58 protein-coding genes (2 of these 58 running past the window's edge) are annotated in these 57094 nt (G+C 52.6%); 17 read left to right on the top strand and 41 right to left on the bottom strand.

What is annotated here, in order from left to right; all coding sequences use genetic code 11:
- The 4 genes from yjfF to ytfQ all read right to left on the bottom strand — a co-directional run.
- On the bottom strand, positions 1-867 hold the 5' portion of the coding sequence (gene yjfF, locus HV311_RS22440) for a galactofuranose ABC transporter, permease protein YjfF (RefSeq protein WP_016151457.1). 135 nt of this gene lie to the left of the window's left edge; only the first 867 of its 1002 coding nucleotides appear in the window; the start codon lies at positions 865-867; its stop codon lies off the left edge, out of view.
- Positions 854-1876 carry a galactofuranose ABC transporter, ATP-binding protein YtfT gene (gene ytfT, locus HV311_RS22445; protein ID WP_016155534.1) on the bottom strand — a complete coding sequence of 341 codons (1023 nt, stop codon included), beginning with the start codon at positions 1874-1876 and terminating at the stop codon, positions 854-856. Before ytfT ends, yjfF begins: the two co-directional genes overlap by 14 nt.
- A gap of 13 nt (positions 1877-1889) precedes the next feature.
- Complete coding sequence (ytfR, locus tag HV311_RS22450) at positions 1890-3392, bottom strand: galactofuranose ABC transporter, ATP-binding protein YtfR (RefSeq protein WP_046275826.1); 1503 nt, start codon at positions 3390-3392, stop codon at positions 1890-1892.
- Positions 3393-3477: 85 nt separating this feature from the next.
- Positions 3478-4434 carry a galactofuranose ABC transporter substrate-binding protein YtfQ gene (ytfQ, locus tag HV311_RS22455; RefSeq protein ID WP_016151454.1) on the bottom strand — a complete coding sequence of 319 codons (957 nt, stop codon included), beginning with the start codon at positions 4432-4434 and terminating at the stop codon, positions 3478-3480.
- A gap of 309 nt (positions 4435-4743) precedes the next feature.
- Between ytfQ and ppa the strand changes: the two genes are divergently transcribed.
- The 3 genes from ppa (at position 4744) to HV311_RS22470 (ending at position 8634) form a co-directional block, all read left to right on the top strand.
- Entirely contained in the window at positions 4744-5271 is a 528-nt protein-coding gene (gene ppa, locus HV311_RS22460; RefSeq protein ID WP_003025726.1) for an inorganic diphosphatase, read from the top strand.
- A 199-nt stretch (positions 5272-5470) separates the two neighbouring features.
- A complete protein-coding gene (gene yncE / locus HV311_RS22465; protein WP_191220492.1) occupies positions 5471-6541 on the top strand; it encodes a 7-bladed beta-propeller protein YncE in 1071 nt (356 codons plus the stop codon).
- Positions 6542-6624: 83 nt separating this feature from the next.
- Positions 6625-8634, top strand: coding sequence for a TonB-dependent receptor domain-containing protein (locus tag HV311_RS22470; protein ID WP_016155530.1), 2010 nt, complete (start codon positions 6625-6627; stop codon positions 8632-8634).
- 42 nt (positions 8635-8676) lie between these two features.
- Here HV311_RS22470 and HV311_RS22475 read toward each other — a convergent pair whose 3' ends face one another.
- Genes HV311_RS22475 through tamA form a run of 3 tightly spaced genes read right to left on the bottom strand, consistent with a single transcriptional unit; the run spans position 8677 to position 14530 of the window.
- Positions 8677-9021: a gamma-glutamylcyclotransferase family protein gene (locus HV311_RS22475; protein WP_016151451.1), complete on the bottom strand. Its 345-nt coding sequence runs from the start codon at positions 9019-9021 to the stop codon at positions 8677-8679.
- A 2-nt stretch (positions 9022-9023) separates the two neighbouring features.
- Positions 9024-12800, bottom strand: coding sequence for an autotransporter assembly complex protein TamB (gene tamB / locus HV311_RS22480; RefSeq protein WP_191220493.1), 3777 nt, complete (start codon positions 12798-12800; stop codon positions 9024-9026).
- Positions 12797-14530: an autotransporter assembly complex protein TamA gene (gene tamA / locus HV311_RS22485; RefSeq protein ID WP_016155528.1), complete on the bottom strand. Its 1734-nt coding sequence runs from the start codon at positions 14528-14530 to the stop codon at positions 12797-12799. The genes tamB and tamA overlap by 4 nt, the downstream gene beginning before the upstream one ends.
- Before the next feature lie 212 nt (positions 14531-14742).
- Between tamA and msrA the strand changes: the two genes are divergently transcribed.
- Both msrA and HV311_RS22495 read left to right on the top strand, forming a co-directional pair.
- Positions 14743-15381, top strand: coding sequence for a peptide-methionine (S)-S-oxide reductase MsrA (gene msrA, locus HV311_RS22490; RefSeq protein ID WP_016155527.1), 639 nt, complete (start codon positions 14743-14745; stop codon positions 15379-15381).
- Between the two features lie 152 nt (positions 15382-15533).
- Positions 15534-16874: a hemolysin family protein gene (locus tag HV311_RS22495; RefSeq protein WP_191220494.1), complete on the top strand. Its 1341-nt coding sequence runs from the start codon at positions 15534-15536 to the stop codon at positions 16872-16874.
- A gap of 67 nt (positions 16875-16941) precedes the next feature.
- On the opposite strand, the gene HV311_RS22500 is transcribed toward HV311_RS22495, so the two are convergent.
- Complete coding sequence (locus HV311_RS22500; protein ID WP_003025710.1) at positions 16942-17148, bottom strand: DUF1107 domain-containing protein; 207 nt, start codon at positions 17146-17148, stop codon at positions 16942-16944.
- A 327-nt stretch (positions 17149-17475) separates the two neighbouring features.
- Here HV311_RS22500 and HV311_RS22505 point away from each other — a divergent pair, with 327 nt between their 5' ends.
- Positions 17476-18033 carry a YtfJ family protein gene (locus tag HV311_RS22505; RefSeq protein ID WP_016151446.1) on the top strand — a complete coding sequence of 186 codons (558 nt, stop codon included), beginning with the start codon at positions 17476-17478 and terminating at the stop codon, positions 18031-18033.
- On the opposite strand, the gene cysQ is transcribed toward HV311_RS22505, so the two are convergent.
- The gene (gene cysQ / locus HV311_RS22510; protein ID WP_016151445.1) at positions 18023-18763 is read right to left on the bottom strand and encodes a 3'(2'),5'-bisphosphate nucleotidase CysQ; all 741 of its coding nucleotides are present in this window, start codon (positions 18761-18763) and stop codon (positions 18023-18025) included. The two genes, HV311_RS22505 and cysQ, sit on opposite strands and share 11 nt — an antisense overlap.
- Before the next feature lie 187 nt (positions 18764-18950).
- Here cysQ and cpdB point away from each other — a divergent pair, with 187 nt between their 5' ends.
- Positions 18951-20894, top strand: a complete 1944-nt coding sequence (gene cpdB, locus HV311_RS22515; RefSeq protein WP_191220495.1) for a 2',3'-cyclic-nucleotide 2'-phosphodiesterase — start codon at positions 18951-18953, stop codon at positions 20892-20894.
- A 48-nt stretch (positions 20895-20942) separates the two neighbouring features.
- On the opposite strand, the gene HV311_RS22520 is transcribed toward cpdB, so the two are convergent.
- Positions 20943-21341: a winged helix-turn-helix transcriptional regulator gene (locus tag HV311_RS22520; protein ID WP_191221216.1), complete on the bottom strand. Its 399-nt coding sequence runs from the start codon at positions 21339-21341 to the stop codon at positions 20943-20945.
- Between the two features lie 91 nt (positions 21342-21432).
- Here HV311_RS22520 and HV311_RS22525 point away from each other — a divergent pair, with 91 nt between their 5' ends.
- The 3 genes from HV311_RS22525 to HV311_RS22535 all read left to right on the top strand — a co-directional run bounded on the left by HV311_RS22525 (position 21433) and on the right by HV311_RS22535 (position 24229).
- A complete protein-coding gene (locus HV311_RS22525) occupies positions 21433-22281 on the top strand; it encodes an SDR family oxidoreductase (RefSeq protein WP_046275833.1) in 849 nt (282 codons plus the stop codon).
- Between the two features lie 81 nt (positions 22282-22362).
- Positions 22363-23187: an AraC family transcriptional regulator gene (locus tag HV311_RS22530; RefSeq protein WP_094761019.1), complete on the top strand. Its 825-nt coding sequence runs from the start codon at positions 22363-22365 to the stop codon at positions 23185-23187.
- A 76-nt stretch (positions 23188-23263) separates the two neighbouring features.
- Positions 23264-24229 carry a DMT family transporter gene (locus HV311_RS22535; protein ID WP_191221217.1) on the top strand — a complete coding sequence of 322 codons (966 nt, stop codon included), beginning with the start codon at positions 23264-23266 and terminating at the stop codon, positions 24227-24229.
- A gap of 63 nt (positions 24230-24292) precedes the next feature.
- Here HV311_RS22535 and HV311_RS22540 read toward each other — a convergent pair whose 3' ends face one another.
- Complete coding sequence (locus HV311_RS22540) at positions 24293-25846, bottom strand: methyl-accepting chemotaxis protein (RefSeq protein WP_046275835.1); 1554 nt, start codon at positions 25844-25846, stop codon at positions 24293-24295.
- Positions 25847-26090: 244 nt separating this feature from the next.
- On the opposite strand from HV311_RS22540, the gene ytfE reads away from it, so the two are divergent.
- Positions 26091-26753, top strand: coding sequence for an iron-sulfur cluster repair protein YtfE (gene ytfE, locus HV311_RS22545; RefSeq protein WP_003025690.1), 663 nt, complete (start codon positions 26091-26093; stop codon positions 26751-26753).
- Between the two features lie 80 nt (positions 26754-26833).
- Here ytfE and cycA read toward each other — a convergent pair whose 3' ends face one another.
- The gene (cycA, locus tag HV311_RS22550) at positions 26834-28243 is read right to left on the bottom strand and encodes a D-serine/D-alanine/glycine transporter (RefSeq protein WP_016151437.1); all 1410 of its coding nucleotides are present in this window, start codon (positions 28241-28243) and stop codon (positions 26834-26836) included.
- 309 nt (positions 28244-28552) lie between these two features.
- Positions 28553-29173 carry an FKBP-type peptidyl-prolyl cis-trans isomerase gene (fklB, locus tag HV311_RS22555; RefSeq protein WP_029139741.1) on the bottom strand — a complete coding sequence of 207 codons (621 nt, stop codon included), beginning with the start codon at positions 29171-29173 and terminating at the stop codon, positions 28553-28555.
- A 219-nt stretch (positions 29174-29392) separates the two neighbouring features.
- Here fklB and HV311_RS22560 point away from each other — a divergent pair, with 219 nt between their 5' ends.
- On the top strand, positions 29393-30043 hold the full coding sequence (locus HV311_RS22560; RefSeq protein WP_191220496.1) for a LysM-like peptidoglycan-binding domain-containing protein: 651 nt from the start codon (positions 29393-29395) through the stop codon (positions 30041-30043).
- A 54-nt stretch (positions 30044-30097) separates the two neighbouring features.
- Here the strand turns inward: HV311_RS22560 and HV311_RS22565 are convergent, their stop codons facing one another.
- From HV311_RS22565 to HV311_RS22590, 6 genes are all read right to left on the bottom strand, one after another.
- A complete protein-coding gene (locus tag HV311_RS22565; protein WP_016151434.1) occupies positions 30098-31021 on the bottom strand; it encodes a DMT family transporter in 924 nt (307 codons plus the stop codon).
- A 143-nt stretch (positions 31022-31164) separates the two neighbouring features.
- Entirely contained in the window at positions 31165-31614 is a 450-nt protein-coding gene (gene rplI / locus HV311_RS22570) for a 50S ribosomal protein L9 (RefSeq protein WP_003025676.1), read from the bottom strand.
- 41 nt (positions 31615-31655) lie between these two features.
- Complete coding sequence (gene rpsR / locus HV311_RS22575) at positions 31656-31883, bottom strand: 30S ribosomal protein S18 (protein ID WP_000135199.1); 228 nt, start codon at positions 31881-31883, stop codon at positions 31656-31658.
- A 4-nt stretch (positions 31884-31887) separates the two neighbouring features.
- Positions 31888-32202 carry a primosomal replication protein N gene (priB, locus tag HV311_RS22580; protein WP_003025674.1) on the bottom strand — a complete coding sequence of 105 codons (315 nt, stop codon included), beginning with the start codon at positions 32200-32202 and terminating at the stop codon, positions 31888-31890.
- Positions 32203-32208: 6 nt separating this feature from the next.
- Positions 32209-32604 (bottom strand): 30S ribosomal protein S6, encoded by a 396-nt coding sequence (gene rpsF / locus HV311_RS22585; RefSeq protein WP_016151433.1) that lies wholly within the window; start codon positions 32602-32604, stop codon positions 32209-32211.
- 159 nt (positions 32605-32763) lie between these two features.
- Positions 32764-33528, bottom strand: coding sequence for a TSUP family transporter (locus HV311_RS22590; protein WP_137371457.1), 765 nt, complete (start codon positions 33526-33528; stop codon positions 32764-32766).
- A 298-nt stretch (positions 33529-33826) separates the two neighbouring features.
- Here HV311_RS22590 and yjfY point away from each other — a divergent pair, with 298 nt between their 5' ends.
- Positions 33827-34102 (top strand): DUF1471 family protein YjfY, encoded by a 276-nt coding sequence (gene yjfY, locus HV311_RS22595; RefSeq protein ID WP_016155520.1) that lies wholly within the window; start codon positions 33827-33829, stop codon positions 34100-34102.
- A gap of 130 nt (positions 34103-34232) precedes the next feature.
- On the opposite strand, the gene HV311_RS22600 is transcribed toward yjfY, so the two are convergent.
- Genes HV311_RS22600 through ulaA form a run of 6 tightly spaced genes read right to left on the bottom strand, consistent with a single transcriptional unit; the run spans position 34233 to position 38643 of the window.
- The gene (locus HV311_RS22600; RefSeq protein WP_191220497.1) at positions 34233-34919 is read right to left on the bottom strand and encodes an L-ribulose-5-phosphate 4-epimerase; all 687 of its coding nucleotides are present in this window, start codon (positions 34917-34919) and stop codon (positions 34233-34235) included.
- Positions 34919-35773 (bottom strand): L-ribulose-5-phosphate 3-epimerase, encoded by an 855-nt coding sequence (locus HV311_RS22605; protein ID WP_191220498.1) that lies wholly within the window; start codon positions 35771-35773, stop codon positions 34919-34921. Before HV311_RS22605 ends, HV311_RS22600 begins: the two co-directional genes overlap by 1 nt.
- A 9-nt stretch (positions 35774-35782) precedes the next feature.
- Positions 35783-36433, bottom strand: a complete 651-nt coding sequence (ulaD, locus tag HV311_RS22610) for a 3-keto-L-gulonate-6-phosphate decarboxylase UlaD (protein WP_046275837.1) — start codon at positions 36431-36433, stop codon at positions 35783-35785.
- Positions 36434-36445: 12 nt separating this feature from the next.
- A complete protein-coding gene (gene ulaC, locus HV311_RS22615; protein ID WP_016151427.1) occupies positions 36446-36913 on the bottom strand; it encodes a PTS ascorbate transporter subunit IIA in 468 nt (155 codons plus the stop codon).
- Between the two features lie 11 nt (positions 36914-36924).
- Positions 36925-37230, bottom strand: a complete 306-nt coding sequence (ulaB, locus tag HV311_RS22620; protein ID WP_016151426.1) for a PTS ascorbate transporter subunit IIB — start codon at positions 37228-37230, stop codon at positions 36925-36927.
- A gap of 15 nt (positions 37231-37245) precedes the next feature.
- Positions 37246-38643, bottom strand: coding sequence for a PTS ascorbate transporter subunit IIC (ulaA, locus tag HV311_RS22625; RefSeq protein WP_016155515.1), 1398 nt, complete (start codon positions 38641-38643; stop codon positions 37246-37248).
- A 367-nt stretch (positions 38644-39010) separates the two neighbouring features.
- Between ulaA and ulaG the strand changes: the two genes are divergently transcribed.
- Both ulaG and ulaR read left to right on the top strand, forming a co-directional pair.
- Positions 39011-40075 carry an L-ascorbate 6-phosphate lactonase gene (ulaG, locus tag HV311_RS22630; protein WP_016151424.1) on the top strand — a complete coding sequence of 355 codons (1065 nt, stop codon included), beginning with the start codon at positions 39011-39013 and terminating at the stop codon, positions 40073-40075.
- A 106-nt stretch (positions 40076-40181) separates the two neighbouring features.
- Positions 40182-40937 carry an HTH-type transcriptional regulator UlaR gene (gene ulaR, locus HV311_RS22635; RefSeq protein ID WP_047414946.1) on the top strand — a complete coding sequence of 252 codons (756 nt, stop codon included), beginning with the start codon at positions 40182-40184 and terminating at the stop codon, positions 40935-40937.
- Here ulaR and yjfP read toward each other — a convergent pair.
- The gene (yjfP, locus tag HV311_RS22640; RefSeq protein WP_016151422.1) at positions 40934-41683 is read right to left on the bottom strand and encodes an esterase; all 750 of its coding nucleotides are present in this window, start codon (positions 41681-41683) and stop codon (positions 40934-40936) included. The two genes, ulaR and yjfP, sit on opposite strands and share 4 nt — an antisense overlap.
- A 181-nt stretch (positions 41684-41864) precedes the next feature.
- Between yjfP and bsmA the strand changes: the two genes are divergently transcribed.
- Together bsmA and yjfN are read left to right on the top strand one after the other, a co-directional pair.
- Positions 41865-42194 (top strand): biofilm peroxide resistance protein BsmA, encoded by a 330-nt coding sequence (gene bsmA / locus HV311_RS22645; protein ID WP_029139740.1) that lies wholly within the window; start codon positions 41865-41867, stop codon positions 42192-42194.
- Between the two features lie 147 nt (positions 42195-42341).
- Positions 42342-42617, top strand: coding sequence for a DUF1471 family protease activator YjfN (gene yjfN / locus HV311_RS22650; RefSeq protein ID WP_016151420.1), 276 nt, complete (start codon positions 42342-42344; stop codon positions 42615-42617).
- An 85-nt stretch (positions 42618-42702) separates the two neighbouring features.
- On the opposite strand, the gene HV311_RS22655 is transcribed toward yjfN, so the two are convergent.
- From HV311_RS22655 to hflK, 15 genes are all read right to left on the bottom strand, one after another.
- The gene (locus HV311_RS22655) at positions 42703-44325 is read right to left on the bottom strand and encodes an isovaleryl-CoA dehydrogenase (RefSeq protein ID WP_191220499.1); all 1623 of its coding nucleotides are present in this window, start codon (positions 44323-44325) and stop codon (positions 42703-42705) included.
- Positions 44326-44409: 84 nt separating this feature from the next.
- A complete protein-coding gene (locus HV311_RS22660; protein WP_191220500.1) occupies positions 44410-45576 on the bottom strand; it encodes a glutathionylspermidine synthase family protein in 1167 nt (388 codons plus the stop codon).
- A gap of 2 nt (positions 45577-45578) precedes the next feature.
- Positions 45579-46220 carry a DUF1190 domain-containing protein gene (locus HV311_RS22665; protein WP_191220501.1) on the bottom strand — a complete coding sequence of 214 codons (642 nt, stop codon included), beginning with the start codon at positions 46218-46220 and terminating at the stop codon, positions 45579-45581.
- Positions 46221-46229: 9 nt separating this feature from the next.
- Entirely contained in the window at positions 46230-46628 is a 399-nt protein-coding gene (locus tag HV311_RS22670; protein WP_149381748.1) for a DUF350 domain-containing protein, read from the bottom strand.
- 17 nt (positions 46629-46645) lie between these two features.
- On the bottom strand, positions 46646-47305 hold the full coding sequence (locus tag HV311_RS22675) for a YjfK family protein (RefSeq protein WP_191221218.1): 660 nt from the start codon (positions 47303-47305) through the stop codon (positions 46646-46648).
- Entirely contained in the window at positions 47305-48372 is a 1068-nt protein-coding gene (locus HV311_RS22680) for a potassium channel family protein (protein WP_149381746.1), read from the bottom strand. Before HV311_RS22680 ends, HV311_RS22675 begins: the two co-directional genes overlap by 1 nt.
- The gene (locus HV311_RS22685; protein ID WP_149381744.1) at positions 48372-49070 is read right to left on the bottom strand and encodes a PspA/IM30 family protein; all 699 of its coding nucleotides are present in this window, start codon (positions 49068-49070) and stop codon (positions 48372-48374) included. Before HV311_RS22685 ends, HV311_RS22680 begins: the two co-directional genes overlap by 1 nt.
- A 15-nt stretch (positions 49071-49085) precedes the next feature.
- A complete protein-coding gene (locus HV311_RS22690) occupies positions 49086-49490 on the bottom strand; it encodes a DUF2170 family protein (RefSeq protein ID WP_149381742.1) in 405 nt (134 codons plus the stop codon).
- A gap of 124 nt (positions 49491-49614) precedes the next feature.
- A complete protein-coding gene (gene rlmB, locus HV311_RS22695; RefSeq protein WP_003830482.1) occupies positions 49615-50346 on the bottom strand; it encodes a 23S rRNA (guanosine(2251)-2'-O)-methyltransferase RlmB in 732 nt (243 codons plus the stop codon).
- Between the two features lie 70 nt (positions 50347-50416).
- Positions 50417-52879 (bottom strand): ribonuclease R, encoded by a 2463-nt coding sequence (gene rnr, locus HV311_RS22700; RefSeq protein ID WP_047500007.1) that lies wholly within the window; start codon positions 52877-52879, stop codon positions 50417-50419.
- Between the two features lie 38 nt (positions 52880-52917).
- Positions 52918-53343 (bottom strand): nitric oxide-sensing transcriptional repressor NsrR, encoded by a 426-nt coding sequence (gene nsrR, locus HV311_RS22705; protein WP_003025609.1) that lies wholly within the window; start codon positions 53341-53343, stop codon positions 52918-52920.
- 216 nt (positions 53344-53559) lie between these two features.
- Positions 53560-54858 carry an adenylosuccinate synthase gene (gene purA / locus HV311_RS22710; protein ID WP_003025606.1) on the bottom strand — a complete coding sequence of 433 codons (1299 nt, stop codon included), beginning with the start codon at positions 54856-54858 and terminating at the stop codon, positions 53560-53562.
- Positions 54859-54960: 102 nt separating this feature from the next.
- Complete coding sequence (locus tag HV311_RS22715; protein WP_019078201.1) at positions 54961-55158, bottom strand: DUF2065 domain-containing protein; 198 nt, start codon at positions 55156-55158, stop codon at positions 54961-54963.
- Positions 55159-55240: 82 nt separating this feature from the next.
- Entirely contained in the window at positions 55241-56245 is a 1005-nt protein-coding gene (hflC, locus tag HV311_RS22720; protein WP_016155510.1) for a protease modulator HflC, read from the bottom strand.
- 2 nt (positions 56246-56247) lie between these two features.
- Positions 56248-57094 carry the 3' portion of an FtsH protease activity modulator HflK gene (gene hflK, locus HV311_RS22725; RefSeq protein ID WP_016151416.1) on the bottom strand. It continues 407 nt past the right edge of the window, so the window shows 847 of its 1254 coding nt (coding positions 408-1254); its start codon lies beyond the right edge, outside the window — the gene reads right to left on this strand; it ends in the stop codon at positions 56248-56250.

Here is a 57094-nt window from a genome sequence, read left to right on the forward strand (position 1 = left end):
ACTTAATGTGCCGTCAAAATTAATGTAGGTCTGGATCAACCCCTGAATGGCGACACCAAACAACGTTCCTAACACCGTACCGACCCCACCGCTCAACAGGGTTCCGCCAATCACGACTGAGGCAATCGCATCCAGCTCAACGCCGACGCCCGCCAGCGCATAACCCGCCTGGGTGTAAATTGAAAAGACAATGCCAGCAAGCGTCGCAAGCCCGGTCGACAGCATATAGATACGGATGGTCGTGCTGCGGGTTGAGATCCCCATCAGGTTGGCAGAGGTGGCGTTGCCGCCAATCGCGTAAACCTGATTACCAAAGCGCGTACGGTGCGCCAGGAATATGCCAATGACGACTACCGCCAGCATCAGCAATCCCATTGCACTCAGGCGACCGCCGCCGGGAATTTTCCATGCCAGGCTTGAGAGCATGTCATAAACCGGATGGTTAATTGGGATCGACTCTTCAGACACCAGATAGCTGACGCCGCGCAGGAAGAACATTCCCGCCAGGGTAATAATGAATGCCGGGATCTTCAGCGCATCAATCAGTAACCCCATAAACGCGCCAAACGCGCAGCCCATCAGCAGAATCAGGGGAAACGCCAACAGCGGAGATATACCCCAGTAGCCAATGGCCTTCGCCAGAAATACGCCGGTAAACGCGATCACCGAGCCAACGGACAGGTCGATCCCGCCAGAGAGAATCACGAAGGTCATGCCCACGGCGATGATGCCCAGAAAAGCGTTATCGGTCAGGATATTGCAGATAACTCTGGTTGAAGCAAAAGCCGGAAACTGTGTCAGGCAGTAGAGGTAACCCAGCACAAACACGCCGAGGGTGATCATCAGCGGTAAATTACGTTTTATCATGACCACGCACTCCTTTTATCAGGCTGATAAAGCGTTGTGATTGCACGACCAGCACACACAACACCACCACGGCTTTGACCACTTGATTTAGTTCCGGCGGGAAGCCCGACAGTAAAATCCCGGTGTTCATGCCCTGAATAATCAATGCCCCGACCACCGACAGCAGCAGATTAAAGCGCCCGCCCATCAGCGAGCCGCCGCCGATAACTACCGCCAGGATGGCATCCAGTTCCAGCCACAATCCGGCGTTATTGGCATCTGCCCCGCGGATATCCGCCGTGACGATAATGCCGGCGATAGCCGCACACAGACCGCTCAGCACATAGGTGAGCATCACGATAATGCGCGTGTTCACCCCGGCGTTTTTTGCCGCACGAATGTTGATGCCTACCGCTTCAATAAACATCCCCAGCGCCGTTTTACGCGTCAGTAGCCAGAACACCACCAGCGTTAACAGTGCAATGATCACTGGCGTGGGGAACAGTAAGAGCGAGCCGCTGCCAAACCACGACAGTTCGGGCGAATTGAAGGTGACGATCTGCCCGGAGGTGATAAGCTGCGCCACTCCGCGTCCGGCCACCATCAGGATTAGCGTGGCAACGAACGGTTGGATTTTGAGGATTGCCACCAGAATCCCGTTCCATAACCCTGCCAGAATGCCGGAGCCTAAGGCGGCAAGCAGCACCACCGGCAAACTGTGCCCGGCCACCGTCATCGCCGCGGTGGTGGCACCGGCAATAGCCATGACGGCGCCTACGGAAAGGTCGATGCCGCCGGTGGCAATTACCAGCGTCATGCCAATCGCTAACAGCGCCACGGGGGCGGCACGGTTGAGAATATCAATCGGGCTACCGAACAGCCGACCATCTTGCAAAATCACCTGATAAAAGTGCGGCGCGACCAGGCTATCCACCAGCAGCACCAGCAGTAGCGCCACCAGTTGTGGCATGCCCTTTGGCCAGCGGAATCGCCGTTGCGGCGGAGTGGATTGAGGGAGAGATTGAGGCATCACCATAGTCTCCTTAGGCCGCAATGGCGTTCATGATCGCCGGCACGGACAGTTCAGCCAGCGGGATCTCGGCCACCTGTTTGCGATCGCGCATAATAATGACCCGATCGGCATAGCCCACTAACTCTTCCAGTTCGGATGAAATCACCAGCAGCGCCAGACCATCCGCGCACAGCGTTTCGATCAGGCGGATGATCTCGGCATGCGCGCCGACGTCGATCCCACGCGTAGGTTCATCGAGGATCAGGAACTGCGGTTTGGTCAGTAACCAGCGCGAGAGCAATACTTTTTGCTGATTGCCGCCGGAGAGGAATTCGATCGGCTGTTCAGCGTTGGGGGTGCGAATTCCGAGCTGGCGGATAAAACGCTCGGCAATCTCATTTTGTTCTTTCCGCGGAATAGGCCGCAGCCAGCCACGCTGCGCCTGTAATGCCAGAATGATGTTTTCCCGCACCGAAGCGGCGGCGATAATACCATCCGTTTTGCGATCTTCTGGACAGAAGCCGATCCCCAGACACGAAGCCTGATGCGGCGATCGCAAGGTCTGCGCTTTGCCTTTGATCAGCGCACTGCCGCTGTCGGCGGGTTTAATACCGAAGATCACCTCCGCCGTTTCCGTTCGCCCGGATCCCAGCAGTCCAGCGAGACCGACGATCTCACCAGGACGCACCTGTAGATCAAACGGCGCGATGGTGCCTTTCTTGCCAAAGTCGCTAAAGGCCGCCACTGGTTTATCACTCAGCAACGTACGGCCCGCACGCTGTAGCGCATGGGTATCCAGTTCGCGACCCAGCATCATTTTGACCAGTTCGATCTGTGGCAGTTCGCGGGTTTCACGGCAGCCAACGAAGCCGCCGTTACGCAGAACGGTAATGCGATCGCTGACCTGATAGACCTGATCGAGGAAATGGGTAACGAAGATCAGACTGACGCCCCGATCGCGCAGATGCCGCATCAGGCCGAACAGCATTTCTACTTCCTGGGTATCAAGACTGGCGGTGGGCTCATCGAGGATCAGCACTTTCGCGGAGAGATCGATCGCCCGACAGATGGCGACGATCTGCTGCATCGCCACGGAAAAGCGGTTCAGCGGCTCGCGCACGTCGAGGGAAAAACCGTATGACGCCATTAACTCCGTCGCGCGTTTTTCCATCTGCTTGCGCAGCAGCAGGCCAAAACGCCGCGGTTCACGGCCAATAAACAAGTTATCCGCTACCGACATATTGGGCAGCAGATTCACTTCCTGATACACGGTACCGATCCCCAACTGCTGGGCATGGGCGGTATTTTTGGGGGAGATAGGCTGGCCTTCGAGCCAGATCGTGCCGCGATCTGCATGGTAAACGCCGGTCAGCGCTTTGATTAGCGTCGATTTACCGGCTCCGTTTTCTCCCAGCAGCGCCATAATCTCACCGCGACGCAAGCTGAAATCCACGTTATCCAGCGCTTTGACGCCGGGAAAGAATTTGCTTAATCCTTCGGTGCGGAGGATTTCCTGATGGGGGTCGGTGGTCATGGCATTCCTCCGGTACGAAATCACGGCCTTTTCGTAGGCCTGATAAGCGCAACGCCATCAGGCCTACGGAAGACCGGCAGCAAAACTAGTAGCCCATGTTTTTCTTCTTCTCTAACTCTTCTTTCGCCGTATCCGGCAGATAGAGGATCGACTTGGTAATGGTCAGCTTCTCAGGCATCGTGCCGTCTTTTTTGAATTTCTCCAGCGCGTCGAATGCCGGGCCTGCCATATTCGGCGTCAGTTCGACGCTGGCATTGGCTTCACCGTCAATCATTGCTTTGTAGATATCCGGTACGCCGTCGATGGAACCGGTCAGAATATCTTTGCCGGGTTTCAGGCCCGCTTCTTTAATCGCCTGGATCGCCCCGATCACCATGTCATCGTTATGGGCGTAAACCATGCAGATGTTCTTGCCATTGTTTTCCGCTTTGATAAAGCTCTCCATCACTTCTTTCCCTTTACTGCGGGTGAAGTCGCCGGACTGTGAGCGGATAATCTTAATGTTTGGCGCGTTGGCGATGGCTTCAGCAAACCCTTTTTTACGATCGATGGCCACGCTGGCCCCGACGGTCCCTTGCAGCTCAACGACGTTACACGGCTTGCCGTTCACCTGTTTAATCAACCAGTCGCCGATCAATTTACCTTCCAGCACGTTGTCGGCGGTGACCGTGGTCATATAGAGAGATTTGTCTTTTACATCGATGGAACGATCGAGCAAAAAGACCGGAATGTCGGCATCTTTAGCCTCTTTTAAAACCGGTTCCCAACCCGTTGCCACGACCGGTGCAATAAAGATGGCGTCAACGCCCTGCGCAACAAATGAGCGAACTGCTTTAATCTGGTTTTCCTGCTTTTGCTGGCCGTCAGCGATTTTCAGCGTAATACCACGCTTTTCAGCCTCGCTTTTCGCAACGTTGGTTTCTGCGGCGCGCCAGCCGGATTCAGAGCCAACTTGCGAAAATCCTACGGTTAAAGGGGCTGCCATTGCCATAGACGACATGGCTGCCGAAACTGCTGTGACTAAAAGTAAGCGCTTCCACATAAGTGCGTCCTCGTAGGGTGATTATTGTTGGTTAATAAACCGTCGCGAAAAAACTATAGACAATTGAGCATGTAACGAATTGCGTTACATCACACTTCAAAAAAGTAAATAAAACGTTAATCACAACTTTGTAATCGCTTTCATCTCGCTATGAAAAATGCGGCTGAAGATATGGATTTTTCTGTCACGAGAGAGGGGTAAAAAGAAGAAAATGAGCGCAGAGAAAGCGAAAACAAGCGGAGACATTCAGCGCGAGTTGGCTATAATACCCGCCACTTGTTTGCCATAGCTTATTTAAAGGAAACAGACATGAGCTTACTCAACGTCCCTGCCGGTAAAGACCTGCCGGAAGATATCTACGTTGTTATCGAGATCCCTGCCAACGCAGATCCGATCAAATACGAAGTTGACAAAGAGAGCGGCGCCCTGTTCGTTGACCGCTTCATGTCCACCGCGATGTTCTATCCGTGCAACTACGGTTACATCAACCACACCCTGTCTCTGGACGGTGACCCGGTAGACGTTCTTGTCCCGACTCCGTACCCGCTGGAGCCAGGTTCAGTGATCCGCTGCCGTCCGGTTGGCGTACTGAAAATGACTGACGAATCCGGTGAAGATGCGAAACTGGTTGCGGTTCCGCACACTAAGCTGAGCAAAGAATACGATCACATCAAAGATGTGACCGACCTGCCGGAACTGCTGAAAGCGCAGATCACCCACTTCTTCGAACACTACAAAGATCTCGAAGCGGGCAAATGGGTGAAAGTTGACGGTTGGGACAACGCTGAAGCCGCTAAAGCTGAAATCGTTGCTTCTTTCGAGCGCGCGAAGAAGTAAGTTCGCGTTTGCTTAAAACCCTGAACGCCAGTCTCTGGTTAGTAAGGGTTTTTAAATTTCTACGTTCTACCACCTCTCCCCTTCGCTGTTTTCTTTTTGACCTACCAGAATGGGTAGTCACATTTCATTTATCTTAATTGCGAATGAGACTAGATCTCATTATCATTCTCAGCATGTAAATAAATGTGAATAAAAGTCAATGAACCTCCACAATGTGAAGTCCCTGAAACGCTATTCCTGCGTGGCACTCGCCACAGCGCTGTTATTTACCAGCCTGTCCAGCGTGGCGCAGACGCTACCTGAGAAAGATTTTCTGACCCGCGATGTCGGTAACGGCGTGTATGAGCTGGCGGTTGATAGCCAGCAGAATGCACTTTTTGTCGCCTCGTCGCCGTCGTTTGATAAAGATAAAACCAGCGGGCTTATCTACAAACTCGATCTGGAGAAACTCACGACGACTGAAGTCATCGACACCAGCCGTCGTGCCTTTGCCACCGCGCTGGATGAAGAAAACCAGGTGCTGTATGTCGGCAACACGCTGGAAGGTTCAGTAACGCTAGTCGATACCCGCAGCGGTAAAGAGCTGGCGATACTGCAACTGAGCGAAGCCAAAAACCCGAAAGATATTGTTCATACGCGTGAAATGGTGCTCGATAAACAGCACCACCGTCTGTACGTTTCCGGCGTGGCTGAAAAAGGCATAGTCTGGGTGGTGGACACACAAAAGCGCGAGAAAATCGCCACCCTCGAGAACATGGGCCAGTACCCGACCGGCATGGCCGTGGATACAAATAAGAACCGCCTGTATGTTGTGAATGGCCGAAACGAGCTTATTACGCTGGATACCACCAACCATCAAATTATTAATCGCTTTACCATTGAGCCAGATAAAAAACATTTTTTCCTGAATATTGCCCTGGATGCAAAAAATAACCGCGCATTCCTGACCGATCCGGATTTAGCGGACGTACTGGTTGTTGATCTTAATACCGGTAAGGTTATTGCACCAATTAAGGTTATTAACTCGCTGGCAGTGATATATAACGAAAAACGCCAGGAAGTTTATATCACCCACCGTAATGCTAAACGCATTAGCATTGTGAACAGCAAGACCTACCAGGTAAAACAACGCATTGAAACCAATGCATTACCTAACAGCCTGGCGCTCTCGGCAGATGCTAACACCCTGTACGTCAGCGTCAAACAGTCGGAAAAAATGACAGGTGTGAAGCCCGACTACGTGCTGAAAATCGATCTCTCTAAATATTAATAATTAAAAAACTATCTGCACCTTGCAGCTTTTTTGAGCTGCAAGGTGATGTTTTTATTTTTTACTTTTCAGGTGTCTATATTATGAAAACGCGTCAACTTATTACGCTGACAGGGATCGTTGCATTCTCAGGCGGTGTTATTTTCCCCACCCAGGCAGAAGAACTCACCGAGACCTCACGCACTAGCGAAGATGAAATGGTGATCACCGCATCCGGATTCTCGCAGCAAAAACGCGAAGCGCCGGCCACTATTTCAGTTATCGATCGTAACACGCTGGATATTCAGCCGGACCGTAGCATCGGTGAAGCCATTAAAAACCTTCCCGGCGTCTCGGTCACCAACAGCAGCGGTATGAACGCCGGCAGCATTATGATCCGCGGCATGGACCCGTCCTATACCGCTTTTATGGTCAACAGCGTCAAACAAAATACCGGTGAATCTCGCCCTTACGGACATGATATTGGTACTGAAGCCAACTTCTTACCGCCAATGGAGGCCATTGAGCGTATTGAAGTTATCCGTGGGCCGATGTCCTCGCTGTACGGTTCAGACGCCATCGGCGGTGTGGTTAACGTCATTACCAAAAAACCGTACGGCGCAAAAGAGTGGACCACGGCAATTGCTGCCAATACCTGGCTGCAGGAGCACCAGTATTTAGGTAATACCAGCCAGATGAATTTGTTTACCATGGGGCCGATTGTGCCCGATGTTCTCGGCCTTAGCGTGGCGGCCGACTGGCTTGACCGTCGCGATGACGATCGCAATAACTATTTTGGCAAACACAATCGTAAATCCGTTGATATGACATTGGGCCTGGCCGCCAGCGAGAATAACCTGTTCGATCTCAACGTGGTCACCGGTGAGCAGGAAAAAAACCGTACCCAGAAACGCGGTGCGCCGTGGTCATGGCTGTTCGATCGTAACGCCGCCACCCTGACGCATACCGGCTGGTATGCAGACGACACCATCGCGACGACCAACTACATAAACTATGAAAAAGGCCGTTCGAAGTACGTTTATGACGGACAGTCCCCGCAGTATGTGCAGATGGAGAACTACGTCGCCAATTCGCAAACCACTTTCACGCTCGACACCCATAAACTGACCGTTGGGGCGAATTTCACGCGCGAAGAGCTGAATGACCGCTTTGATGTGGCCAACAAAACGCTGCCCGGATCTGACCCGGTGACCAAAATCAGCCGTAATGGTTGGGCATTGTTTGCTGAAGACGGTTGGAGCATTGGCGATTTCATCCTGACCACGTCAGCGAGGATGGACCAGGATGACAATTTTGGCACACATATTACGCCGAAAATGTACGGTAACTGGGCCTTTAGCAATGACTGGGCGCTGAAAGGCGGCGTTTCCGCAGGCTATAAAAAACCGGAGCTGCGCGCGACGTCCAGCAACTTCGTAACCCCTTACGGCTCAACCGTACCTTATCCCTTCCTCACCGTTGGTAACGACGACCTGAAACCTGAACAAAGCGTTAACTCTGAACTGGGCCTCTACTGGACGGGAGATGCGCTATCGCTCGACAGCACCGTCTTCTATACGCAGTTCAAAGACAAAATTGCTGAACAAACTATTTGTGAAACCACGTCGACGAACCAGTGCTCCGTCAACGGCTACAACGCGGATTCCGTCAGTAAATACTTCAACGTCAGCGAGGCGGATGTATACGGTATAGAACTGAATGCCGACTGGCAGATTACCGCCGATGTAAAAGCCAACGCTAACTACACCTGGAACCACAGCGAACAAAAAAGCGGCGTTAACAAAGGCTACGCGCTAAACGATTATCCGCGCCATATGGCGAATCTGTCGCTGAACTGGGCGGCAACGCAAAGCCTGGACGTATGGAGTACGGTGAATTATCGCAGCAGTAACCGCAACAGCGGCAATAACTATAAATACGATGACTACACGATGGTGGACGTAGGCGTACGTTATCAGCTCAATAAGCACACGCAACTGATGGCTGGGGTCTACAACGTGCTGGATGAGGATCCGAAACTGACAACCGCGTGGAACGAATCCGCACAGGTGGAAGGACGCCGCTATAACCTCGGCGCGCGCGTGGAGTTTTAAATCCAGAATAAAACAACGCCACCCGAGGGTGGCGTGTTCATATCAGTACTGGTCTCGGTCTAACCAGTTACCGCTTTCAATCAGCGTTAAGCCATCAACCGGACGTTGGTACACGTACATCCATGCACTTCCGTACGGCGTTTGAATTAACTGGCGTGCGTATTCACCGCCACGGGTACGCAGAGCGTCAAGCTCTGCCAGCGTGGCGTTATCAATACGATAAACTTCCCCGTGTACTGTTCCCTCTCCTGGAACGGCGCCTGGATAGTGGCCCAGGCTATACAACTGGTAGTTGTCGATACTGAAATTTCCCAGCAACAGGGCATTGGTCATCCAGTGGCTGTTGCCTTGTTTGGTTCGTAAACTGCCGTAGACAAATATTCGCATTGCTAAAACTCGAACTGATAGAGCAAATCAAGTGCCTGATCTACGCCAGACACTGCTTCCAGATATAGCTTAGGCATCAGACGATAACGTAGCGTGAGTGTCGCTAAGGAGTCAAATATACCCACACCATATTTCACCTGCAGACCTGGCAGTACGTATCCGCTGACAACCACCTGAGATGAATCACCCACCCCTTGTGTGTCCAGTGCCAGATTGCTTACGCCAAATGTCTCCCCGATTTTACCCACAACCTGACCACTTTGTGCAACCCCCAGACCAATAAGCATTGAAGTCATTGCCGCGCTATCGCTCTGTTCGCTATCCAGTCCTTGTCCGCGTAGCAGGTAGGAAAGCGCCATTTGCTGCGACATCGCCGGGTCGGAGAAGATCTCCGCCTTCGGTTCATCGGCGGTGCCCGTGACGCGAACCCCAGCGATCACGTCGTCTTCGGTGGCTTCCGGGTTACGAATTGCTTCGATGTTGAGTAACGGTTGATCCGGCGGACCGGAGAACAACAGCTCGCCCTTACGCACAATCAGATCCTGACCATAGGCATGGAAACGCCCGCTCGGAATATTAATTTGTCCGTTCAGCCCCAGCCCCTGCTTATCCTGCACCACTTTCAGATCGCCCGTCAGACGCGCTTTTAGACCAAAGGCGTCAATACGCACGTTGTTACCGACGTGGATGTTCAGATTGCTGTTGATCGGAATACCTGCTGTCTGCGGTTTCTCCGGTTGCAGATTGTTGTTAAGCATGACCATATCGCTGGAAACCCCTACCGCGCTCTCCGGCAGGTCGTGTACCACGATACGCGCCCACGGCACATCCACGTTGCCATCGAGGGTAAACAGGCTCGGCGTGGCTTCAAAGACCACGTCCGGCGATACGTCCAGGCGGACCATCGGCGGCACGGTAATACGAACCCTGCTGCCTTTAGCCGCAACGCGCGCCCGCCAGTTGTCTATCTGACTCCAGTCGGCATCGCCGCTCAGGTTAATTTCGCCCTGCTGCGTACGCACCACGCCCGCCAGCGTTGAGCGTGTTCCGGTGAAGTTAACGGCTAACTGGCTTGGCTGCATGTCAAACGGCATAAAGTTGCCGTCGATATCCAGACCGCTCAGCTGCAGCTGTCCGAGCAGCTGCGGGCTTTGCACATCACCGCCCAGACGTAGGTTGGCGTTGATCACCCCAGCCGCTTTTTCACCGCGCGAGAAAATGGGGTTCACCATCGCCAGATTGAAGTTGCGGATGTTGACGTTGCCGCCGAGACTGCGGCGTCCTTGCGGATCCGTCACCTGCACCTGGCCGTCAAACTGCCCGTTGTTGGTCAGGCGAATCAGCCAGCCCAGCTCGGCACGGTTATTGTGCAGGTCGGCGGTCAGATTCAGCGTTTCAAACGCCACAGGGAGCGGCGCATCGTTCACGCTTTGCGTGACCTTCACGTTACGTCCGCTCAGCGTAACCTGCCCCTGCGGCAGCCCCTCTTTGGTGGTGTCCCAGCTCACATCTGCTTTGCCAGTGAAAACGCCGCTGGCCTGGGTTGTATCCGGCATAAACGGTTTTAGCATCGCCAGGTCAAAGCGGTTAAGGTTCACCACCGCGCGTCCTTGTGCACCGGCATCAATGGTTTGCGGTACGCACAGTTCCGCATTCGGGTTGTTCCAGCAGTGCGGCCCAATGCTGATTTTCTGTTCCTGATTGCGATAATCCAGCGCGACAGGGCGGTTAAGGGACCACGGTCCGACCGGCGTCTGGAAGCGGGTATCGCTTAACGCACCTTTCCAGCGCTGCTCTTGGCGATCAAAGCTACCTGCCAGGGAGAGCTGCCCGGAGACCGGTTCCCCCTGAATGCGCAACTGCAGCTCATGCTGCTTTTCGCTACCTTTGGCATTGAGCGTCATCAGGCCAATATTCACGTCAGGCTGTACAATCCGCTCTACGCGAACGTTGAGATTACCAGCGATTTGCTCTGCCGATTTCACGTCGCCTTCGACGCGCACCTGAGCGACGGACAGCTCCTGCCAGCGCAGCCCCCGGGCGGTGATATCCGCCAGCAGCTGTGGCGCTTCAACCGTACCGCGAACTTTTACCAGCCCTTTCGCCGTACCGCCCAGTCCCGGCAGCGCGTTATCCAGGCTCGGGGCATCAATCGTCGCGTCGAGATTGAGGTCTTTGACCCCCAGTTCCCCTTTCACATCGGCGCTGTTGCGTCCCAGTTCCAGATGCAGGCCCGGGATCGTCCACTGCAGGTAGCTGTTACCCTTCAGCGAGCCGTGCACATTAACCTTGTTCTGCTTCACGTTGCCGGTCAGCTTCAGCTCGGGCACCTCCATCTGCCAGCTTCCGCCGTACAGACTGCCGCGAGTTTTCACAAGGCCATTCAGTTTTGATGGCCACTCCGGGATCGCTTTCGCCGTGTTGATGCCATCCAGCGTTAGCTCCCCGCGCCAGCTGATCGCCTGCTGCCAGTCCACCAGCGCTTTCAGCTCAGTTTTCCCTTCCAGCGCCGCAACGCTGAGTTTGTCGAGATTGATCTGCTGTTCGTTGCCTTTGGCGTCCAGCGTGATGGTAGCCGGAGGAATATCCTGACCTTTCACAGCGGTACGCATCGACAGCGTATAGTCGGTCATCTTACCGGTCAGTTTGAGCTTGATGTCATCAGCCTGGAACTGCTTGTCGCCGGTAAACGGCCAGTAAACCTGCTTACTCACCACCTCAAGGTTGAGCGGCAATCCGGCTTCCGCCAGACGCGCCTGCGCCCGCAGGTCCATATCCACCGGACCAGACAGATTTACGCCGACTTCCAGCTGTTCACGCAGCGCTCCGCCGACCTTCAGCTTCACCTTTTCGCCTTTTAACGGGTCCACGTTGAGCGTGCTGTTTAACGTAATATCGACCGGCCACGTGTCGGTCAGTTGCGCCGTGCCGCTGGCTTTTACCGTCCCCTGATTCGAGTCGATATCCAGTGCATCGAGTTTCATGTTGCCGTCAATGCTGCTCACTTTCAGCAGCATGTTATGTACCGTTAAATCCGTATCCCCGGTCACGCGCAACTGCTCGCCGCGAAACGCTTCAATGTTGAGATTGAGCGGCAGATGGATATCGGTCATTTCCGGCAGCACCGGCTTTGAGAACAGATCTTTTAGCGTTTCGCCGAGCGGTTTTTCATCCGGTTGCGGATTTTGAATCTTTGGTTCGACAACCTCTTCCTGCGCCACTTCCGCCACTTTAGGCAGGGCAATCAGCAGCCCCTGTAATGACGTTGGCTTCAGGGTTAGCGTTTTTTCTTGCCAGTTCAGGCCGGAGGTAAATTCCAGCACCGAAACCGTGGTGTCATCGATTTTGATATTGATGTTGTTCAGCGCCACGCGCGAAAGCGTGATTGGGTAAGGTGTGGAAAGGTTAAGCGGACCGCTCTCTTCCTCTTCAACCGGCGCTGATGGCGGCATCTTTTTGCTGTCGATCGCCACGTTGATATTTTTCAGCGACAGATCGTTGACGCACAGGCTGCTGTCCCACAGGCAGTTAAGCCCCACGGCCAGATGCACTTCGCCAGCATTCACCGCCACGCCAGGTTGGTCATAACGAATATTTTTGAGCGATAAATCCCGCCAGCCGCCGGTGACCTGACCAATCTCCAGCCCCGGAACCCAACGATTCGCCGCTTTGAAGATCAGATGCAGGCCCGAAGTGGTGCCGACGAGGAACGCCACCGTGCCTAACAACAGCAGGATAAAAATCAGCACGCCGAGGCTTATCTTCTTCCATAAACTCATAATTCAGGCCCCAGACCGATGTAAAACTGTAAACCATGTTCATCTTTGTCGCCCACAGGGACAGCAAAGTCGAGCTTGATGGGTCCCACTGGCGATTGCCAGCGTACGCCGACCCCGGCACCGGTTTTGAAATCGCTTCTGCGGATATCGCTGACCGCTTCGCCGCTATCGACAAACATCGCGCCCCACCATTTTCCGGTCACGTTGTACTGATATTCCAGCGAGCCGGTCGCCAGCTTCGAGGCCCCTTTCAGCTTGCCGTCGCTGCCTTCAGGCGAAATAGATTTGTATTTGTAGCCGCGAATGCTGCGATCGCCCCCGGCGAAGAAACGCAGATCCGGCGGTACTTTGTCGAAGTCCCCGGTTTCGATCCAGCCGAGGTTGCCGCGCATTACAAAGCGATGACGATCGTACAGCGTGCGGATCCAGACGTTTTGCGCCTGGAAGACGGAGAAATCAACGTCTGAACCCCAGGCCGTGTTGGAGTAATCGATGGAATAACGTTGGGAGTCGCCCCAGACTGGCATCAGACCGCCGCGCGAGCGCGTCCGACTGATCATCACGCCCGGATAGAGCAGCATGGTGGTGTTAGTGACGTTACCCTGGGTAAAGTGGTCGAGGCTCCAGCGCAGGTTAATCGCGCGCTGCCAGCCGCTGGAGAGATCCCAGTAGCGGGAAACCGCAAGCGTAGTGGAGTCCTGCTCGGTATCGTTTAAATCGGTACGCTTAAAGCCCCCCTGCACCAGGTAATACTGCTCCAGCGGGTTCTTTAATAGCGGCATTTTATAACTGAAATCAAGAACCTGCTCTGGCGCAGAGATGCTGGCGCTGGTGGTCAGGCTGTGGCCATAGGAGTTCATCCACGGCTTTTTCCACGAGGTCTTCACCCGTGGACCGACGTCAGTTGAGTAACCGACCCCGGTTTCGATGGTATTTTCAGTTCGCGGCGACACCACGCCTTTCAGCGGCAGCACTTTGGTTTCACGGGCTTTATCAAATTCCGGTGCGACGACCACGGAATTAAACCATCCGGTCGCCGACAGACGACGGTTCAGTTCGCCCAGATCTTTCGACTCGTACTCTTCACCCTCTTTAAAGGGCACCAAATTTTGCAGGTACTCATCGCGAATTTGCGAGCCTTCAAAAGTGACATGGCCAAAGCGATAGCGTTCACCGCTGTTGTAATCGATATCCCAGAATGCCTGGCGGCGTTCGAGCGCTATCCCAAGCTGGCTTTTATTAAATTCACTGTCGAAATAGCCTTTGCGCAGCGCTACGCTGGTGAGTGATTTTTTGAAGTTATCATAGTCCCCCTGATTCAGCACGGTGCCGATTGCCGGTCGCGTTTTCAGCAGATCCAGGTAATCTTTATCCGTACGTGCGCCACCGCGCAGAATCACTTCGGTGCCGCCAATCAGCACCGGCTCACCAGGGGTCACTTTGGCAATCAACACCTGGCGTCCTTTCGCCGGCGGCGGACGCAGCTCAAAATCAATGGTGGGCTCAAAGTAGCCCAGCGCTTTTAGCCCTTCGCGGATGGCATCATCAACGCGCGCACGAAAGCGTCGGTCTGGAGTGACTTCATCACTTTGAATCGTGGATAGCTGCGCACGGACGTTTTTCTCCAGCGGTCCTGATAATCCCTCGACCTGTAAGCGAACATTCGCTGCGGCGGCGGAGCCACTTAAGCACAGTAATCCCACCCAACATAACTGACGGATATGTGGCACATTTTCTCCTGAATATCCTTTTTTCCCACCCCTGGAAAAAAATACTATGCCGTTCCTCGGCTTAACAAAAAATCAACAATAAGAGTTGAAAAACAGACGACAACCCAAATATTTCTTATGTTTAACTCTAGACGTATTCACGCCGTTTATTGTGGGCAAAGACGCGTCTCGTTACAACCTTAACCCAAATGACTGATTTCGGGAGAACGGCCATGAGTTTATTTGATAGAAAGCATCTTGTTACTCAAGCAGATGCCCTACCTGGACGCAACACCCCGATGCCAGTGGCAACGCTGCATGCGGTTAACCAACATTCGATGACCAACGTGCCCGACGGTATGGAGATAGCCTTTTTCGCCATGGGATGTTTCTGGGGCGTTGAACGTTTATTCTGGTCATTACCCGGGGTATACAGCACGGCGGCTGGATATACCGGCGGCTACACCCCTAACCCAACCTATCGGGAAGTGTGTTCCGGCGATACCGGACACGCCGAAGCGGTACGCGTCGTCTATGATCCGCATGTTATCAGCTACGAGCAACTGCTGCAGGTGTTCTGGGAAAATCACGACCCGGCGCAGGGCATGCGTCAGGGAAACGACCAGGGGACGCAGTATCGCTCCGCCATTTACCCGTTAACGCCGGAGCAAACCGTCGCGGCACGGGCAAGCCTTGAGCGTTTTCAGGCAGCAATGACCGCCGCTGGCGACGAGCGCACCATTACAACGGAAATCACTACCGCAACCCCGTTTTACTATGCCGAGGACGACCACCAGCAGTATCTGCATAAAAATCCTTATGGGTACTGTGGCATTGGCGGGATTGGCGTTTGTCTACCGCCACAAGGATAATCGCCACCCTCTGGCGGCTTTACAGTACCTTACGCTATACTAGCTCCTGAAATTGCCGGTCCACTCCCTTCGGACCGGTTTTCAATGTGTATTTCACACGGATTTATCAATTTATCCCTTCCGAGGATCTGGCCTTAACGGTCGGATAAGATATGTTAAACAGTATTTTAGTCATTCTCTGCCTGATCGCCGTGAGTGCGTTTTTCTCGATATCCGAGATCTCGCTTGCTGCATCACGCAAAATAAAACTTAAACTGCTTGCCGATGAAGGCAACGTAAACGCACAACGTGTTTTGAAGATGCAGGAAAACCCCGGCATGTTTTTTACCGTCGTGCAAATTGGACTTAACGCGGTCGCTATTCTCGGTGGTATTGTCGGTGATGCGGCATTCTCCCCGGCGTTTTACAGCCTTTTCTCGAAGTACTTCACTCCAGAGCTGTCCGAACAGTTAAGCTTTATTCTGTCGTTCTCGCTGGTTACTGGCCTGTTCATCCTGTTCGCGGATTTAACTCCGAAACGCATCGGTATGATTGCGCCAGAAGCTGTGGCTTTGCGTATCATCAACCCGATGCGCTTCTGCCTGCTCGTCTTCCGCCCGCTGGTGTGGTTCTTTAACGGTCTGGCAAATAACATCTTCCGTCTGTTTAAGATCCCGATGGTGCGTAAAGACGACATCACCTCGGACGATATTTACGCCGTGGTCGAAGCGGGTGCGTTAGCAGGGGTTCTGCGTAAGCAGGAACATGAGCTGATTGAAAATGTGTTCGAACTGGAATCCCGTACCGTACCGTCTTCCATGACCTCGCGCGAGAATATTATCTGGTTCGATCTCCACGAAGATGAGCAAAGCCTGAAGAACAAGGTGGCGGAACACCCACACTCCAAATTCCTGGTGTGTAACGAAGATATCGACCACATCATTGGCTATGTCGATTCAAAGGATCTCCTCAACCGCGTACTGGCGAACCAAAGCATGGCGCTGAACAGTGGCGTACAGATCCGCAATACGCTGATTGTGCCGGATACGCTGACGCTCTCTGAAGCGCTGGAAAGCTTCAAAACCGCAGGCGAAGACTTTGCCGTCATCATGAACGAGTACGCACTGGTGGTGGGGATTATCACGCTCAACGACGTTATGACTACGCTGATGGGCGATTTAGTCGGTCAGGGTCTGGAAGAGCAGATCGTGGCGCGCGATGAAAACTCATGGTTAGTCGATGGCGGTACGCCGATTGATGACGTTATGCGCGTCCTGGATATCGATGAGTTCCCGCAGTCCGGCAACTATGAAACCATCGGCGGCTTTATGATGTTCATGCTGCGTAAAATCCCGAAACGCACCGACTCGGTGAAGTATTCAGGCTACAAATTTGAAGTGGTGGATATCGATAACTACAAGATCGATCAGCTGCTGGTGACGCGTCTGGACAGTAAACCTACCGTACTGGTACCGAAACTGCCGGATGCAAAAGAAGAGGTAAAGGCGTCTTAACGTCCTGCAGAAACATCAACGGCTCCCATTCAGGAGCCGTTTTTTTAACTACCGCATAGCACTTTGATCAAGCCATCTCAGTTTGCAGACGCAAGACCTGACGGTTAACTTCGGACATCACGGAAAAATGCAGTTTGTCCTTCACTTTTGGGATAAGAATCTTACCCTTATCAAATTCAAAAGCGCCTACATCCTTGATATATAACCGTCCACGAAACAGGATCTTCACGTACTTCGCCACCTGCAGCGGGTTGTATCGTTGGAAAATTTTCATTGTTGTCTCCTGCTGAGCATTACGCCTTTGCGGTACCACAATCGGTCCGACAATCCTCAGGCGCAAATTTTAATGCCCTATGACTATAGACTATCTCGCTCATGTTTCCAGCGTGTATAAGTTTATTTACCTTCAGGTTACAAATATTCAGAATTATCTTTTCAACGCTTCGCTGTCTTCAGTATAAGCCTTCATTTTTCGCAGGATTTGTGCGCCCGTCCGCAAACTGGCATCGCGCTTGCGGGAAAAAGCATCAATCGCACATATGATTAAATTCCAGACCCAAGTGGTCGGATCACCTGCAAAATAAAGAAAGAAGGAAAACCTATGACCTTACAAAAACTGCTGGCGCTGTCGTGCCTGCTGCTGCCGATGATTGCCTGTGCGCATTCGTTTGAGACTAACCAGCGCGTACCGCCGGTGGGGATCGCCGATCGTGGCGAACTGATTCTCGATAACGATAAGTTTAGCTACAAAAGCTGGAATAGCGCGCAGCTGCCAGGGAAAGTGCGAATTGTGCAACACATTGCCGGACGCACCTCCGCCAAAGAGAAAAATGCTACGCTGATCGAGGCAATCAAAGCGGCCAACCTGCCGCACGACAAATACCAGACCACCACGATCGTCAACACCGATGACGCTATTCCTGGCTCCGGTATGTTTGTGCGCAGCAGTCTGGAGAGCAATAAGAAGCTCTACCCGTGGTCACAATTTATTGTCGACAGCAATGGCATTGCGCGTAAAGCCTGGCAACTGGATGAAGAGAGCTCCGCTATCGCCGTACTTGATAAGGACGGACGCGTTCAGTGGGCAAAAGATGGTGCGTTGACGCAGGAAGAGGTGCAGCAGGTTATTGCCCTGCTGCACAAATTACTCAGTAAATAGCAACGCGGAAGCCGGGGTTGAGGAATGATTCACGTGGGGTGTAATCCAGAGATTTCCCCTGCCAGTCGTGAACGTGCGCCCCGGCTGCAGCAGCAACAGCGTGGCCAGCGGCGGTGTCCCATACGTTAGTTGGCCCAAAACGTGGGTACAGCTGCGCCTGCCCTTCCGCCACCAGGCAGAACTTCAGCGATGAGCCAATCGACGTGGTCTGGTGCTCACCCAACTGTTGCAGATACTCTTTTAACTCATTGTCAGCATGCGAGCGGCTAATCACCACCAACGGCGGGCGCGCGTCACGAACATGGATTTGTTTGCGCACGCCGCACTCTTCTTTCCACGCTTTACCTTCTGCCGCGCTGTACATCACTTTCATCACCGGCGCGTAAACCACGCCCAGTACCGGCTTTCCTTGCTCGATAAGCGCAATATTGACGGTGAATTCACCGTTACGCTTAATGAACTCTTTGGTACCGTCCAGCGGGTCTACCAGCCAGTAGCGCTGCCAGTGCTGGCGAACATCCCAGCCAGGAGGCGCTTCTTCAGACAGGACCGGAATATCCGGCGTCAGCGCCAGTAATCCTTCGAGGATCACCGTATGCGCGGCGATATCCGCCGCCGTGACCGGAGAATCGTCCTGCTTGCTGGTAATCTCCATCGGTTTGATTCCATCGTAGACCTGCATAATGGCATCGCCCGCATTCCGTGCAAGCTGGCATACATGTTCTAACATTCTCCACCTCGTTTCTGTCGTGGTGTTAACTCGTTGTTTTACTTATACCCGATCGCCAAAGGATCCGCCAACTGTGATAGCGTCTGCGGTTTTAAACGCTATATTCATGTCATGATTCACAGTTCTGTAAGCAAGAAGATTTATATACATTTTCTTTTGTGGCTTAGATCTTAAAAGGATGCCCCTGATGATTAAGTTTAGTGCAACGTTTCTGGCCACGCTGATTGCAGCCAGCGTCAATGCCGCGACCGTCGATCTGCGTATAATGGAAACCACTGATTTACATAGCAATATGATGGATTTCGATTATTACAAAGATACGCCGACTGAAAAATTTGGCCTGGTTCGTACGGCAAGCCTGATCAACGCAGCACGTGGTGAAGTCAAAAACAGCGTGCTGGTTGATAACGGTGATCTGATTCAGGGCAGCCCGCTCGGGGATTATATGGCGGCCAAGGGGCTGAAAGCGGGCGAAACGCATCCGGTATATAAGGCACTGAATACGCTGGATTACGCCGTGGGTAACCTTGGCAACCATGAATTTAACTACGGTCTTGAGTATCTGCACAACGCGCTAGCCGGGGCGAAGTTCCCTTACGTTAACGCCAATATCATCGACGTTAAGACCAAAAAGCCGCTGTTTACTCCTTATCTGATCAAAGAGACTGAGGTTGTCGATCAGGAAGGAAACAAGCAGACGCTGAAAATTGGCTATATTGGGTTTGTGCCGCCACAGATCATGACCTGGGATAAAGCCAACCTCAGCGGCAAAGTGACGGTGAATGACATTACGGAAACCGCACGTAAATACGTGCCGGAAATGCGAGCCAAAGGTGCCGATGTCGTGGTGGTGGTTGCTCACTCCGGGCTTTCTGCCGACCCATACCAGGCGATGGCGGAAAACTCCGTTTACTACCTCAGTGAAGTTCCGGGCGTGGATGCCATTATGTTTGGTCACGCTCACGCCGTTTTCCCGGGGAAAGACTTTGCCAACATCAAAGGCGCAGATATCACAACAGGCACGCTCAATGGCGTTCCTGCGGTGATGCCGGGCATGTGGGGCGATCACCTGGGCGTGGTGGATTTAGTGCTGAAGAACGACAGCGGTAAATGGCAGGTTACGCAGGGGAAAGCGCAGGCGCGCCCGATTTATGACGCCGCGGCCAAAAAATCACTGGCTGGCGAAGACCAAAAAATCGTTGAGATCCTAAAAGCCGATCACGATGCCACGCGTGAATTTGTCAGCAAACCAATCGGTAAATCTGCCGACAACATGTACAGCTATCTGGCGCTGGTTCAGGACGACCCGACCGTGCAGGTGGTGAATAATGCGCAGAAAGCCTATGTGGAACATTTTATCCAGGGCGATCCGGACCTGGCGAAACTACCGGTACTTTCCGCCGCTGCACCGTTTAAAGTCGGTGGACGCAAGAACGATCCGGCCAGCTTTGTCGAAGTCGAAAAAGGTCAGCTTACCTTCCGTAACGCCGCTGATTTGTATCTCTATCCCAATACCCTGGTCGTGGTGAAAGCCAGCGGTAAAGAGGTGAAAGAGTGGCTGGAATGTTCCGCCGGGCAGTTTAATCAGATTGATATCCACAGCAGCAAACCACAGTCGTTAATTAACTGGGATGGCTTCCGTACCTATAACTTCGACGTGATTGACGGCGTGAATTATCAGATTGATGTTTCACAACCCGCTCGCTATGACGGTGAATGCCAGACGATTAACCCGCAAGCGGAGCGTATTAAAAATCTGACCTTTAACGGCAAACCGATCGATCCGAACGCAACCTTCCTCGTCGCGACCAACAACTACCGCGCCTACGGCGGTAAGTTTGCCGGGACCGGCGACAGCCACATCGCGTTTGCATCACCAGATGAAAACCGCTCGGTGCTGGCAGCATGGATAGGTTCCCAGACAAAGAGCGCAGGCGAAATTCATCCAGCGGCAGATAACAACTGGCGTCTGGCGCCGATTCACAGCGAGACACAACTGGATATTCGCTTTGAAACATCACCGTCTGATAAAGCCGCTACGTTTATCAAAGAGAAAGGCCAGTATCCACTGAAGAAAGTCGCTACCGATGACATCGGCTTCGCCATTTATCAGTTGGATTTGAGTAAGTAAGACCACGCCGGGTGGCACTGCGCCATCCGGCAAGTCCGACCGGGTCGTTTACGCTGATGCCGGGACGTCTACGTTCTTAACGGTATGATTTGCCAAAACCTGCGGCAAATTCACCTCTATCCAGTCCGCCAGCGCTGCGACTTTTTCGCTCACCTGCTCACCCAACGGTGTCAGGCTATACTCCACATGCGGCGGTACCACCGGATATGACACCCGATTGATAAACCCGTCCTGTTCTAACGCCTGCAGGGATTGCGCCAGCATTTTTTCACTGACGCCGCCCATCTTACGGCGCAAATCGCTGAAACGGTGCGTACCGTCGCGCAGCGCCACCAGAATCAATACACCCCAGCGGCTGGTGACGTGTTTTAACACCTCGCGGGAGGGACACTGCTCGGCAAACAAGTTGCCATCACGTAATTGCTGGGAGAGCGTCAAAGCTGTCATTTTCATACTAACCTTTTTGTACGTACTTACTAAAAGTAAGTTTAGGTGTTAATGTGATTAAACACAAGACCAATACCAAAGGAGTTATCCTATGATCGCGATTACTGGTGCCACTGGCCAACTGGGCCAACACGTTATTGAAACGCTACTGAAAACCGTTCCTGCCAGCCAGATTGTGGCTATTGTGCGTAATCCTGCTAAAGCGACGGCGCTTAGCCAGCAGGGCATTACCGTTCGTCAGGCGGATTACAGCGATGAAGCTGCCTTTACCACGGCCTTACAGGGGATAGACAAGTTACTGCTAATCTCCTCCAGCGAAGTGGGACAACGTGCCCCGCAGCATCGCAACGTGATTAACGCGGCGAAAGCGGCCCACGTGAAATTTATCGCCTACACCAGCCTGCTGCACGCCGATCGCTCCCCGCTGGGGCTGGCTGATGAGCATGTCGCAACCGAGAAGATGCTGGCTGAATCCGGTATCGCGTACGCGCTGCTGCGTAACGGTTGGTACACCGAAAACTATCTCGCCAGCGCACCAGCCGCGCTGGAACACGGCGTGTTTATTGGGGCGGCGGGAGAAGGCAAAATCGCCTCGGCGACCCGTGCCGACTATGCCGCTGCCGCTGCGCGCGTCATCAGTGAAGACGGTCATGCCGGTAAAATCTATGAACTGGCGGGCGACGCAGGCTGGACCCTGAGCCAGCTGGCGGCCGAACTGGCAAAACAGAGCGGTAAAAAAGTGGTGTATCAAAATCTGAGCGAAGCTGATTTTGCCGCCGCGCTGAAAGGTGTTGGTCTGCCTGCCGGACTGGCGGACATGCTGGCTGACTCAGACGTTGGTGCCTCTAAAGGTGGCCTCTTCGACGACAGCCATACGCTGAGCAAACTGATTGGTCGCCCAACCACGTCGCTGGCAGACAGCGTCAAAGGCATCGTGTAAGTGTTAAAAATTAGTTAATTGTGGTGGCATCCCCGCGCGTCCTCTCTGATAATGACATGATGATGCGTGGGGAGAGAAGACGTGCAAGGTGTACCTGAGCAGTTTATTGATGAGAAAGACAGCGCCCGCTTTCGCCATCTGGCACAGGTGCCGGGCGTTGAGCTGTATCATGCGCATATCTCGCGTTACGCCTTTGAACCCCACACCCATGAAGCGTTTGGTATTGGCGCGATAGAAGCCGGAGCCGAACGTTTTCGCTATCGCGGCACGCAGTACGTGGCCCCCGCCCATTCCGTCGTCACCATGAATCCCGATGAGCTACATACCGGCGAAGCGGAAACCGCCGACGGCTGGCGCTATCGGATGATCTATCTTGAGCCCGAGCTTCTGGAAGAAGTCACCGGGATCCGCCACTGGTGGTTTCATGACGTAACGCGTCACGATCCGCTACGCTCGCGCCAGATCTGCTCGCTGATCCATGGCCTGTGGAACACTGAGGATCCGCTGGCGCAAAAAGGGCTATTACTCGATCTGATCGACACGTTCCAGCCGCTGGCCCGCCATGCGCCGGTATTACCGGAGGGATCGCATCGCTTTGAGCGGGTACGCGAGTATTTGCACGATAATTATATGCACCCGGTCACGCTCGACGAACTGGCGCGGGTTGCAGCGCTGAGCCCCTGGCATTTTCAGCGCCAGTTTAAATCTCATTTCCACGTCACGCCGCACCAGATGCTGATGGCGATCCGCCTGTGGCGAGCCAAAGGTTTTCTCACTCACGGAATGCCCGCCGCGGAGGTCGCCGCCGCAACCGGCCTCACCGACCAGTCGCATCTCACCCGCGCGTTTACCCATCGCTACGGTATTACGCCGGTACGTTATCAGAAACAAGTCGTCCGGCGTTGAACAGCAATCTCATACAATACGGCTGCATTTTTCCTGCCTACACTCGACTTATTGTTAAGCGATGTGGATGTCAAAAATGATTAGCGGCGTGTTGTATGCCCTGCTGGCTGGGCTAATGTGGGGATTAATTTTTGTTGGGCCGCTGATCGTACCGGAATATCCGGCGGTATTGCAGTCGATGGGGCGCTATCTGGCGCTGGGGCTAATAGCGTTGCCGATTGCCTGGCTGGGGCGTGTGCGCTTGCGTCAGTTGACGCGTAAAGACTGGGTCACTGCGCTGGCGCTAACGATGATGGGTAATCTGATTTATTACGTTTGCCTGGCAAGCGCCATCCAGCGCACTGGCGCGCCGGTTTCAACGATGATTATTGGTACATTGCCGGTTGTGATCCCGGTCTTCGCTAACCTGCTCTACAGCCAGCGCGACGGCAAATTATCATGGTGGCGTCTGTCGCCTGCGCTGGTGCTGATTGGTATCGGTCTGCTGTGCGTGAATATCTCGGAGCTGAATCAAGGCTTACCCGACTTTAGCGGCTGGCGTTATGGTTCTGGAATCGCGCTGGCGCTGATCTCGGTAGTGTGTTGGGCGTGGTATGCGCTGCGTAATGCCCGCTGGCTGCTCGAGAATCCAGATAAGCACCCGATGATGTGGGCGACGGCCCAGGCACTGGTAACGTTGCCTGTTTCTCTGCTCGGTTATATTGCAGCCTGCCTGTGGCTGAATGGGCAAACGCCGGACTTTGCCCTGCCCTTCGGCCCGCGTCCGGGCGTGTTTATCGGCCTGATGATAGCGATTGCGGTATTGTGTTCGTGGGTTGGCGCACTGTGCTGGAACGTCGCTAGCCAAAAATTGCCGACGGTGATCCTCGGCCCGCTGATTGTCTTCGAAACGCTGGCTGGCCTGGTGTACACCTTTATCCTGCGCCAGGAATTCCCGCCGCTGCTGACGGTAAGCGGCATTGCGCTGCTGATTGTTGGGGTGGTGATAGCCGTCAGAGCCAAACCACAGAAACCAAGCGTCGTCGTGGTTCCACAATCATAATGGCCCGGACGGCGCTGCGCTAATCCGACCTACAAGATATTATTTTGTAGGCCGGAGTAGACGTTAAACTTTAAACACCGCTACGGTCTGATTCAGTCGTGCTGCCTGCTCTTCGAGCGCGGCGGCGGCGGAAGCGGACTCCTCCACCAGCGAGGCGTTTTGCTGCGTCACGCGATCCATCTCGGCAACCGCCTGACCTACCTGATCGATACCCCGGCTCTGTTCATCAGAGGCCGAGGCTATCTCGCCCATGATGTCGGTCACACGGGTCACGGCGCTCACAATTTCCGCCATCGTTTCACCCGCTTCATGCACCAGCGCCGTACCGGCATTCACCCGATTCCCCGAGTCATCAATCAGCGCCTTAATCTCTTTCGCCGCCTGAGCGCTACGCTGTGCCAGTGTACGGACCTCGCCAGCGACCACGGCAAACCCGCGCCCCTGCTCGCCCGCACGCGCCGCTTCTACTGCCGCGTTCAGCGCCAGAATATTGGTCTGGAAGGCAATGCCGTCGATAACATTGGTAATTTGCGCGATTTTGCTGGAACTGGTGGCGATTTCATCCATCGTACGCACTACGCCATCAACCACGGTTCCGCCTTTCTGCGCCGTCTGTGAGGCATTTTTTGCCAGACTGGTCGCCTGACGCGCGTTATCCGCGTTCTGTTTCACGGTAGCGGTGAGTTGTTCCATGCTGGCAGCAGTCTCTTCCAGAGAGGCGGCCTGCTGCTCGGTACGTGAAGAGAGATCGTTACTGCCGGCGGCAATTTCACCTGCGCCGGTATAGATGGTGTCAGCCCCGTCACGCACCACGCTGACTGTGTTCGCCAGCGCCTGCTGCATGTCGCGAACGTTGACTGCCAGCAGCGCCATCTCATTGCTGCCATCGGCGTTGATGCTGTGCGTCAAATCACCCGCAGCAATGTGGCGAATATGCCCCATCACTTCGTGGAGAGGCTTGAGCAGCACTCGCTGCATCGCCAGCCAGCTGGCGATAATCACGGTGACGACAATCAGCATCACGGCGGACAGCAGCCAGATTATCTTCTGGTAATCACTCTCATTGTCCTGCACCCCGGCAGTGGCCAGCGCCGTTTGCGCGCTACGCCATTCCCGATAGACTTCCTGCATGGCCGTTTGCTTTTGCTCGGCATTCTGCTTGAACATCTCTTCCAGCTTACCTTCAGCCAGCAGCGCGTTCATTTTAGCCAGCGTCGCAGAATAGATGCCGTACTGCTCTTCCAGTCGATCGGCCAGATGTTCATCAAGCCCCGGCGTTTCCGGCAGGGCGTAGTATTTATCGTAATGCTCTTTCGATTCGGCCAACAGGCGATTTGCCGTGTTCACCAGTTCCTTCAACTGACCGCCGTTAATCTCGCTGGCCATCGTTCCCTGTAAACGCAACATGCCCCGGTTGAGCGTGACGCGAGCCTGGTTCAGGCTAATCCACGCATCGGTAAACTCGGCCACGTTCTGGCTGGAAAGCTGAGAGACGTTAAAGTTTTGCTTATCGTTATTGAGCGCGCCAATAAAGACGCCCGCGGAGATGAGCTGCATCGCGCCCAGGGCGAGTAACACGGTGATAAGTAGGGTTATCACTTTGATTCGTTTAAACATCTGTAGCCTTTTATTATGCAGGTATTGTCTGAGGTCTAACTATCGGCAGCGGCGTGCGCTTATTTAATCCTGTCGCGCGGCTTTTTTCGCCATCCCTCTCCTTTCTAATAAGATTCAGCACCTTAACGAAACAAGAAATTTTCGTGACATTCATCACAAAACACCCCACCCCGAAAGGGTTATATCCTTCTCCATAAGTTGCATTTAAAATACATCTTATATTATTGAGAATGAGGTAACGGCAATGTCTTATCGCGATCAACCTTTAGGTGAACTGGCGCTCTCTATTCCTCGCGCTTCAGCCCTGTTTCGTAAATACGATATGGATTACTGCTGCGGCGGTAAGCAAACGCTGGCACGCGCTGCTGCGCGTAAAGAGCTGGATTTAGACGTTATTGAGGCACAGCTCGCGCAGTTGGCTGAACAGCCGCTGGAGAAAGACTGGCGTACCGTGGCACTGGCTGAAATCATCGATCATATCATCGTGCGTTATCACGACAGACACCGCGAACAGCTGCCGGAACTGATTCTGCAGGCCACGAAAGTTGAACGCGTTCACGCAGATAAACCGAACGTACCACGCGGTCTGGCGAAAAACCTGACCATGCTGCATGAAGAGCTGTCCAGCCACATGATGAAAGAAGAGCAGATCCTGTTCCCGATGATCAAACAGGGCATGGGTAGCCAGGCGATGGGACCAATCAGCGTGATGGAAAGCGAACATGACGATGCCGGTGAACTGGTCGAAGTGATCAAACACATCACCCATAACGTGACGCCGCCGCCAGAAGCCTGCACCACCTGGAAAGCCATGTATAACGGCATTAACGAGATGATCGACGACTTGATGGAACACATCAGTCTGGAAAATAATGTGTTGTTCCCGCGAGCTCTCGCCGGGGAGTAAAGATATCGCCGGATAGCGCTAACGCGTATCCGGCCTACGGAATTCAGGCCCGGTAAGCATCGCGCTACCGGGCACTAAAATTAACGCATACCTGCCATACGTTTCTTACCGATAAACAACCAACCCAGACCCAGCGCGATGAACCACAGCGGCGTCACGATCAGCGCCTGGCGGGTATCATCTTCCAGCGTCAGCAGTACCAGTACGAAGACGAAGAACGCCATACATACCCAGCACATCAGCTTGCCTAGCGGCATCTTGTAGATTGATTTTTCATGCAGGTGCGGACGCTGCTTGCGGTACACCAGGTACGAGCAAAGAATGATGGTCCAGACGAACATGAACAGAATCGCCGACACGGTAGTGATCATGGTGAACGCGCCAATCACGCTCGGGTTCACGTAAAGCATCACCACGCCGCCCAGCAGACAGATACAGGAAAAGGTTAAACCTTTCGCCGGAACTGCGCGTTTAGACAGTTTGGCAAACGCTTTAGGCGCTACGCCTTCCTGTGCCAGGCCGAACAGCATACGGCTGGTAGAGAACACGCCACTGTTTGCGGAAGAGGCTGCTGAAGTCAGCACCACAAAGTTGATCAGGCTCGCCGCGGCAGGCAGACCGACCAGCACAAACAGTTCAACGAATGGGCTCTTGGTTGGCACTACCGAGCTCCACGGTGTTACGGACATAATCACGATCAGCGCAAAAACGTAGAACATGATGATACGGATCGGAATCGAGTTAATGGCGCGCGGCAGAGATTTCTCTGGGTCCTTGGTTTCTGCAGCGGTCGTTCCCACCAGCTCAATACCCACAAACGCGAACACGGCTATCTGGAAGCCAGCAAAGAAGCCGCTCAGACCTTTCGGGAACCAGCCACCATCATTCCACAGATGCGTGAACGATGCCTGAACGCCGGTTGGCGACTGGAAGTGCGTCAGCACCATCACCAGACCAACGACAATCAGGCCGATGATGGCGACGATTTTGATCATCGCAAACCAGAACTCCATCTCACCGAACATTTTTACAGTGGCAAGGTTGAGGCTCAGCAGCAGCACGATCACCGCCAGCGAGGCGACCCAGTCTGAAAGTTCGGGGAACCAGAATTGCGCATACGCCGTAATGGCGACAACGTCTGCCATCCCGGTAACAACCCAGCAGAACCAGTAAGTCCAGCCGGTAAAATACCCGGCCCATGGCCCGAGCAGATCAGAGGCGAAATCACTAAAAGATTTGTACTCCAGATTCGAGAGCAGCAATTCACCCATTGCACGCATCACGAAAAACAGCATAAAACCGATAATCATATACACAAAGATGATCGACGGTCCGGCGAGGCTGATGGTTTTACCAGAGCCCATAAACAGGCCGGTACCAATAGCACCACCAATGGCAATAAGTTGAATATGACGGTTTGTGAGATTGCGCCGTAGCGACTGTTCAGACGAAGCCTCTTCAGCGGCGTCGACTTTTACCTGATCTACCATGTTTTTTCTTCCTGTACCTGTCTGTGTTGTTCAGGCTCTACGGCCTTTAGTGTGTCTATGATACGACGTTCCTGATTATCAGGACTCATCGATATTAGGTAAGAATTGGCGGGATGAATACTAAGATTTAGATATAATGTTAATTTAATGTTTAAAGTGAGTGTCATATCACTCTGATAGCGCGAATCAGCTCACAAAAATACACGCTAACGAGGCATTTGCAAAATAAAATATCGACAACCACGTAACTATAGCTTTTCACGCTATTTTTTTGTTCCCCCCGGCCTCGGAGGGAACAGAAGTCACTGCTTACAGGATCTCAAGCAGCTCAACGTCGAACACCAGCGTGCTGAACGGAGGAATGGACGCGCCAGCGCCACGCTCGCCGTAAGCCAGTTCCTGAGGAATAGTCAGTTCCCATTTGGAACCTACCGGCATCAGGGTCAGCGCTTCAATCCAGCCTGGGATCACGCCGTTAACCGGGAATTCAGCCGGTTCGCCGCGTGCGACAGAGCTGTCAAACACGGTACCGTCGATCAGTTTACCGGTGTAGTGCACGCGAACGCGGTCAGTACGCGCTGGAATAGCACCTTCGCCCTGAGTCAGAACACGGAACTGCAAACCAGATTCAGTGCTGTTCACACCGTCTTTCTCACGGTTTTCTTCCAGATATTTGACGCCATCAGCCGCCATAGCCTGGAAACGCTCGCGACGAACTGCATCAGCGCGTTCGTGGATTTCACGCAGTGCGCGATGCACAACATCAACCGGCACTGCCGGGTGCTTACCTTCCAGCGCGTCAGCGATACCCGCTACCAGCGCTTCAGGCAACAGTCCTTCCAGTCCGGATTCACTCAGCTGTTGTCCTACCTGCAAACCAATGCCGTAGCTTGCTTGCGCTTCGATAGTGTCAAAAGTCGGGTTAGCCATCATATTTCCTTTCATCGGATGTAAAGTAGCGGGCAGCATATCAGCCATGCCGCATCCGGTAAAACTTTGTCTCGGGAACAGATGACAAATCGCGAGGAAACATAAACAATAGGAATACCCCGCGTTGACGTCACGAAAGCGGGTAATATGACGAACATCATAGCATTAGCCATCTATACTCTATGATCGAGGAACGAGACGCGGAGCAGGAGGAAAGCCATGCCCGGGCGCTTTGAATTAAAACCAACCCTGGCGAAAATCTGGCATGCACCGGACAATTTTCGCATTATGGATCCGCTACCGCCTATGCACCGACGCGGCATTATAATTGCTGCTATCGTGCTGGTGATAGGCTTCCTGCTGCCCTCCAGTGACACCAGCGATGCCCCTGTGGTTACGCGTACTGCCCAGCTGGATTTACAGTCACAGTCGCAGCCACCGACCGAAGCTCAACTGCAGGCACAGTTGGTCGCCCCGCAAAACGATCCGGGCCAGGTCGCTCCGCTTGCCCCAGAGCCAATCCAGGAAGGAGAACCAGACGCACAGCCGCAGGCTCAGCAATCTCAGCCGCCGACGCAACCTTTCCAACAGGATAGTGGAATTCAGCAGCAGTGGCGCTCCTATCGCGTAGACTCGGGCAAAACGCTGGCGCAGGTATTCCGTGACCATAACCTCCCGCCAACCGATGTATACGCAATGGCGCAGGTTGAAGGTGCCGGAAAACCGCTGAGCAACCTGAAAGACGGCCAGATGGTACAAATCAGGCAGAATGCCAACGGCGTGGTAACGGGATTAACCATTGATACCGGTAATGGTCAGCAGGTACTGTTTACTCGACAACCTAACGGCAGTTTTATTCGCGCCCGTTAACCGGCACACCTGTAGACCTGATAAACACAGCGCATCAGACATCAAGGTGAAGCGTCAGCGCTTCACCTTGTTCACCCACCAGATCCCGGAACAGACTAGCACCAGCGCCAACGCATATTTCCATTCGAGAATGTTTTCGCCGAGGAATATCGCCGACAGAACCGCCCCCGAAACCGGGATCAGGAAGTTAAACGGCGCAATCATCCCCACGCGGTTATGCTTGAGCAGAATACTCCACAACGCAAAAGCGACCGAAGAGAGTAACGTCAGGTAGCCCAGAATCGCCACTGAAGACGCGCCGTGTACGGTCAGCGTGCCGCCAAAAGCGTAGCCGCCGATAACCAGCGCCAGACCGCCGACACCCAACTGATATCCTGTCATTACCGTCGGGTCTACCGTCTGAGAAATGCGTTTACCGTATAACGTGGCGGCAGAAAGAATAAAGGCCGCCATCACCACTGAACCGTCCCCTAACAGGCTGAAGTTAAAATCCAGTCCGCTGCTAAAGTTCACCACCATTACGCCGGTAAAACCCAGGATACAGCCCAGCACTTTGTTGTAGCTCAGCTTGTCGTTCTGATAGATAAAATGGGCCAGCAGCACGCTGAAGAAGGTGCCGGTCGCGTTCATGATCGACCCTTTCACCCCCGTCGTGAACGCCAGGCCAATATAGAAGAAGATGTATTGCAGCGAGGTTTGCGTCAGTCCCAACAGCGTGAGCTGACCGTACTGACGCGGGCTTAACCGGCCAATCGGTTTACGCTGCGCCACCGCCAGCAATAGCAGCAATAATCCAGCAAACAGGAAGCGATAGCCGGCAAAGACAATTTTTGAAGGAATGTCATCCGTGGCAATCTGGAAGATCTCATATCCGCTTTTGATCGCCGGATAGGCGCTCCCCCACAGCAGGCAGCAGAACGCTGCGCTCAGGTAGACAACATTTTTACGCGCAAACAGAGGTTGGTGCGTTGGTTCCATTCCATCACCATTTTAAAATAATGTTTTATTTTTATGATTATCCCGAAAAGGATAAAGAATAGCCAGAGCGAAAAGCGGAGGGAACAGAAAAGCAAAACGCCGACACAAGGCCGGCGCTTTTACGCGGTAATCAGAATAAAAACTTATTCTGCAACTACGTTTACAGTCAGCTTAGCAAACACTTCGCTGTGAACCTGGAAGCTCACTTCGTGCTCACCAGTGGTACGCAGAACGCCGTTCGGCAGACGAACTTCGCTCTTAGCTACTTCAACGCCAGCTGCAGTTACAGCGTCAGCGATGTCGCGAGTACCGATGGAACCGAACAGTTTACCTTCGTCGCCAGCTTTAGACGCGATGGTTACGGTTTCCAGTGCGTTGATTTTCTCAGCACGAGCTTCAGCAGCGGACAGAACGTCAGCCAGTTTAGCTTCCAGCTCAGCGCGACGCGCTTCGAAAAATTCAACGTTTTTCTTGGTAGCAGGAACAGCTTTACCCTGTGGTACCAGGAAGTTACGAGCATAGCCCGCTTTAACGTTAACCTGATCACCCAGGCTACCCAGGTTTGCTACTTTATCAAGCAGAATAACTTGCATTACCTTATCCTCTCAAAGTCGTATTAATGGACCGTGACCGATTACTGATGACGATCAGTGTACGGCAGCAGGGACAGGTAGCGAGCGCGTTTGATAGCGCGAGCCAGCTGACGCTGGTATTTTGCACGGGTACCGGTGATACGGCTTGGGACAATCTTACCGCTTTCGGTGATGTAGTTTTTCAGCGTAGCGATATCTTTATAGTCGATCTCTTGAACGCCTTCCGCGGTGAAACGGCAGAACTTGCGACGACGGAAATAACGTGCCATATGGCTAGTCTCCAGAATCTATCAATTCAATCTGCTCGGCATGCAGAACCATTTTGCTCAGGCCGTTCTTTGCCTTGTGGCAAGAGATGAACCCCTGAACGGTCACTGCGCTACCGACCGTTATACTGTGAGTAATGGCCTGGTTTTCGTGTCCGCTAATAATAACGGGCATTTGGCACCACGCCTGCCGGTGAAACCCGGCTTCCTCCTGCACAGAACGATGCTCAAGCACGAACTGGCAATGAGGAATTCCTGATGGACTGACCTTTCGAAGGGGAGCCCTGCACACGGTGCCGGACAACGCCAGACGGTTGGTCATCAGAAATTACTCTTCAGAATCCCCAGCTTCAGCATCATCTGCGGTTTCGTTAGCGAAATCATCGCGACGTTCACGACGCTCGTCTTTCGCTTTAACCATCGGAGATGCTTCGGTAACAGCGTGTTTAGTACGCATAACCATGCTGCGGATAACGGCATCGTTGAAGCGGAAGGTAGTTTCCAGCTCATCGATCACTTCCTGCGGCGCTTCAACGTTCAGCAGAACGTAGTGAGCTTTGTGCAGTTTGTTGATCGGGTAAGCCAGCTGACGGCGGCCCCAGTCTTCCAGACGGTGGATCGTGCCTTCTGCACCAGTGATGGCAGCAGTGTAGCGTTCGATCATACCCGGAACCTGTTCGCTCTGGTCAGGATGGACCATAAAAACGATTTCGTAATGACGCATCGAATTGCTCCTTACGGATTATTCAGCCTCCTGTCTGGGTCAGCCGAGGCCCGGGGAGGCAAGGAACGTGTTAAAGGTCGGCTGAAAAATTGACGCGTCATAATACTGGCGCCTGCCACTAAACTCAAGGTAATTGTACGATTATTTATCATGTCGCCATTAATACATATCCAGCAGCATTTTGACGCTGATGCAAATGGAGACAATGACAATCATGGGTCGGATAACTTTCTTGCCGCGCGTTAGTACAACCGTCGCGCCAAGACGTGCGCCGAGGGACTGCCCGGCAAACATCACCAGCCCCAGCGACCAGATCATTTTACCGCCAAAAATGAAGAACAATATCGAGGCGATGTTGGATGCCAGGTTAATAAAATTCGAGTGAATTTGCGCCTTATCGATGCTGTATCCCCACAGCAGGATATAGCAGAGGGTATAAAAGGAGCCAGCCCCGGCACCGAGAAAGCCGTCATAAAAGCCAATGCATCCCCCGCCGATCAACGAGAAGAGAAACAGGGATACCTGCTGCTTTCTTTTCGGTTCGCTGAGATTTGGCGCAAAAATAAAGTAGATAGCGACCGCGATAATCAGGATCGGGAGCAGTTTCTTCAGCAGCTCCGGTTCAATGAACTGGATAAGCGTCGTTCCCATCGCAGAACCGATAAAGGCAGATAAAAACACATACTTGTGCTCCTGCACGTTGATATGCCCCCGGCGTAAAAAATAAATCCCGGAGGTCAGCGAGCTGCCCAGCGCCTGAATTTTATTGGTTGCCAGCGCATTCGCCGGGGGTAAACCAGAAATTAACAGTGCGCCAATCGAGAGAAAACCACCGCCGCCCGACACCACGTTAATAAAGCCTGCCACCAGCGCGACCATAAACATAATCACAAAGTAGCTGAAATCCATGAATGAAGTATCCATAAGTTTTTGCCTTATTATCATAAAGTTATATTAATTATCCGGCTCACTATAAACGGCGTACTCACCCGATTAAATTGACTATTTGGTAAGTGCTTATGCGCGAAAGACAGGTATTTTTCACCGCAGCGATACACACCAGCGGCCTGTTAATAAAAGAAAAGATGGTCATGCGGTAATTTTTTGAACAACTGCATCAGAAATGGTCGCTATCGACTGCGCCGGTAGCGGTTAAAATTACATCAGAAGCTAATCACTCACAGGAGAGAGGCAACCAGAGACCGCAGTCGAGGAGGTACATATGCGAGCCCGTGTTTTGACCCTTCTGGCTATGCTTTTGCTTAGTGCAAATGCAACGGCAGCCATCAAAATTGACAATCATCAGGCCAGGAATATGGATGATGTGCAGAGCTTAGGCGTCATTTACATAAATCATAACTTCGCCACTGAAAGTGAAGCCACTCAGGCCCTGAATGAAGAGACCGATGCGCAAGGCGCAACCTACTACCACGTGATCCTCACCAGGGAACCCGGTAGTAACGGAAATATGCACGCCAGTGCAGATATTTACCGCTAGCACCAGAAATAACCAACGAGAACATTGCCGCAGTTTAATTTGCCCCCTTCACAGGGGGCTTTTTTTGCAAAAAAGTCCCACAGCCAGATCGATAACATCCCCTGAATGATTGGGCTCCAGGACTTAGTCGTTACTTCTGTCCGTAATAGGCGTTTGGACCGTGCTTACGCATGAAATGCTTATTCATCAGATAGCTGTCGATGGGGCTAAGAGCCGGATTAATACCACGCGCAATCCATGCCATTTTTGCCACTTCCTCCATCACCACGGCGTTATGTACCGCATCGTGAGCATCCTTGCCCCAGGCAAACGGGCCATGCTGGTACACCACTACGCCAGGCGTATGCAAAGGTTCCACCTCCCCCAGCGTTTCGACAATCACCCTACCGGTATTTAGCTCATACTCGCCCTGAACTTCAGCTTCAGTTAACGCCCTGGTGCAGGGAATATCGCCAAAGAAGTAATCCGCATGCGTCGTGCCAAGAGAGGGAATTGCCAGACCCGCCTGCGCCCATGCCGTCGCGTGGGTTGAGTGGGTGTGCACCACGCCGCCGAGAGAAGAATAGCGGCGATACAGCTCCAGATGGGTGGCGGTATCAGAAGAAGGACGATAGCGCCCTTCCACTACGTTGCCGACCAGATCCACAACCACCATGTCATCTACCTGCATCGTTTGGTAGTCGACGCCGCTAGGCTTAATCACCACCAGCCCGCGCTCGCGGTCAATGGCGCTGACGTTCCCCCAGGTGAACGTCACCAGCCCGTAGCGCGGCAAATCCATATTGGCCTCAAAAACCTGCTGTTTAAGTTTTTGCATTACACCGCCTCCACCAGACCTGCGCTGGCCATTCGCGCCTTCACCCAGTCGCGCGCCTTCGCGACTTCACGTGCCGGGTCGTCCGACGTTTCACTCCACATCTCAATCAGGTATGGTCCGCAGTACCCACTCTGTTTGAGCGTCGCAAAACAACGTTCGAACTCAACAACCCCTTCACCAAACGGCACATTTTTGAATACACCGGGTTTGGTATCCTTCACGTGTACGGCAACGATATGACCCATCCCAGCCTGCAGCTCCATCTGCACGTCGTTATCCCACGCCGACAAATTGCCAATATCGGGATACAACTGGAACCACGGATTGTTGAGATAGTGGGCATAACCCAGTGCCTTGCTGATCGAATTCATCAGCGGATAATCCATGATTTCCATCGCCAGCGTCACCTGCGCGCGGCTCGCCATCTCCACGCTCTCTTTCAGCCCATCGCGAAACCGACGACGCGTTTCGTTATTGGCCTGCTGGTAATAGACGTCGTAACCCGCTAGTTGAATAACGCGAATACCGATATCCTGCGCAAACTGAATGGCTTTACGCATGATCTCCAGCCCTTGTTCGCGCACAGCATCATCTTCACTGCCAAGCGGGAAACGACGATGAGCGCTCAGGCACATGGACGGTACGCGTATCCCTGTCTCAGCGATAGCGGCCACCAGCGCCAGCCGCTGCTCGCGGCGCCAGTCAAGACGCGCCAGGCGATCGTCGGTTTCATCAACCGATATTTCAACAAAATCAAAGCCCAGTTCCTTCGCCAGCCGCAAGCGTTCCAGCCAGCACTCCCCGCCGGAGAGCGCTTTTTCATAGATACCGAGCGGGACCTGTTTCGACAACATAGTCGCTCCTTATCCCCACAGTTGGGCGATGGAACGTTTGAACTGACGCGCAGCGTCTACCGGAGAGGCGGCATCGCGAATGCTGCGTCCGGCAATAAAGACGTGGATAGGGATCCCCTGGAACAGCGGCAGATCCTCCAGCGCCAGGCCGCCGGTGACGGTGACCTTAAAGCCCATATCAGAAAGGCGTTTGATGGCGCTGATATCTGCCTCTCCCCATGCCACACCCGCCGCCTGCGCGTCACGGCTGCGGTGATATACCACTTGCCCAATGCCCGCGTCACGCCACTCCTGCGCCTGCTCCCAGGTCCAGTAACCAGTCAGTTCAATCTGCACGTCGCCGTTAAATTCTTTCGCCACCTCCAGCGCCCCCCTGGTGGTGTTGATATCCGCGCAGCAGATGACGGTAACCCAGTCAGCATTGGCTTCGAAACACATGCGCGAGAGGATTTTACCCGCGTCGGCGATTTTGGCGTCCGCCAGCACAATTTTATGCGGATAAAGCGCCTTCAGATCGCGTACGGCGCGCACCCCCTCTGCCACGCAAAGAATCGTGCCCACCTCAATGATATCGACCTCTTCGGCAATCAGACGCGTCGTTTCATAGGCGGAAGACATTGATTGGTTATCCAGCGCAACCTGCAACATAGGTAATGACATTTTGGTATCCTTTTAAACAGCCGCCGCAGTGGCGTTATCAATTAAATCCAGCACTTCCTGCGCGGTACGGCAGGCACGTAAACGGTCGAAATTGGCTTCGTCGTCAAAGAGATTCACGATCTGCATGATGCCGACTTCCTGATGTGTGTTGGCGTCTACTGCCGCCATGGTGATCAGGATGTCGACCGGGTCGTTATCTTCGTGGTTAAACACCAGCGGTGTTTTCAGCGTCACCAGCGCAAAACCGGTTTTCTTAACCCCTTCCTCCGGACGGCCGTGCGGCATTGCCAGGCCGGGCGCAATCACGAAATACGGGCCGAACTGTTCGACTCCGTCGAGGATGGCCTGGTAGTAGCGTGGTTCAACCACATCAGCCTTAACCAGCAGATCCACGCTCAGCTTTACCGCTTCCTGCCAGGAGCTGGCCTCGGCCTGTAAAAGGATGGCGTTATTGTCTGCCAGCGAATCACGTAATTTCATAGGCCGCCTCCTTACTTCACGTCCTGAGGGAAATGCGCGTTGATCACTTCCAGCAGTTTTGGTCCAAAATCGGCGGGAGACAGCATGTTGCGTACGCCAACAACATATTTATTGCCCGATACGGTAATCTCACCGGCGATATGGGTAGAAGCGATGATGATATCCGCGCCGCTCAGTTCACTTTTGTATTCACCTACTGCGCAACTGTTTACCGTATGGTCAATATTTGACTGGGTTAAAAACTGATCCACCTTCATCTTCATGATCATGGAACTCCCCTGCCCATTGCCACATACAGCCAAAATACGTACGGTCATAATCGGAACTCCTTATTAAGCAGAGTGTTCTGCCAGTTGTTTTTCTGCGTCTTCCTCAGCGCGCAAGGTGCGTCCTGCGAAAAACATATAAGCCAGTGCAATCAGAATAATGACGGCCATAAACACGATGCCGATGGAGGCAAAGCCCTGCATCATCGGCGGCGCCAGAATTGACCAGTCCGCCATGCCCATCCAGGCGCTCATCCCGGTGAGCTTCACCGCCCAGACGCAGCCGAAGATTTCGATCATCCCCATCACCAGGCAAATCTTGAGCGCTGCACGCCAGCCGCCAAAGTGGTTAGCAAACACGCCGATAGTCGCGTTCGAGAAGAACATTGGAATAAAGCCAGGGATAATCAGAATAGAAGAGCCGCAACCCACCAGGATGCCCACCGCAATCAGTTGGCCGATGGTGCCCCACATAAAGCCCCAGACCACCGCGTTGGGCGCAAAGCTATAAATCGCCGCGCAGTCGATAGCCAGCACTGCACCCGGGATCAGACGTTGAGAGATACCGTTGAACGCTTCTGAAAGCTCAGCAACGAACATACGTACGCCCTGAGTGATGATGAAAATAGCGACGGCAAACGAAAAACCGGTCTGCAGGATATAGACCGTCCAGTGGGTTTTACCCGCCATCGCCTGAACCACATCAATACCGAAAGAGAGCAGGATCGCGCCGAAGAAGAGGGTCATAACAATCGCGGTAGAAACGATGTTGTCATGGAAGATATTCAGCCAGCCCGGCAGCTTCAGATCTTCAACACTCTCCTCTTTCTTACCCAGATAAGGCGCGACTTTGTAGGCAATCCATGAAGCGAACTGCTGCTGGTGACCGATGGAGAAACCGCAGCCGTCGGTCACTTCCTGCGTCGGCTTGTACATCATATTGGAGGTAATACCCCAGTAGAGGGACACCAGCACCGCGGTGCAGATGATGGTGGTCCACATCGGGTAACCGAAGATGTAGAGAGAGACGGCAATCAGGCCCGCCTGCTGGAACATTATGTGGCCGGTCAGCATGATGGTGCGAATGCCGGTAATACGCCGTAGCAGTACGTAACAAATATTCAGCGCCAGCGCCAACAGCACAGCATAACCCACCCAACTATAGGCATCGCCCATACGTTCGATGGTTGCCATCATGGAGGCATAGGTATCGGAAATCGCACCATTGATACCGTAAACTTCGGACATCTTCGCCACCACCGGTTTAAACGTGCTGGTCAGAATGCCCGATCCCGCTTGCAGCAACATAAAACCGATAATCGTTTTGATCGTGCCTTTGATAATAACGCTGACGCTTTTACGCAGCAGGATGTAACCAAGACAGGTCACAATACCCAACAGCAAGGGCGCGTTGGTCATAACCTGATTAAAAAAGACGGTAAAGATGTTGTAGAGGATCTCCATAACGATCTCCAGTAGACGAAGTTGCTGAACATTCATTACAGATGCCCAGGATGTTGTGCCCTCACTCTAATTTTCAAAAGTAATCACAACAAGATTGAATTTGATTAAATGTGATGCAGTACGCAAATAATTCACACACTTGCAGAGTGGCTTTACTTCTAATTCATCGTTTCCAAAATAAACCCTATTAAAACAATAAAATAAAAAACAAACACTCAAGCAAACCATCATGTCACGCTGTGATTTGCTCACATTTCCCCGCTGAACACCAAAAATCAACGCATTGCCTTCTTGAAAAAATGATGTCAATATCAATCAAAATAAATCATAAATTGACTTAATCTGAATAAACATGAAGGTAAATGCGATGAGTAAAGTAAAAAGCATCACGCGTGAATCATGGATCCTGAGCACATTCCCGGAGTGGGGAAGTTGGCTGAATGAAGAGATCGAACAGGAGCAGGTCGCCCCGGGCACATTCGCTATGTGGTGGCTTGGCTGTACCGGCATCTGGCTGAAGTCGGAAGGCGGGACGAACATTTGCGTCGATTTCTGGTGCGGGACGGGTAAACAGAGTCACGGTAACCCGCTAATGAAAACCGGCCACCAGATGCAACGCATGGCTGGGGTGAAGAAACTGCAGCCAAACCTGCGCACCACGCCGTTTGTTCTTGATCCGTTTGCAATTCGACAGATCGATGCGGTGCTGGCGACACACGATCATAACGATCACATCGACGTGAATGTCGCGGCCGCCGTCATGCAAAACTGCGCCGATGACGTGCCATTTATCGGGCCGCAAACCTGTGTGGATCTGTGGATCGGTTGGGGTGTGCCAAAAGAGCGCTGCATCGTGGTAAAACCAGGCGATGTGGTGAAAGTGAAAGATATTGAAATTCATGCGCTTGACGCGTTTGATCGTACGGCATTAATCACGCTACCTGCCGATCAAAAAGCGGCAGGTGTGCTGCCGGATGGTATGGATGCACGTGCGGTAAACTACCTGTTCAAAACACCGGGCGGTACGCTGTACCACAGCGGAGACTCGCACTACTCTAACTACTACGCAAAGCATGGCAACGAGCACCAAATCGACGTTGCGCTCGGCTCCTACGGTGAGAATCCACGCGGGATTACGGACAAAATGACCAGCTCCGACATGCTGCGCATGGCGGAAGCGTTGAATACGAAAGTGGTGATCCCTTTCCATCATGACATCTGGTCAAACTTCCAGGCCGACCCTCAGGAGATCCGCGTACTGTGGGAGATGAAAAAAGATCGACTGAAGTATGGCTTTAAGCCGTTTATCTGGCAGGTGGGCGGTAAGTTCACCTGGCCGCTGGACAAAGATAACTTTGAATATCACTATCCGCGCGGCTTTGATGACTGCTTCACGATTGAACCGGATCTGCCGTTTAAATCCTTCTTGTGACCCCTACAAAATGCCGGGCTATTCCGGCATTTTTTCCCATTTACTTTAGTATTTCCAGGCTATTTCAAATATCATCTTTTCAAATCAATTTGTATCGGAATAGCTCATGACTGAAGCACAAAGACATCAAATATTGCTGGATATGCTGGCGCAGTTGGGCTTTGTTACCGTTGAGAACGTGATTGAGCGTCTGGGGATTTCACCAGCCACAGCACGCCGGGACATCAATAAACTCGACGAAAGCGGCAAACTCAAGAAAGTCCGTAATGGCGCAGAAGCCATTACCCAGCAACGTCCGCGCTGGACACCTATGAATCTGCATCAGGCGCAGAACCACGATGAAAAAGTTCGCATTGCCAAGGCCGCATCCCAGCTTGTAAATGCGGGTGAAAGCGTGGTGATCAACTGCGGATCAACCGCCTTCCTGCTTGGTCGTGAAATGTGCGGCAAGCCGGTGCAGATCATCACCAATTATCTGCCGCTGGCGAACTATCTGATCGACCAGGAGCATGACAGCGTGATCATCATGGGAGGGCAATACAACAAAAGCCAGTCCATCACGCTTAGTCCGCAAGGCAGCGAAAATAGCCTGTATGCCGGACACTGGATGTTTACCAGCGGTAAAGGGTTGACCGCGGACGGACTGTATAAAACCGATATGCTAACCGCGATGGCTGAGCAGAAGATGCTTAACGTAGTGGGTAAACTGGTGGTGCTGGTCGATAGCAGTAAGGTCGGTGAACGCGCGGGGATGCTGTTCAGTCGCGCCGATCAAATCGATATGCTCATTACCGGCAAAAACGCTAACCCTGAGATTCTGCAACAACTTGAAGCTCAGGGCGTAAACATCGTGCGCGTTTAAAGGTGCTGGCGAAAAAACGTTACCGTCGCTGCCAGCGCCTCTGGCGTGATGCGGTGGCGCACGCCCGCTTCCCACAGGCAGGTTAAATTGTTATCCAGCCCTGCCTGAATCAGCGCCTGCTGTAAGCGGAAGGTTTCAACCGCGGGCACCACATCGTCCTCCTGTCCATGCCACAACAGCAACGGTCTGTCGGCCAGGCGTTGTAGTTGATGCGTAACATCCCATTCGGCGAGCGGTGCGATAATGGCATCGAACTCTGCCTGCTGCTCTGGCGTCTGGACCCGTAAAGGGGGAAAAAGCGTCTGTGCAAGACGGGTAAAATAGCCCGAACCCATCAGGCTGGCTACACATTTAACCTCGGGATGGCGGGCCATAATGCCCAACGCCGTCATGCCTCCCATCGACGCCCCCGCAACAGCAAGTCTTTCATCTGATAGCCAATTTTCCGCCACCAGCGCCGCACGTAACGTCGTAAACTCCTGCATGTTTTGCTGCAATATATGCCAGAAGCGGAACATTCGCTCCTGAGCATCACCGTTGAAGCGGGCACCATGGTCGGGCGCATCTGGCATGACAACCCGGAATCCGGCCTGAGCCAGAGCAACGGCAAAATAGCTATAGACCAGACTTGAAGATGTAAACCCGTGATAGAAAATAATGCAAGGGAGTGAACACTCGCGTTTGCCAGCCGGAACGGCGTGCAAGACAGGGATACCAGCCAACTGTCGTGTTTCAATTTCGATCATTTGTCGCCTCTTTTTTTCTGGTATGCCATGCAGCAATACTTAACGCAAGCGAATGTGTTCGGCAATGATTCATAATGTTGAGAACTGGGTTACGCTTTCGCAACATTTTCATTCGAAAATCGCGTGAGAGATAACACTTCGGGAACATTCCCCTAAAGGGAAATTGATAAGGCACTACACTATGGCTATCAGGAAACGAGATAGAGTTATGCGTCGGTTTGCCTCTTTATTGCTGGTGATGCTTTTAAGCGCCTGTAGCGTGCTACAGGGAACGCCCCAACCCGCACCGCCCGTTGCCGACCACCCGCAGGAGATCCGCCGTGACCAGAGTAATGGGTTACAGCGAATAGGAACGGTCAGCGCGCTGGTAAGAGGCTCTCCGGATGATGCGCTGGCAGAGATCCGTGACAAAGCCGTCGCGGCTAAAGCTGATTACTACGTGGTTTTATTAGTGGATGAAACCATCGTGACAGGCCAATGGTATTCACAGGCTATTTTGTATCGTAAATAACATTGGGTTGGAATTTAGTCAGCTTTACATTGCTTTGCACCGCTATGCGTTTACCTGTGCACAATAAACCAACAGCAGGAAGCTTGAGGTTTATGATCGCGATGGAATGCCCTGCCGTGTGTAGGGGTACGAATAATGGAGCTGACGATGAAACAATCACTTGCCTTATCCTCACTGCTGCTTTCTGCCGGACTGGTAGGTACTACGGCGCAGTCTGCCGAGTTCGCCAGTGCTGACTGCGTTACAGGCCTGAACGAAATTGGCCTGATATCTGTCAGTAACATTGCAGGGAATCCGCAGGATGTAGAACGAGTAGTCGCGTTAAAAGCGGATGAACAGGGTGCCTCATGGTATCGGATCATTCAAATGTACGAAGACCAGCAGCCCGACAACTGGCGCGTACAGGCCATACTCTATGCTTAACAGATTGCCGGATGGCGTAAACTTATCCGGCCTACATTGAATGTAGGCATGATAAGGCGCGCCAGCGTCGCCATCAGGCATATTATTACCGTAATCCCCCCGTTGCCCGCAGGAGCAAGTCGTTCAGCACCTGCTCGGACAATCGTAGTCCACCACGCGTATCGAGCATCATTTGACACCAGGCCTGCGCCACTGGCGGAGAGGCATAGCGCAACATCTGCGCCCCGCAACCGAGCAGGAAAAGCTGCTGTGTAATCTCCCGTCCCAACTCCTCGCTGGGTTTACGTAAACGCTGCTGTAGTTGACGTACTCTTCGATCGTAATGTCGGTCTTGCCCTTTTACCTCAGCAAAGGCTTCGCTGAGCATATCGTATATGCAGGGTTGTTTTGTCAGCACCCGCAATACATCGAGGCACATAATGTTGCCAGAGCCCTCCCAGATACTGTTTACCGGCATCTCACGATACAGGCGCGGCAATTCACTCTCCTCGCAGTAGCCAATCCCGCCGAGCACTTCCATCGCCTCTGCAACAAACGACATACCGGCCTTGCAAACAGAGAATTTCGCTGCTGGCGTGAACAACCTGGCCCACAGAGATTCTTTGGCATCAGCGCGACGGTCCCAGGCCCGCGCCAGTCGGAACAGTAACGCCGTCTGACCTTCCAGTTGGAGCGCCATCCGACCTAATACCTGGCGCATCATCGGTTGTTCGATCAATGGTTTGCCAAAAACCTGTCGCTGGTGCGCATGGTAAATCGCGACAGAAAAAGCACGTCGCATCATGCCATGACTGCCGAGCGCACAGTCAAAACGCGTCATCCCACCCATTTTCAGGATATGACGTATACCTTCCCCTTCTTCACCCAATAGCCAGCCAATCGCATCGTGGAATTCAACCTCGCAGCTGGCGTTGGAGCGATTGCCTAACTTATCTTTCAGCCGCTCCAGACGGATAGCATTACGCTGCCCGTCGGGTAAAAATCGCGGTACAAAAAAGCAGGATAAGCCTCCCTTTGCCTGGGCCAGCACCAGATGGGCATCGCTTTGCGGCACGGAGAAAAACCACTTATGTCCCACCAGCCGATACGAGCCGTCTGTAAGACGTTCTGCCTGAGTGGTATTGCTTAGCACATCTGACCCCCCCTGCTTCTCGGTCATTCCCATGCCGATCAATAACCCACGCTTTTGCCCTCCGGGCAGTAAATGCGAGTCATAACGGTCGCTTAGCAGCGGCGTAAACCAGTCGTGAAAGGGGGCAGGTAACATCTGAAGTAACAACGGCGTGGCGGCAAAAGTCATGGTAACCGGACACAACGTGCCCGCTTCCACCTGCGCATGCAGCATGAAACGGGCCGCCCGGGCAACAAATGTTCCCTGCCTCGCGTCTTCTTCCCAGGCCAGATTATGTACGCGATTGGCGCACAATCCCTGCATCAGTAAATGCCAGGCAGGATGAAAACGCACATCATCCAGCCGCTGACCCTGCGAGTCGTAGCGCAACAACTCGGGTGGAAAAGCATTGGCCAGACGGCCAAGCTCGAGCGACTCGGCAGTCCCTAGCTGCTGACCAATACTGGCGAGAAGATCGCTATCCCAGCCAGCGCCTTCACGGATAACCGCTTCACACAGCGCGCCATCGGACAGATATAAGTTGCTGTTATTGAGCGGTACAGGTTGGTTAAAAACGGTATGCGTTTGCCAGTGCATTGTGTCTCCCTCCGTCAATGGCCGTCACCTTAAGTATGGTCAGAACCACATTATTCGCGACGGAGGGAGATCACAAAAGCACGGTTAGCCCGCAATATAGTGAGGAACAAAGCGAGAAGTATCTTTCGTGATCAACGTATTATCTTCGCGGATCCCCATGCCACACGCTTCATCATCCACGATCCAACTGCCAATCAGCGTATAGCTATCACCAAAACGCGGTAGCGCCTGAAATGCCTGATAGATCATCGGCTCTTCGGCATAGTCGCCCTCAGCGTGTTCGACGACATGTTGCTGACCATCAAAAATGGTGACGTTTCCCCCTTCACGGGAGAATATGGGTTTACGCACATAGCTTTCACCCTGCGCAATTTGCGGTACTTCTCCGTCGAACCAAGCTGGCAGTAGGTTGGGATGATTGGGAAAAAAACGCCACAGCAATGGCATCAACCCTTTATTACTGAGTACGCTTTTCCACAGCGGTTCAACCCACTGCTCGCGACGATGGCAAAGCAAGGGACCATTTTCATCTCGCATCATCCATTCCAGGGGATAGAGCTTAAAAGCGCGACGAATGACATTATCATCCAGATCCGTGAGCACACCGCCGACGCCAAGCCCCAGTTCTTCAATATACATAAACCGCGACTCTTGCCCTGCCTGCTGCGCGCAATCCTGTAAATACAGCACGGTAGTGCGATCTTCATCGGTATCTTCACAGCAGCAGAAGTAGAAGGGTTCCTGGCTATAAAGTTCAGCAAAACGGGATATAAGCCGTTCCTGAATGGCATTATACTGGTCGGCATCGCGTGGGATAACGCCGTTACGACGCGCATCTTCCAGCCATAGCCACTGAAAATACGCCGACTCATAGAGCGACGTTGGCGTATCAGCATTGTATTCCAGCAGCTTGACCGGGGAGTTATTTCCGCACCAGACAAAATCCATGCGGCCGTACAGAGAGGGATCACGATTGCGCCAGCTTTCGGCAATAACGTCCCAGTACAGCGGCGGGATCGCCAGTTGCTGCATAATCTGTTCGTCGTTAACTGCTCGTTCGACAACGTCCAGACACATCTGGTGCAGTTCCGCAGTGGGCTTTTCGATCTGCTCTTCCACTTGCCGAAGCGTAAAGCGGTATGCCCGGCTCTCATCCCAATAAATCTCATTGTCGATGATATGAAAATCAAAACCGTGATCGTAAGCGATCCGGTTCAGATCCCGGCGTATAGGGACATCATGTCGCAGCATCGTTAACCTCCCCAGTGCCCACGTGCGCTGGATGATCTTCCATAGCCGCCACGAGAAACCGTCGATACTTTCTTCGTCGTATAAGTATGGGCGGTAGCGGTATCATTTTTTCCGCTGCCAGAACGCCAGCCATACTCTCCCGAAGTCGTACGCCAGACCGGGCGCGAAGCATATGAAGAACCGCCGCTGCTGTAGACATACTGTTCATCACGATCTTTGCGAATCATCCTGGTGAGTAAAAACCCGGTAACCACAGGTACCCAGCTCTGATCCGTGCTATCGAGATAACAGTCACCAAACTGTGCCTGACAACTCTCCTTACTCATTTGCTTTGGCAAGCTGGCATAGAATTCAGCTTTAGCGTTGTTCCAGCCATCGGTACAAACGGTGGCGCTATTGCCATCATCAATGCATTCACTCACCGTTGAGTAAAATTTACCGTCGCCATCATTATCGGTATCGGCGTCGTCTGCACATCCTTTAAGAATAAAAAATGCCGCGCCGCCCATAATAGCCAGCGTCAGATATTTGCCGCTGTAACGGCTACGTTTTTTTTCAAAGGGATTAATCGGGCGGTTAATCCGCGTAATAGCAGAATACCCCACCACCTTGTTTTTGCTTCCTGATTTACGTTTTCTTGCCATGATCGTCCATTACCATGTCATGCAGGCGGCGTTAAAAATGCCTCCCGCCAGCGCAGCGGTTCCCATAAATAATCCCGCGGCGCTATTGTGATTAATGATTTTTTCACTCAGCGTCGGCATATATAAGCGCACACCGCCGTAAATAACGAGTTGAACTACCAGTGCAATACCACCCCAGGCAAAATAATCTGGAATGCTAACAGCATTAATTGCCGCACTGGATAGCGGAATAACGTAACCGAGCAAGGTTCCACTAAATGCCAGCGACGCTGCCGTATTATTATTTTTGATAAGTTGCCATTCATTGTGCGGCGTTATTTTCGAATAAATAAAAAGGAAAATTATCACCATGGCTACACCAATAAAAAAATAGGCGAAAAAAGCCAATAATGAATCCAGTATATGCATTGTAACCGTCCCTGAAATTAACCAATAATATTGATTGATGTTAAAGAAATATCGATGCCCAACGCCCGGGAGAATACCCACTCAGGTTCTCCCTGCTCATTAAATGACTCTTCACCGTTTAACAGCAGGTATTCCCAGGTATTATCTGCCACCTGTCGCTGGTAGCCCATGGTAAAATTGTGCACTTCCCATGTGGCGTGCTGCTGGTTTTCCACCTTTTCCAGCATATAAACCGGTTCAATATTCCCCGGTTCTTCATCGTTAAAAAAGCGCTGCCAACGTTCTTCCTGCCAGCTAAGTGTTGGCGTACCTATCACTGACGGGCTAATGGCAGACTGCCAGTGTTTTTTTTGCGAAATCCCGTAACTTTCTTCATAAACAAAGAGTTTGATATCGTCGATATCATCGATATCTGCTCCACCGGAGGTATTGATTTGCAAAAACTCCTCTCCAGACGTGTAGTAGCGGAAAATCTGACTTCCACCACCTAAATCAATGTGGCTGACGGCTGCAACGGTGTACTCTTCACCCGGCAATTCAATCAATAAAGCTTCTTCTAACAGGCGAAACGCCAATGTATCGATCGTGAATCCTGCATTCAGATGTAACCCCAACGGCCCACGAACTGGCGCAACAGCAGCGGCCTTACCAAATAAACGTTGGAAAAAACTTGTCATCATTTATCCTCGATCTCCAGCCAGGCAATCTCCTTCGCCAGAATGCGGCTATTACCAATCAGATGTAGCCACATTCCTCCTTTTACCTCCGTCGAGATGACCGGGTTCAATTCCATACCACGACCATTTTTACAGGTGCTAATGCCCAACACGGTTGCATCATGGCGGAGCTTCATATAACGCATTAAATTGCCATAACGAATTGAAGTCACCTCTTCCGGAATCGGTACGGCAAAACCCGTGTCGCCCAGCATAGGATTCATAATGGATGCAACCGACTGGGAAGAACCAGGATCCTGAATGGATCGAGAAATTTGTTCAGCAGAGAGATTGCGTACAATTTCAATGCGCGGACAATGCACCTCAAGCAATCCTGCGTAACGCTCATCTTCCATATAAGCAACAACATGGCACTGATCAGGGATCGAATCAGCCAGCGAAAGGGCGATGGTAAACGTAAGTTCATCCGTACGGGCAAAGATGATAGCGCTCTGGCAAGTACATAACCCCATACGAGCATGCTCATGTGCGTCATTAAAATTACGAATACGAATGAAATCAACCCAGTGATTCCCCTGCAAAGGATGTTGAATATCATCCGATTCGCACAGGAGCACCCGCTCGAAAGCACGCCGGGTGTCATACAGCAGCAGCGATATCATTTTTTCCGTCTGGTGGCCGCGCCAGCCAACCACCAGCATATGATTGCGCAAATGACGATAATCCCCCATCCCCATCATTCCTTTCGCTAACATTCCTTGTACCATGCCAATAACCTTACCCATTAATGCGCCGAATAACCCAACGCTGACTGGGATCTGCCAGAGAGCGGTAAAAACTCGCCCTTCTGCTGTCTGCGGACTAAGGTCGCCAAACCCCAGCGTAGAACCCACGACCGAGCAGTAATAGATAAAATCGCTCAGGCGACCAACCAGCATCTCTTCGCCCAGTAATCTCAGCACCAGGTAACAAAACAGGTACTGCCCTACAAATAGCCCAATCAAAGCAGGCCAGGTCAGTCTTGAGAGATTCCGTTGGCATATTTTGATGACCCAAGTGAACAGCATTACTTGCCTTGCTGCCGTTGCAGTCGCGCCAGAACATCCTGAGCAGAGCTTTTATTAGTTGCGCCAATGCCTGCCTCTGCCAGTTTTTCGTCAAGGTCACGCCCATCTGCAACTTTCTCAAGCTGTGCGGCCGCATCCAGGCGGGCCTGACGCTCTGTCTGGCGTGTTTGCAAACGCTTGAGCGACTCCGCCGCCGTAGAGACACTGGAAGACGCACCGACAGTCGATGTGGTTACGGCCTGTTGGGCACGCTGCATCGCTTCCGTTGCCTTTACCACCTCAAGCTGCTGTTCAAACTGCGCAATCCGCTGCGCGGTGGCATTAACCGCTTTTTCAACGCCATCACGAGAGCTCTCAAGGTTAGTAAGCACTTGCTCCTCGGCGGTTATGACATTCTCCAGACGGGCAATCTCTTCCGCAACTTCGTTAATCAGAGACGGATTAGCATTTTTACTCAGCGCCTCAAGTGCCCGGTTTTCCAGACTGGCCTTGCGCTCGCGCAGATCGTTTAATTTATCGTTGCTCAACTTCACGCGCGCCAGCAAGTCAACCCGTGATTTTCCGGCTTTATCCAGTTCACCTTTCGCATCGCGAATATGCTGTTCCAGCATCCGCACCCCCTGCGCTTCTTCGATTGACTCTTCCGCTTGCGAAAGCACAGACTTGCCGAGAGTAAACAGGCTTTTCAAAATTCCCATAAATAGCGTTCCTTGTTATTCGTAAGTGTATTCTTCAGTTATTTCAGCGAGATCCAGCGCGTTATCCGCAAGCGTAGTCATCTCCAGAACCACATCATCCAACGATGAATTAAGCGAGAGGGCGCCAAATGCGACGTAATATTCTTCATGCTGAACGCGAGAAATTCCCACAGAAGACAAAGGAAGGATTTTTTGATTACGTAATAAGAAAATATTAAATTCATCCTGATCATGAATACTACTAACAGAACAAATAACAGTTTCTATAATAATCTGGCGGGAAGTGAATAGAACACTGAGCGACAAATCACCAAAATCATTCATTTTGACCATTAATGATTGTTCGTTATATTCAGTATTTATATTTAATTCAGGAAGAGTTTGTAGTGCTTTAGCAAGCAACTGCGGAGTCCATGCCATATATTTTCCATATATTAGTTAGTTAAAAATAAATAAAATGAATATCATTTTCCACCATTTATCATACTTGTTTAAGATAAAAAAAAGCCATCCAAATCTGGATGGCTTTTTCCGAAAAATAAGTTTAGCCGCGCTGGCGTACAGCCTCAAACAAGCAGATGCCCGTCGCAACTGAAACGTTCAGCGACGAAACGCTCCCAGCCATCGGGATGCTGATCAGTTCGTCACAGTGTTCGCGGGTCAAACGACGCATACCTTCACCCTCTGCGCCCATCACCAGCGCCAGACGTCCGGTCATTTTGCTCTGGTAGAGAGTATGGTCAGCTTCACCTGCGGTTCCGACGATCCAGATATTCTCTTCCTGCAGCATACGCATAGTGCGCGCCAGGTTGGTCACACGGATCAGCGGTACGCTTTCTGCCGCGCCGCAGGCCACTTTTTTCGCCGTTGCATTCAACTGCGCAGAACGATCCTTCGGTACGATAACAGCATGGACGCCAGCAGCATCGGCGCTACGCAGGCATGCCCCCAGGTTATGCGGATCGGTAACACCATCGAGGATCAAAAAGAACGGCTGATCGAGCGTAGCAATCAGATCCGGCAGATCGTTTTCCTGATACTGACGACCCGGCTTCACGCGAGCAATAATTCCCTGATGTACCGCACCCTCGCTTTTCTCATCCAGGAACTGGCGGTTAGCCAGCTGAATGACAACACCCTGTGCTTCCAGTGCGTGGATCAGCGGCAGCAGGCGTTTATCTTCACGACCTTTGAGAATAAAGACGTCCTGGAAGCGCTCAGGCGCACGTTCCAGCAGAGCCTGCACCGCATGGATGCCGTAAATCATTTCACTCATGAATGTACTCGTTAATAGTTTATGCGTAACGCGGGCAACGCGAGGTTGCCCGACTTACTGTTTATGGCTGTTATTGCGCGACTTTCTTTTTCGTCGCGCGTTTAGCTTTGGTGGCGGCAGCGATTTTAAGCGTTTTTGCCGATGGCTTTTTCGCTTTTTTATCGCCTTTCTTCTCAGCCGTTTTTTTATCCGCCTGAGGTTTGGCTCTGCCTTTCTTCTCGCCGCGGAAAGCGCTATCCGGCTCGAAATTTACTTTTTTGCCCATCTGACGACGCTTACCGGTATTTTTACCCGCATCGCTTTTTTTCGCTTTTTCACGCGCGGTTTTACCTTCATTGCGCGGTGCACGTTCGCTGGAGATCAAACTGAAGTCGATTTTACGCTCGTCCATGTTGACCGCTTCCACGCGAACTTCCACGCGATCGCCCAGGCGATACATTTGACCGCTGGATTCTCCCGTCAGACGCTGCCCAACCTGGTCAAAACGATAGTAGTCGTTATCCAGGGAGGAGACATGCACCAGACCGTCGATAAACAGCTCATCAAGACGGACGAAGAAACCAAACCCGGTAACGCTGGCGATCACGCCTTTGAAGACATTACCTACCTGATCCAGCATGAAGTCGCACTTCAGCCAGTCAGAGACGTCGCGCGTAGCTTCGTCAGCACGGCGCTCGGCCATCGAACAGTGTTGACCCAGCTGCAGCATCTCTTCCATCGAATAATGGTAGCCACCCGTTTCCGTGGTGTTGCCTTTATGGCCCTGCTCCTGCGCCAGCAGATACTTAATCGCCCGGTGCAAGGAGAGATCCGGGTAACGACGGATCGGCGAGGTGAAGTGTGCATAAGATTGCAACGCAAGGCCAAAGTGACCGCGGTTTTCCGGATCGTAAATCGCCTGCTTCATTGAACGCAGCAGCATAGTTTGCAGCATTTCTGCGTCAGGACGGTCAGCAATCGACTCCAGCAGTTCAGCGTAATCACGCGGCTCGGGTTTATTACCGCCGGGCAGCTCCAGCCCCAGCTCCGCCAACACCGAACGGAACGAATTAATCGCTTCGGTCGTCGGCTTATCGTGAATACGGAACAGCGCCGGCTCTTTGGCTTTCTCAACGAATCGCGCCGCTGAGATGTTCGCCATGATCATGCACTCTTCAATCAGTTTGTGCGCGTCATTACGCTGCGTCTGCTCAATACGTTCAATACGGCGTTCAGCATTGAAGATAAACTTCGCTTCTTCACTTTCAAACGAGATACCGCCACGCTCTTCACGCGCTTTATCCAGCACTTTGTAGAGGTTATGCAGCTCTTCAATGTGTTTAACCAACGGCGCGTACTGCTCACGCAGTTCCTGATCGCCCTGCAGCATGTGCCAGACCTTGGTGTAGGTCAGACGCGCATGGGAGCTCATAACCGCTTCGTAGAATTTAAAGCCTGTTAAGCGGCCTTTCGACGAAATGGTCATTTCACAGACCATACACAGCCTGTCCACCTGCGGGTTGAGCGAACACAATCCGTTAGACAGCACTTCCGGTAGCATCGGAACAACCTGCGATGGGAAGTAGACGGATGTGCCACGGCTGCGCGCTTCCTGGTCCAGCGGAGTCGGCGGGCGAACGTAATAGCTTACGTCAGCAATCGCCACCCATAAACGCCAGCCGCCGCCGCGTTTCTTCTCGCAGTAAACCGCATCATCGAAGTCACGCGCATCTTCGCCATCGATAGTGACCAGCGGCAGGGAGCGCAGATCGACACGTCCGGCTTTCGCTTCTTCCGGCACTTCTTCTTTCAGTCCGGCGACCTGTTTTTCGACCGCCTGAGGCCAGATATACGGGATTTCATGAGTACGCAGCGCCATATCAACGGCCATGCTGGTTCCCATGTTGTCGCCCAGGACTTCAACAATTTTACCCACCGCTTTAGTGCGACGCGTCGGACGCTGGGTCAGCTCAACCACGACCACAAAGCCCATACGAGCACCCATCACCTCTTCCGGTGGGATCAGGATATCAAAGCTCAGGCGGCTGTCGTCAGGGACGACAAACCCAACGCCAGCGTCGGTGAAGTAGCGACCGACAATCTGGCTGGTTTTCGGTACCAGTACGCGCACAATACGCGCTTCGCGACGACCTTTACGGTCCGCGCCCAGCGGCTGTGCCAACACCTGATCGCCATGAATACAGGTTTTCATCTGCTCGCTGGACAGGTACAGGTCATCTTTGCGGCCTTCAACGCGCAGAAAGCCGTAGCCATCACGGTGGCCAATAACGGTACCTTTCAGCAGGTCAAGACGCTCCGGCAGCGCATAGCACTGACGACGAGTGAAGACCAGTTGCCCGTCACGCTCCATGGCGCGCAGGCGGCGACGCAGCGCTTCTTGCTGCTCTTCACCTTCAATGTTGAGTTCAGCGGCCAGCTCATCGCGGTTGGCCGGTTTTTCACGTTTAGTTAAATGTTCGAGGATAAATTCCCGGCTCGGGATAGGATTCGCGTATTTTTCTGCTTCGCGTTCCTGGAAAGGATCTTGTGACATCGAGGTTCCTCCATTGTCAGCTCTGATGAAGATTTTCGTCACTCCACCAGCAATAATTTATAAAGCGGTTGATTCTCTTCAACCAAATCAGCAAGTGTGTAGTTGTCCAGTTCCGTGAGAAAACTTTGCACTGCCTTAGAAAGCGCCTGTTTGAGTCGACAGGCTGGGGTAATGTGGCAAAACTCGCTGCTACAATTGACCAACGATAGTGGTTCCAGCTCGCGAACCACATCACCAATACCAATATCCTTAGCTGGTTTACCCAGGCGGATACCGCCATTTTTTCCTCGAATAGCAGTAACGAAGCCCGCACGGCTAAGTTGATTGATTATTTTGACCATATGATTACGGGACACGCCGTAGACTTCTGTCACCTCAGAAATACTGGTCATACGTCCTTCGGGAAGTGACGCCATGTAGATTAGCGCACGTAATCCGTAATCGGTGAAACTTGTTAACTGCACATCAACCTCAGGAAAAGGGATAAAACGGATAAACCTGGTGGTATTAATTACATTGATGATAAACCAGCCACCAGCCAGGTCGCTAATTTATTTCAGTTCAGGAAGGAAAAAAGCGAGGAACTTACGTGATTTTAAGCCGGATTATGATGCAAAGCGCCTCATCCGGCCTAAGATAGTGCAAGCGCAGCGCCATTCGACGCCACGCTATAACCAGAATTATGCGTCGAACGGGTCGCGCAGGATCATGGTTTCAGTACGGTCTGGGCCAGTTGAGATAATATCAATCGGCACACCGGTCAGTTCTTCAATACGCTTGATGTAGTTCAGTGCTGCCTGCGGCAGACCGCTACGTTCCTTCACACCGAAGGTGGATTCAGACCAGCCTGGCATGGTTTCGTAGATCGGCTCGATACCTTTCCAGTCGTCCGCAGCCAGCGGGGTAGTCGTTACTTCACGGCCATCCGGCATACGATAAGCGACACAGATTTTCACCTCTTTCAAACCGTCCAGTACGTCCAGTTTGGTCAGGCAGAAGCCAGACAGGGAGTTAATCTGTACTGCACGGCGTACCGCAACGGAGTCCAGCCAACCGGTGCGACGACGACGACCGGTGGTCGCGCCATACTCGTTACCTTGTTTGCACAGGAACTCGCCAACGTCATCAAACAGCTCAGTCGGGAACGGACCCGCGCCTACACGTGTAGAGTAAGCTTTGATGATACCCAGAACGTAATCCACATAACGTGGACCCAGGCCGGAGCCGGTCGCCACGCCACCTGCGGTGGTGTTGGAAGACGTTACGTACGGATAGGTACCGTGGTCGATATCCAGCAGGGTACCCTGTGCGCCTTCGAACATGACGAAATCGCCACGCTTACGCGCCTGGTCCAGCAGATCGGAAACATCAACAACCATAGAGGTCAGGATGTCGGCAATCGCCATCACATCATCCAGCACTTTCTGGTAGTCAACTGCTTCAACTTTATAGAAATTCACCAGCTGGAAGTTGTGATATTCCATCACTTCTTTCAGTTTTTCAGCGAAGGTTGCTTTATCAAACAGATCGCCAACGCGCAGACCGCGACGAGCTACTTTGTCTTCATAAGCCGGACCGATGCCACGACCGGTAGTACCGATCGCTTTCTCGCCACGCGCTTTCTCACGAGCATTATCCAACGCAACGTGATAATCAAGGATCAGCGGACAAGCTTCAGACAACAGCAGGCGCTCGCGAACCGGGATGCCACGATCTTCCAGTCCTTTCATTTCTTTCATCAGCGCGGACGGAGACAGTACAACACCGTTACCGATGATGCTGATGACATTCTCGCGAAGAATACCTGATGGAATAAGATGGAGGACGGTTTTTTCACCGTTGATTACGAGAGTATGGCCTGCGTTGTGACCACCCTGGTAGCGCACAACATATTTAGCCCGTTCAGTCAGAAGATCGACGATCTTCCCTTTACCTTCGTCACCCCATTGGGTGCCCAGTACGACGACGTTGTTACCCATTTTTCAAAATCACCGTTTGCTTAAAAATGGATTCTACCACCGCTTTTTCAGATATACAGCACTTTTTGCATGCGAAAATCCGCAAAATAGGCTACTTATTGATCAGCCAATCGTTTTCCTCAACATGTAGTAGACCACAACGCCCGCAACCACAAGACCTCCACCAAAACGACGCAAAGTATTTTCGGGAAGTTGCGCCATTGCGGAAATCATTTTCTTCCACGCGCGGGGATAAAGCATAGGGCCCAGGCCTTCCAGCACCAAAACCAGCGCGAGCGCCAGCAAAATTGTTGAATTCATCCATCGTCCTTTTATAAAAAGAAAACCACCGCATCCCTGGGGATGCCGGTGGTTTTGCTGGTTTAAAACCGCTGGAACTTTATTAGCGTGTCGTAGTGCTCGGTGTCTTCATGTAGCGGAAGAAATCGCTGTCCGGGCTCATGACCATCACGTCCTGGTTGCCTTCGAAGCTCTTCTCGTAAGCACGCAGGCTACGGATGAAGGCGTAGAAGTCAGGATCCTGGCTGAACGCATCGGCAAACAGTTTAGCGGCTTCTGCATCGCCTTCACCGCGCATGATGCGGCCCTGACGCTCAGATTCTGCCAGCGTTTTAGTCACTTCATAATCCGCCGTGGCACGCAGTTTTTCCGCTTCTTCCTGACCTTGTGAACGATGGCGACGCGCTACCGCTTCACGCTCAGCGCGCATACGGTTGTAGATAGCCTCAGACACTTCAGCAGGCAGGTTGATTTGCTTGATACGCACGTCAACCACTTCGATGCCCAATGCCGCCATACTGTTCGGGTTGATGACCGGTACTTTACCGTTTGTTTCAGCCTGAACACGCTCAGCCGCTTCGGCAATCGCGCTATCTGCCGCCGGAGTCGCGACTTCATCTTCCGTGCCAGCAGAACCGGAGTTCAGCGCATCACGAACTTCCAGCGTCAGACGACCGCGGGAATCGGTAACGATGTCTTTCACGTCCAGACGACCAATTTCAGAACGCAGACGGTCAGAGAACTTACGTTTCAGCAGGACTTCTGCCTGAGAAACATCGCCACCGCCCGTTGCCAGGTAGTAACGGCTAAAGTCACTGATGCGCCACTTAATGTAGGAGTCAACGATCAGGTCTTTCTTCTCTTTGGTAACAAAGCGATCGGCCTGGTTGTCCATGGTCTGAATACGCGCATCCAGCATCTTCACAGATTCAATAAACGGAATCTTGAAGTGCAGGCCTGGTGCAACAACCAGCGGCTTGTTTTCATCGTCACGCAGAACTTTACCAAAGCGCAGAGTAATCCCGCGCTCGCCTTCTTTAACCACAAAGACAGACATGAACAGAACTACCAGAACGATGATGATAATCGCAATAACTGACTTACGCATCGTTATTCCCCCTGACGCTGGTAGTCGTTACGCTGCGCGTTCGCGCGGCGTTGGTCCATAATATCGCCCTGACTGGTGGACGAGGTATTGCTTGCTCCAGTGCCGGACGTCGTTGCTGGCGGCAGACGCAGCAGGTTTGAACTGCTGTCACTCTTTGCTGCTGGCGCACTACCGCCTTTCAGCATTTGATCCAGCGGCAGAACCATCAGATTGCTGCCCTTATCGTTAACCAGGACTTTGCGGGTATTGCTCAGCACTTTTTCCATGGTTTCGATATACAGACGCTCGCGAGTAATTTGCGGTGCGGCTTTATATTCCGGCAGAATTTTTGCGAAACGAGCCACTTCACCCTGTGCTTCCAGGATGGTTCGCGTTTTGTAAGCACGCGCTTCTTCCAGAATACGCTGCGCCTGACCGTTAGCACGTGGCTGAACTTCGTTGGTGTACGCTTCTGCTTCACGGATGTACTGCTGCTCGTTTTCACGTGCTGCAATGGCATCGTCAAACGCGGCTTTTACTTCTTCCGGCGGACGTGCTGCCTGGAAGTTGACGTCCAGCAGGGTGATACCCATGTTGTACGGACGGATCGTTTCTTCCAGTTCACGCTGGGTATCGCTACGAATAACGGTACGCCCTTCGGTCAGGATACGGTCCATGGTGTATTTACCGATAACCCCACGCAGGGCGCTGTCGGTTGCCTGACGCAGACTGTCATCCGCGCTGGTTACGCTAAACAGGTAACGCTGCGGATCGGTCACGCGGTACTGCACGTTCATTTCAACGCGTACGACGTTTTCGTCAGAGGTCAGCATCACGCCGGATGCGGCAAGTTCACGCACGGCTTCCACG

The organism is Citrobacter sp. RHBSTW-00881 (assembly GCF_013728515.1).
Taxonomy (GTDB): Bacteria; Pseudomonadota; Gammaproteobacteria; order Enterobacterales; family Enterobacteriaceae; genus Citrobacter; species Citrobacter braakii.

What these genes read in the sequence shown, in the direction of transcription:
- ytfT (WP_016155534.1), bottom strand. Translation starts at nt 1,876, where the DNA reads ATGCCTCAATCTCTCCCTCAATCCACTCCGCCGCAACGGCGATTCCGC.
- ytfR (WP_046275826.1), bottom strand. Translation starts at nt 3,392, where the DNA reads ATGACCACCGACCCCCATCAGGAAATCCTCCGCACCGAAGGATTAAGC.
- ytfQ (WP_016151454.1), bottom strand. Translation starts at nt 4,434, where the DNA reads ATGTGGAAGCGCTTACTTTTAGTCACAGCAGTTTCGGCAGCCATGTCG.
- ppa (WP_003025726.1), top strand. Translation starts at nt 4,744, where the DNA reads ATGAGCTTACTCAACGTCCCTGCCGGTAAAGACCTGCCGGAAGATATC.
- yncE (WP_191220492.1), top strand. Translation starts at nt 5,471, where the DNA reads ATGAACCTCCACAATGTGAAGTCCCTGAAACGCTATTCCTGCGTGGCA.
- HV311_RS22470 (WP_016155530.1), top strand. Translation starts at nt 6,625, where the DNA reads ATGAAAACGCGTCAACTTATTACGCTGACAGGGATCGTTGCATTCTCA.
- HV311_RS22475 (WP_016151451.1), bottom strand. Translation starts at nt 9,021, where the DNA reads ATGCGAATATTTGTCTACGGCAGTTTACGAACCAAACAAGGCAACAGC.
- tamB (WP_191220493.1), bottom strand. Translation starts at nt 12,800, where the DNA reads ATGAGTTTATGGAAGAAGATAAGCCTCGGCGTGCTGATTTTTATCCTG.
- msrA (WP_016155527.1), top strand. Translation starts at nt 14,743, where the DNA reads ATGAGTTTATTTGATAGAAAGCATCTTGTTACTCAAGCAGATGCCCTA.
- HV311_RS22495 (WP_191220494.1), top strand. Translation starts at nt 15,534, where the DNA reads ATGTTAAACAGTATTTTAGTCATTCTCTGCCTGATCGCCGTGAGTGCG.
- HV311_RS22500 (WP_003025710.1), bottom strand. Translation starts at nt 17,148, where the DNA reads ATGAAAATTTTCCAACGATACAACCCGCTGCAGGTGGCGAAGTACGTG.
- HV311_RS22505 (WP_016151446.1), top strand. Translation starts at nt 17,476, where the DNA reads ATGACCTTACAAAAACTGCTGGCGCTGTCGTGCCTGCTGCTGCCGATG.
- cysQ (WP_016151445.1), bottom strand. Translation starts at nt 18,763, where the DNA reads ATGTTAGAACATGTATGCCAGCTTGCACGGAATGCGGGCGATGCCATT.
- cpdB (WP_191220495.1), top strand. Translation starts at nt 18,951, where the DNA reads ATGATTAAGTTTAGTGCAACGTTTCTGGCCACGCTGATTGCAGCCAGC.
- HV311_RS22520 (WP_191221216.1), bottom strand. Translation starts at nt 21,341, where the DNA reads ATGACAGCTTTGACGCTCTCCCAGCAATTACGTGATGGCAACTTGTTT.
- HV311_RS22525 (WP_046275833.1), top strand. Translation starts at nt 21,433, where the DNA reads ATGATCGCGATTACTGGTGCCACTGGCCAACTGGGCCAACACGTTATT.
- HV311_RS22535 (WP_191221217.1), top strand. Translation starts at nt 23,264, where the DNA reads ATGATTAGCGGCGTGTTGTATGCCCTGCTGGCTGGGCTAATGTGGGGA.
- HV311_RS22540 (WP_046275835.1), bottom strand. Translation starts at nt 25,846, where the DNA reads ATGTTTAAACGAATCAAAGTGATAACCCTACTTATCACCGTGTTACTC.
- ytfE (WP_003025690.1), top strand. Translation starts at nt 26,091, where the DNA reads ATGTCTTATCGCGATCAACCTTTAGGTGAACTGGCGCTCTCTATTCCT.
- cycA (WP_016151437.1), bottom strand. Translation starts at nt 28,243, where the DNA reads ATGGTAGATCAGGTAAAAGTCGACGCCGCTGAAGAGGCTTCGTCTGAA.
- fklB (WP_029139741.1), bottom strand. Translation starts at nt 29,173, where the DNA reads ATGGCTAACCCGACTTTTGACACTATCGAAGCGCAAGCAAGCTACGGC.
- HV311_RS22560 (WP_191220496.1), top strand. Translation starts at nt 29,393, where the DNA reads ATGCCCGGGCGCTTTGAATTAAAACCAACCCTGGCGAAAATCTGGCAT.
- HV311_RS22565 (WP_016151434.1), bottom strand. Translation starts at nt 31,021, where the DNA reads ATGGAACCAACGCACCAACCTCTGTTTGCGCGTAAAAATGTTGTCTAC.
- rplI (WP_003025676.1), bottom strand. Translation starts at nt 31,614, where the DNA reads ATGCAAGTTATTCTGCTTGATAAAGTAGCAAACCTGGGTAGCCTGGGT.
- rpsR (WP_000135199.1), bottom strand. Translation starts at nt 31,883, where the DNA reads ATGGCACGTTATTTCCGTCGTCGCAAGTTCTGCCGTTTCACCGCGGAA.
- priB (WP_003025674.1), bottom strand. Translation starts at nt 32,202, where the DNA reads ATGACCAACCGTCTGGCGTTGTCCGGCACCGTGTGCAGGGCTCCCCTT.
- rpsF (WP_016151433.1), bottom strand. Translation starts at nt 32,604, where the DNA reads ATGCGTCATTACGAAATCGTTTTTATGGTCCATCCTGACCAGAGCGAA.
- HV311_RS22590 (WP_137371457.1), bottom strand. Translation starts at nt 33,528, where the DNA reads ATGGATACTTCATTCATGGATTTCAGCTACTTTGTGATTATGTTTATG.
- yjfY (WP_016155520.1), top strand. Translation starts at nt 33,827, where the DNA reads ATGCGAGCCCGTGTTTTGACCCTTCTGGCTATGCTTTTGCTTAGTGCA.
- HV311_RS22600 (WP_191220497.1), bottom strand. Translation starts at nt 34,919, where the DNA reads ATGCAAAAACTTAAACAGCAGGTTTTTGAGGCCAATATGGATTTGCCG.
- HV311_RS22605 (WP_191220498.1), bottom strand. Translation starts at nt 35,773, where the DNA reads ATGTTGTCGAAACAGGTCCCGCTCGGTATCTATGAAAAAGCGCTCTCC.
- ulaD (WP_046275837.1), bottom strand. Translation starts at nt 36,433, where the DNA reads ATGTCATTACCTATGTTGCAGGTTGCGCTGGATAACCAATCAATGTCT.
- ulaC (WP_016151427.1), bottom strand. Translation starts at nt 36,913, where the DNA reads ATGAAATTACGTGATTCGCTGGCAGACAATAACGCCATCCTTTTACAG.
- ulaB (WP_016151426.1), bottom strand. Translation starts at nt 37,230, where the DNA reads ATGACCGTACGTATTTTGGCTGTATGTGGCAATGGGCAGGGGAGTTCC.
- ulaA (WP_016155515.1), bottom strand. Translation starts at nt 38,643, where the DNA reads ATGGAGATCCTCTACAACATCTTTACCGTCTTTTTTAATCAGGTTATG.
- ulaG (WP_016151424.1), top strand. Translation starts at nt 39,011, where the DNA reads ATGAGTAAAGTAAAAAGCATCACGCGTGAATCATGGATCCTGAGCACA.
- ulaR (WP_047414946.1), top strand. Translation starts at nt 40,182, where the DNA reads ATGACTGAAGCACAAAGACATCAAATATTGCTGGATATGCTGGCGCAG.
- yjfP (WP_016151422.1), bottom strand. Translation starts at nt 41,683, where the DNA reads ATGATCGAAATTGAAACACGACAGTTGGCTGGTATCCCTGTCTTGCAC.
- bsmA (WP_029139740.1), top strand. Translation starts at nt 41,865, where the DNA reads ATGGCTATCAGGAAACGAGATAGAGTTATGCGTCGGTTTGCCTCTTTA.
- yjfN (WP_016151420.1), top strand. Translation starts at nt 42,342, where the DNA reads ATGAAACAATCACTTGCCTTATCCTCACTGCTGCTTTCTGCCGGACTG.
- HV311_RS22655 (WP_191220499.1), bottom strand. Translation starts at nt 44,325, where the DNA reads ATGCACTGGCAAACGCATACCGTTTTTAACCAACCTGTACCGCTCAAT.
- HV311_RS22660 (WP_191220500.1), bottom strand. Translation starts at nt 45,576, where the DNA reads ATGCTGCGACATGATGTCCCTATACGCCGGGATCTGAACCGGATCGCT.
- HV311_RS22665 (WP_191220501.1), bottom strand. Translation starts at nt 46,220, where the DNA reads ATGGCAAGAAAACGTAAATCAGGAAGCAAAAACAAGGTGGTGGGGTAT.
- HV311_RS22670 (WP_149381748.1), bottom strand. Translation starts at nt 46,628, where the DNA reads ATGCATATACTGGATTCATTATTGGCTTTTTTCGCCTATTTTTTTATT.
- HV311_RS22675 (WP_191221218.1), bottom strand. Translation starts at nt 47,305, where the DNA reads ATGACAAGTTTTTTCCAACGTTTATTTGGTAAGGCCGCTGCTGTTGCG.
- HV311_RS22680 (WP_149381746.1), bottom strand. Translation starts at nt 48,372, where the DNA reads ATGCTGTTCACTTGGGTCATCAAAATATGCCAACGGAATCTCTCAAGA.
- HV311_RS22685 (WP_149381744.1), bottom strand. Translation starts at nt 49,070, where the DNA reads ATGGGAATTTTGAAAAGCCTGTTTACTCTCGGCAAGTCTGTGCTTTCG.
- HV311_RS22690 (WP_149381742.1), bottom strand. Translation starts at nt 49,490, where the DNA reads ATGGCATGGACTCCGCAGTTGCTTGCTAAAGCACTACAAACTCTTCCT.
- rlmB (WP_003830482.1), bottom strand. Translation starts at nt 50,346, where the DNA reads ATGAGTGAAATGATTTACGGCATCCATGCGGTGCAGGCTCTGCTGGAA.
- rnr (WP_047500007.1), bottom strand. Translation starts at nt 52,879, where the DNA reads ATGTCACAAGATCCTTTCCAGGAACGCGAAGCAGAAAAATACGCGAAT.
- purA (WP_003025606.1), bottom strand. Translation starts at nt 54,858, where the DNA reads ATGGGTAACAACGTCGTCGTACTGGGCACCCAATGGGGTGACGAAGGT.
- HV311_RS22715 (WP_019078201.1), bottom strand. Translation starts at nt 55,158, where the DNA reads ATGAATTCAACAATTTTGCTGGCGCTCGCGCTGGTTTTGGTGCTGGAA.
- hflC (WP_016155510.1), bottom strand. Translation starts at nt 56,245, where the DNA reads ATGCGTAAGTCAGTTATTGCGATTATCATCATCGTTCTGGTAGTTCTG.